Below are 55,207 nucleotides of genomic sequence, written 5' to 3' on the forward strand. Positions count from 1 at the left end.
CGGGCGGGCCGCGCGCCTCCCGGGCGGAGCCCGCGCCGCTCGTCGTGGAGGATCTGAGCGGGCGCGAGCGCGACGTGCTGGAGCGGGCCGCCCGCCTGCTGTCCACCGAGGAGATCGCCGCCGACCTGCACGTGTCGGTGAACACGGTGAAGACCCATCTCAAGAGCGCCTACCGGAAACTGGCGGTGAACCGGCGCGGCGACGCCGTGCGCCGCGCCCGCGACCTCCGGCTGCTGTGACTTTCGCGCGAGGTGCCGGGTCACCTGTGCCGGGTGAGGCCCGGCCGGGCACCGAAGCGGAGGATCGCCGGTGAGGGTGCGGTCCGCCGGTCCGCGGGTCGCCGTGGGAGTACTGCCGATGCGCTACGAGATCCGCGTCGACGGCCATTTGTCGGAGACGCTGGCCAAGGCCTTCCCGGAGCTGGACCACGTGGTCATGTCCGGGCAGACCGTCCTGTTCGGCCCCGTTCTCGACGAGGCCCACCTGTACGGGCTGCTCGCGCGCTGCCAGTCCCTGGGGCTGCGGGTGGTGGAGATGCGGCAGCTGCCGGAGTGACCCGGGAGGGCAGCGGGAGGGCAGTGGCAGGGGGGCGGGACATGCGTGGGCCCGGCCGAAGCCGGCGATTGCCCGGCCGAGGCCGTCGCTGCCGCGCGGACAGGCAGGGGAGCGGCCGGTCGAAGCGAGCACGCCGACCGGGCCGGGCCGCTTCGGCCCCGGGGCGGACCGGTCACGGCCCGGCTTTCCGGTCCGGCGCCGTGGAGCCGGTACCGCGGTCCGGCCCGGCCGGCGGGCCGCGCCGCTGCCGCCGCAACCCCACCCTCACCGCGCCCGAGAGCACCCGGACCGCGCCGCCCAGGAGCAGTAGACCGCCGGCCATCTGAAGCATCGCCACCACGCGCCCCGTCTCGGAGTAGGGGGTGATGTCGCCGAACCCGACGGTGCTGAACGTGGTCAGGGTGAAGTACAGGGAGTCCGTCCTGGTCAGCGGCTGGGTGAAGGTGGCGGGTGTGGCGCGCTCCATCAGGTAGTACGCGTCCGCGAAGACCACCAGGAACAACGCCACCGTGACGGCCAGGGCCTCCATGGCCTTCAGTCGCGGATGGGGCGAGCGCACGATGGCCCACGCCTGCCAGGCGAACACCAGCAGGACCCCCAGCAGGCCGCCCACGAGCAGCGTCAGGGCGCCGGCGGTGTTGTGCTCCTCCAGGGGCAGGTTGTAGTAGGCGATCACGAGGACGGTGACGGTGATCAGGACACGCACCGTGACAACGCCTGCCGTCCAGCCCCGGGAACGGCGCCACCGGGCCCGGGGGCGTCGGTTCTGCCCGGCCCCGGAGTCGTCCGGCCGGGCGGCCGGGGGATCGCTCATCCGCTGCTTCTTCTCCTCGTTCCGCCGTGGCGGGACCCTCCCGCCGCACTCCACTGCAGCGCCGTGCCGACGGGAGCGGATCACCCACCGCGGGTGATCCGGCGGCGGCGGACGCGCGGGACGCTGGCCGGGTGAGGTCCCCCCACACCGCCCCGTCGGCGGTCCACGAGCGCCGCGACCGATCGCGCGAGGAGGAGCCATGACCGCATCGCGTGATCCCGCGGCGACCGGTGGACCGGAAGGCATGCCCGGCGGGGCGGCTCCGCCCGCGGAAGGCCCCGAGGACGTCCTGGGCAGGCTCGGCCGTTCCTGGACCTGGATCCTCGCCTCGGCGGTCGCGACGTTCGTGCCGGGCCTGCTGGTGCTGGTCTGGCCGGCCGAGACCCTGCACGTCCTGGCGGTCCTCATGGGCCTGTACCTGCTGGTGCTCGGGGCGTTCCGGTTCGTGGCGGTGTTCGGCCGCCAGGGGCACGGGGAACGGCTCCCGGGGCTGGCGGTGTCCGTGCTGTACGTCCTGGCCGGGGTGCTGTGCCTGCGCAACCCGCTGCAGACGATCACCGCTCTGTCGGTGATCGTCGGCATCGTCTGGCTCGCCTCCGGCATCCTCACCCTCTACACGGCCCTGGCCGCCAGGGACCTGCCGCACCGCGGGGCCGTGCTGGCGGGGGCCGTCCTCGCCGTCGTCGCGGGGGTCGTGGTGCTCGCCCTGCCGACCGAGTCGGCTCGCGCGCTGACCCGGCTGCTCGGCCTGTGGCTCGTACTGCTCGGTCTGGCCGAGGCCGGGGTCGCCTTCGCCTGGCGGTCCGCTCTGCGCAGGCCGACGCTCACCCGCGCCGGGTGAGGCGCGCCGTTCCCGGCGTGGGCACGCTGAGAACGGCATGGAACGGCTGGGCGCACGCCCAGGACGGAGGAGTGACATGAGCGCGCAGATGTACCTCGCGTACGACTATCCGCTGCTGAGCGCCTTCTGGACGATGCTCTGGTTCTTCCTGTGGGTCCTGTGGTTCGTCCTGCTGTTCCGGGTCATCGTCGACATCTTCCGTGACGACGAGATGAGCGGCTGGGGCAAGGCCGGCTGGCTGCTGTTCGTGGTCTGCCTGCCCTTCCTGGGCGTGTTCGTCTACCTCATCGCGCGCGGCAAGGACATGGGCCGCAGGGAGATGGCGCAGGCGCGTGCGCAGCAGGAGGCCTTCGACGCCTACGTCCGCGAGACGGCGGGCGCCGCGAGCCCTCGCAGCAGCGCCGACGAACTCGCCCGGCTGTCCGAGATCCGGGCCCGGGGCGACATCACGGACGACGAGTTCCGCCGTGCGAAGGAGCTCGTCCTCAGTGGCCGCGGCCCGGCGGACCAGCCGGGTACCACCGCGTCCCCCCGCTGACGGACACACCCAAGGGCAACGAAACGAGGTAGTGGTATGACCGCGTCACACAGCGCGCCCGAGACGACCGCGAAGCAGCAGTGGGCCGGCGGCCTGACGATCTTCGGAGCCGTCATGCTCATGATCGCCGGGGTGCTGGACATCTTCCGGGGCATCATGGGGATCGCCCAGGACGACGTCTTCGTCGCGACGCCCAGCTACGTGTTCCGGTTCGATCTGACCGGCTGGGGCTGGGTCCATCTGATCCTGGGCGCGGTCGCGGTGATCGTCAGCCTGGGGCTGTTCCAGGCCGCGCTGTGGGCGCGCATCGGCGGCGTGACCATCGCGGCGCTGATCATCATCGCCAGCTTCCTTTCGCTGCCGTACTACCCGGTGTGGTCGGTCGTCATGATCGCGATGTCGGCGTTCATCATCTGGGCCCTGTGCGTGGTGCGGCGCGAGGCCGCGCCCGACGTGTTCGGCCGCCCGCGGGGCGGGGTGTGAGGCGGCCGGGGCGCGCGGCCTGGGCCCCCGGCCGGCGGACACCCGGTCGGGCGCCCTTGGCTGGCCCGCGTCCCGGCGGCCTTGTTTTCTGGTGGGGCCGACGACGGGCGGCGGCCCCGGCCGGGTGCGCTCCGCCGACGAGGACGGGAGTGCTCCATGCCGCCACAGGACGCCGCGAGTGAGCCGGGCAAGCCGGGCGAAGGCGAGCTGGACGAGCTGCGCCGGCGGGTCGCCCAGCTGGAGTCGGCGACCGTCGGTCCGGCGGCCCGGCACCGGCATCCCCTGCGTACCACCGGATCGGTGCTGCTCGTCGTCCTGGCGTCGATCCTGTCGATCCTGGCCGTGACGGCCGTCTGGGCACGGGACCAGATCAGCGACACCGACCAGTTCGTCGCCACCATGGGTCCCCTGGCGAGCGACCCCGACGTGCAGCAGGCGGTCTCCCGCCGGGTCACCGACGTCGTGGTGCAGAAGATCGACGTGCCGGCCCTGGTCGACGAGTTGTCGAAGGCGGCGGCCCAGCCCGGCGTCCCGCCCCGTGTCTCCCAGCTGGTCGGCCTGCTGAGCGGGCCCATCGACGACGGCGTGAAGAGTCTCATCGGCGCGGCCGCGGACCGGGTGGTCTCGAGCGAGGCCTTCGCGAAGGCGTGGACCGACGCGATCACCCTGGCGCACAACGCGATGGTCAAGGCCCTGACCGGGGAGGGCGGCGGTGCGGTCCAGCTCTCCGGCGACCGGGTCACCATCGACCTGGCGCCCGTCATCGACCAGGTCAAGAAGCAACTGGTGGACGCGGGCCTGGCGCCGGCCGCGAACATCCCGGCGGTGCACACGCAGTTCACGGTGTACGCCTCGCCGAAACTGCGGGAGCTCCAGCTCTACCTGCGGCTGCTGCAGGTCCTCGGCAACTGGCTCCCGGTGGTCACGGTGCTGGTCGCGGCCGGGGGCGTCTACGCCGCCTGCAACCGCAGACACGCGCTGATCGGCGCCGCGCTGGGGATCGCCGCGGCCATGGTGGTGCTCGGCGTCGCGCTCACGGTCTTCCGTACGTACTTCCTCAACCAGTTGCCGTCGGACGTCTCCCCGGGCGCGGCGGGCTCCGTGTACGACGCCCTGGTGTACTTCCTGCGGAAGGCCGTGCGCGCGGTGGGAGTGCTGGCGGTGCTGGTCGCGCTCGGCGCGTTCTTCGCCGGGCCCTCCCGGGCCGCGAGGACGACCCGGGCCGCGTGCTCGACAGGGGTCGGCGGCGTCCGTCAGGTGGCCGAGCACGCGGGTTTCCGGGCCGGGCCGGTGGAGCCGTTCGTCCGGCGCTGGAAGAGGTGGATCGGGATCGTCGTCCTCGTCGGAGCCTCGATCGTGTTCGTGTTCTGGGACCGTCCGACCGGCATGGTGGTGTTCTGGTTCGCCGTCGTGGTCCTCGCGCTGTTCGGCGTACGCGAGTTCCTCGCGCCGGGCCCCGGACTCGCCGCGTTGGAGCGGCGGACGCCCGGCCCGCCCAAGCCCCCGCCGCCCCGGCCCGGGACGGCCCCCCGGCCCGGGACGACCGGGTGAGCCCGCCCGTCCCGAGCCGCGCCGGATGTTCTCCGCCCTGCCGCGTCACGCCCCGGCCGGCACCCGGTCCAGGAAGCCGAGCACCGACCTCATCCGGCCCTCCGCGTCCAGCGTGACCACGTCGAAGCCCGCCACGGGCGCCGAGCCGTCGGCCTCGTTCACCAGCTCCCAGGCGAAGCGGGCGGTGTCGTGGTGCCCGTCCACGGCCCCCAGCGGGCGGAAGACGAAGCCGGGGAACTGCTCGTGCGCCCCGGCGATCACGGCGGCGATCCGCTCGTGCCCGCTGACGTCGGCCAGCGGGTCGGTGTAGGAGCCGTCGGCCGTCCAGGCCGCGGCGACCGCCTTCGCCAGGGCCTCCGGCTCGGTGGCGTTCCAGGCCTCGAAGTAGCGGTCGGCGGCGTTCTGGTAACGGTCGGTGTTCACGGACATGGTGGATCAGCCTCCATCGAGGTCGCGCGTGCTGGTCGGGAACCGGTTCCCCGGTGCGTCGAACCGGTGTGACCACCCTGCCCGCGGGCGCCGGGGCGGGTCGATTACCCCTGGGGTAAGGGCGGCCGCGCGAACGGGAGAGCGGGGGCGCACGCTTGGGCGGATTCCGGCCAAGAGCATCGGCGGAATATGTCAGGAGACTGGCTGGAAAGTAATGGTGACAGTGTGTCAGTAGTGGCGATACTCGAACATCAGGGGCACTTCACCGCACAGGAGCCGCACGGAAAGCGGGTATCCGGCCGGCAGCAGAGCGACGCGACGGGGGAGTGGATCGTGCACGACGAATTCCTGTGCCATGTCACGGCGTACGGCTGGTGCGACGGGCGGCGCATCGGCGTACCGCTCGGCACCTACCGGGCGCCCACGCTGGCGCTGGCCCTGTGGTGGCTGCGGGACCGGGCCCTGTGGATCGCCGAGCGGCTCGACCCGCAGCCGGACCGCGGCCCCTACCCGCCGAACGCCCTCGTACCCGTCGCGGACACCGTCACCGACGTGCCCGGCGTGCTGCGGTCCTGGTGTGCCGACGAGGACCGACAGGAACTCGTCGCCGACGAACTGGCCGACGGCCGACTGGTGCGGATCGCGGCGAGCGACGACACCACGGAGTACGAACTGCTCGCGGAGTCCGTCGACGCCCTGCGCATGCAGCGCACCCTCCCGGCACTCGTCGTCCCCGTCGCCTGACCCGTGACCCCCGCCCCGCACCCCGTGCGCACGCGGTGCGGGCCCGCGGCTCAGCCGGCGCGGACGACCAGGGCGTAGTCGCCCAGGCCCAGCAGGCGGTCGGCCGGGATCGTGCCGAGCGCCGTGTACACCGTCTCCACGTGGCCGGTGGCGGGGTCGAAGGCGAGGTCCTGAACGGTGCCGCGCTCGTCGCCCGTCTCCGTGAGGATCCGGTGGCGCAGGGCCTCGTGGTGCGGCGGCGCCGGGGGCGCGGTGGTGTCCGCCGCCGGATCCTGGCGGACCAGTACCGCGTCGGGGCCCACCGCGTGCAGCGCCTCCCAGGGCAGCACGGTGTTCCCCCGGCCGCGCCGCGCGCCGACGCGGACATGCGTGACCGCCCGCGCGGCGGCGTCCACCGTCAGGGCCTTGACGACACCGATCTCGGCCGCCTCCGCGAGGGTCACCACGGGCAGCCCCCGCACCTGCGAGTACAGCATCATGACAGCGGTCCCTTCGGCGGGTCCGCCGGATTCGGAGGCTCCGATGGCTCCGGCGAGTGACCGTCCGCGTCGCCGCGGGCGTGGAAGGCCTGCACCTGACCGACGAAGCTCGGGAGGTCCTCGGCGACGAACAGCGTCGCGCCCGCGGGGACGACCAGGGCATGGCCGGAGACGGCCAGGGTCTCCCCGCGCGGGACGTACAGCCTGCGCCGACGACGGCTCGAGCCGGACGCCCCCGTGGCCAGGGACCTGCTCGCCGCGATCCGGAAGCCGACGACCCGGCCGCTGGTACCGCCCTCCACGACCACGTCGAGCACCTTGCCGACCTCCGTCCCCGCGTCGGTCAGCACCTTCGCGCCCAGCACCCGCCCCTTGACCGCCTCCCGGCGGACGACGACGGCGGCCGCCTCGGTCAGGACGCCTGGATCACGGATCATGACCGCGTGATGCCCCAGGGAGTGCACGCCCGACCAGGGCAGGCTCTGCTTGAGCGGGCCGGAGAGCAGACCCCGGCCACTCAGGGTGAAGCCCGTGACGCGCCCGGCCGGGGCGTCGAAGACGGTGTCCTTGATCTGCGCGACCGCGTCGCCCGCGAGCGTGACCACCGGCAGGGTCGAGAGACTGCGCGCCGCCATCAGCTCCGAGCCCACCCGTCCCGGGCCGGACAGCAGGTGCCCGGCCATCACAGGCTCCGTCCGTCGTGCCGGCGCCCGCGCCGCACCGCGATCACCGTCCCCGACCGTCGGCCGGCCTGGACGCCCAGCGTCAACAGCGACGCGACCGCCACCGCGGCCACCACCACGACCAGCCACATCCACCAGACCACCGTCCACCTCCGGCTGTCGTCCCGGCCGTCCTCGCCGGGCCACCCGTTCGAGTGCCCCGGACCGGCGCGCTGATGCCCCCTGTGCGCGGTGGGCGAACGGCCCGGCTGGACTGCGCGGCCTCTGCCGGGGTACGAGAAGGGGTGCAGTGTGGTGCAGTAGTGACCGGCCGGGCCGGATTCCGAAAGAGAAACGCATGACCGACCACGTGGACGGGGCAGTGATACCGAGTGGTTTCGACGTGCCCGTGGAACCGCTGCGACGGGCGGCGCACTTCACCGGTGAACCGGGAAGCATCGCCGAGGCACGCTCCTTCGCCGCGCAGTTCCTCGACCAGCTGAGGACCGAGTGGTGCGCCCGCATCGACGCGCGCGCCGACGGCGAACTGCTCCTTGTGGTCAGCGAGTTGGTCACCAACGCCGACCGGCACAGCAACGGGCCGTACATCCTGGAGCTGGAGGGCACGGACGCGGCCGTCTCGGTGTCCGTCTACGACAGCAGCGTCGCCCTGCCCCGGCGCTTTCCGCGCGACCCCCAGCGGGTCGGCCGGCACGGCCTGGAGATCGTGCACGCGCTGGCCGCGGAGGTCACGGCCGAACGCGTGCCCGTCGGCAAGAAGGTGCGTGCCCTGGTGAATCTGCCCACCGGGCCGTGAGAGCGGGTCAGGCGCAGCCCAGCTCGCCCAGCATGCCCTGCCTCAGCCGGGTGATGATCCGCTTGATCAGGCGTGAGACGTGCATCTGGGAGCAGCCGAGACGTTCGCCGATCTCCGCCTGGGTGGCCTCCTCCACGAACCTCATGTGGATGATCTGCCGGTCCCGTTCGCTGAGCTCGGCCATCAGCGGGGCGAGGGACTGGAAGTCCTCCACCAGCCGCAGCCCTTCCTCCTCGACGCCGATGAAGTCGGCGAGCACCGCCTCGCCGTCCTCGGCCCCGTCACCGGTGAGCGCGGCGTCCAGCGACGCGGAGTTGTACCCGTTGGACGCCAGCTGCGCCTCGACGACCTCTTTCTCGGTGAGGTTCATCAGGGTGGCGAGCTCGCCGACCGTCGGATCGCGGTCCAGCCGGCTGGAGAGTTCCTCGCGCGCCTTGGCCAGCTCGACCCGCAGCTCCTGCAGTCGCCGGGGGACGTGCACCGCCCACGTGGTGTCCCGGAAGAACCGCTTGATCTCGCCCACGATGTACGGCAGCGCGAACGAGGTGAACTCCACCTCGCGCGCCAGTTCGAACCGGTCGATGGCCTTGATGAGACCGATCATCCCGGTCTGGACGATGTCCTCCATGTCGTCACCGCGGTTGCGGAACCGTCCCGCCGCGAACCGCACCAGCGACATGTTCATCTCGATCAGGGTGTTGCGCGCGTACTGGTACTCGTGCGTACCCTCCTCCAGCTCGGTCAGACGCCGGAAGAACTGGCGGGACAGCTCGCGTGCGTCACGCGGAGCGATCGTGCTCGGGTCCACGATGCCGGGCAGTGATCCCTCGTCCGTCCTGTCCTCGGCGGTCCTGTCCGCGACCACTGCTTGCGACCGGATCCCGGCGGTGTTCATTGCCTCTCCCACGAAAGTCACGGTTCGACGTCTGCCTCTTCGGCTAGGTGTTCCGGATGCCTCTCCCGGCACTTGCGCATCCGCGGGTACCCGGAAAACGCTCAGCCATGCACGTCCCACCGTGCGGGTACCCCGAGTGACGCGACGCATGCGCGCCGTGCGCCGTCGTGGCGGAAATCCGCGGTCGCGGACGCCGGTGACATCTAGGCTGACCGGGTGACCGATCAAGCGCCCCACCAGACCCGAGCCGTCCGTCCGTACCCCGGCAAGCCGGCCCCGGAGCCCGGGGAACCCCTCTGGCGGGATCTGGTCGGGGACGTGCTCCGCCGGGAGCGCCTGGCCCAGGAACGCACGCTCAAGGACGTCGCCGACGCCGCGCGGATCTCCCTGCCGTACCTCTCGGAGATCGAGCGCGGCCGCAAGGAGGCCTCCTCCGAGGTCCTCGCGGCCGCCGCCCACGCCCTCGGCCTGGGGCTGGGCGACCTGCTGTCGCTGGCCCAGCACGAGCTCACCCGCCGGACGAGCCGGACCCGCCAGGCCTCCCGCACGCCGTACCGGGGGCTGTGCCTGGCCGCCTGACGGGCCTCGTCCGGGGACGCGCGCCGCTCCGGCCGTCCGGACCGGCCGACGGCCGGCCGATGAGTTTCGCGGCGCGGACAGGTCGACACCGGTGACCGCGTTCCACACCTCAGGAGGTGCTCATGACCACCGACGGATTCACCACGTGTCTCTGGTTCGACGGCCAGGCCGAGGAGGCCGCCCGCTTCTACGTCTCCGTCTTCGAGGACTCCGGCATCGGCCGGATCACCCGCTGCAACGAGGCTGCTCCGGGCCCGGCCGGCTCCGTGCTGACCGTCGAGTTCACGGCCAACGGCCAGAAGTTCGTCGCGCTCAACGGCGGTCCCCACTTCACGTTCGACGAGGCCGTCTCCTTCCAGATCATGTGCTCGGACCAGGAGGAGATCGACCACTACTGGGACAGGCTCACCGAGAACGGCGGCGAGGGCGGCTCCTGCGGCTGGCTCAAGGACAGGTACGGCGTCTCCTGGCAGGTCGTCTACGACCGGCTGATCGACATGATCGGCGACGCCGACCAGGAGCGGGCGGCCCGCGCCACCCGGGCCATGATGTCCATGGGCAAGCTCGACGCCGCCGGACTGGAGAAGGCTTATGCGGGGGAGTGAAAGGGAGCGAAGGCGGAGTGAAGAGGAGTGACCGACGGCCGGCCGCCCCGTGGCCGGCCGGCCGTCACCCGGCCAGGATCCCGGCGATCGGGTACCGGGAGTTCCGTCGTCGCGGCAGCCGGTGATCACCACGTGGCAGGACGCGGCGCGGGTGCGCCGGCCCGGCCGTGGCCCGCGCGGCGGTTTCAGCGGCGGTTTCAAAGGCCGCCCTCTCCTCCCGGTCTCCGGCGTCCGGGCCGGTTCGGCGCGCGGTCCGGGCGGGGCGGGACGCCGGGGACCACGGGCGTCCCCCGGGGCGGTCCGGGCGCCCCGCGCGGGCGTGGCATGATCGGGGCCATGCGTGAACGAGTGGTGGCCGCGTGCGACGGGGCTTCGAAGGGAAACCCCGGTCCGGCGGGCTGGGCGTGGGTGATCTCCGACGACGCCGGGAGCGCGGCCCGCTGGGAGGCCGGACCGCTCGGCACCGCCACCAACAACGTCGCCGAACTCACCGCCCTGGAACGCCTGCTGGCGGCCACCGACCCGGACGTGCCGCTGGAGGTCCGGATGGACTCCCAGTACGCGATGAAGGCCGTCACCACCTGGCTGCCCGGCTGGAAGCGCAAGGGCTGGAAGACGGCCGCCGGCAAGCCCGTCGCCAACCAGGACCTCGTGGTCCGCATCGACGAGCTGCTCGACGGCCGCTCGGTCGAGTTCCGCTACGTGCCCGCCCACCAGGTCGACGGTGATCCGCTGAACGACTTCGCCGACCGCGCCGCCAGCCAGGCCGCGACCGCGCAGCGCGCGGCGGGCAGCGAACTCGGCTCCCCGGAGCCGCCGCCCTCGCCCGGCGTCCCGGCGACCGGGGCACCGCGCCGGAAGGCACCCCGGAGCACCGGCGGCGGCTCGTCCTCCCGCACCATCAAGGCGAAGTTCCCCGGCCGCTGCGCGTGCGGCCGCTCCTACGCGGCCGGCGAGTCCATCGCCAAGAACCCGCAGGGCTGGGGCCACCCGGAGTGCCGTACGGCCGTCGAGGCCTGAGCGCGAACCCCGCTCAGCTGTCGAAGCCGTAGAACGCCGTGTGGTCCAGCAGGTCCGACGGACGCAGGTCGTTCCACGGCTTCATCGTCTCGTTCAGGTCCACCACGTCCGGCGTCCCGCCGCCCGGCACGTACCCGGCGTCCGGGTGCCGGCGCCGGGCAACATGCCGTACGGAATGGAACAAAGATGATCTTGCCGTGCGGGCGCCGGCCGCGGGGCGGAAGGGGCAATTCCTTCTTCTGGCGACGGCATTTCCGGTGATCTTTCGCGGCAGCCCTCCGTCCGAGTGGCGCGGCTCACCGCCGCAAGCTGACGCGATCCGTAAGCCCGGTCGTACCATCCGGTCTTTGTTACCCTGCGGTGCCAATCGACCGCTTTGGGTAGCTTTCTGGGGGTATGTCAGTGAGAGTCACATGCGTCGGAGGCGGGCCGGCCGGCCTGTACATCGCCATCCTGCTCAAGCTCCAGAACCCGTCCCACGACATCACCGTCCACGAGCGCGACCCCGAGGGCGCGACCTACGGCTGGGGCGTGCGGTACTGGCGTGGGCTGCTCGACCAACTGCACGCGCACGACCCCGTGTCGGCACTCGCCATCGAGCGGCACTCGGTGCGCTGGCGCGGCGGTGCCGCCCAGATCCGGGACCTGACCACCCGGCACGGCGGTGACGAGGGCTTCGGCATCGGCCGGCACCGGCTCCTCGAACTCCTCGCCCACCGCGCCCGCTCGCTGGGCGTACGGCTGGCCTACGAGAGCGAGGTCACCGCCGTACCCCCGGGCGCCGACCTGGTCGTGGTGGCCGACGGCGAGCACAGCGCGCTGCGCGACCGCTACCGCGACCACTTCGGCACACGGGTCACCTCCGGCCGCAACCGCTACCTCTGGCTGGGCACCACCCAGGTCTTCGACGCCCTCACCTTCGCCTTCGCCGAGACCGAGCACGGCTGGATCTGGTGCCACGGCCACCGCTACAGCGACACCCACAGCACCTGCGTCGTCGAGTGCTCCCCCGAGACCTTCACCGGTCTCGGCCTGGACCGGGCGAACGAGGCCGACGCCCTGGCGCTGCTGGAGAAGCTCTTCGCCGGCATCCTCGACGGCCACCCGCTGATCGGCCGCTCCGCCGCCGACGGCAGCGCCCAGTGGCTGACCTTCCGCACCCTCACCAACCGCACCTGGTACCGCCGCAACCTCGTCCTGCTCGGCGACGCCGCCCACACCACCCACTACTCCGTCGGCGCGGGCACCACTCTCGCCCTGGAGGACGCGATCTGCCTGGCGGACGTCCTGCGCGAGTACGGCAGACGCCCCGAGGCCCTGGCCGGCTACGAGCGGCAACGCCGGACGGAACTGCTGCCGGTGCAGAGCGCCGCCCGCTACAGCGCCCAGTGGTACGAGGACCTGACCCGCTACATCGACCTGCCCCCGCACCAGATGTTCGCCCTGCTCGGCCAGCGGCACTCGCCCCTGCTGCACCACGTGCCGCCGCAGCTGTACTACAAGCTCGACCGTGCTGTCGGGCGGTTGGAGGTGCTGCGGCGCGTCAAGCGGTGGCTCGGGCCGAAGGCCGCCGGGGCGCTGTACGCGCGTTCCTCGGCCGCCCGGGCATAGAGGCGCACGGGTTGGTGAATGCCCATTCACTCGCTAGGGTGAACAGACATTCACCTCGTAGTCCGCGCCGCCCCGCAGGAGCACCGATGGACCAGCCCGGCCCGACAGCCCGCCCCCTCCGGGACCGCCTCACCATCCCGGTGCTGGCCTCGGGCGGCATCCTCATGGCGGTCATGCAGACCGTCGTCGTACCCCTGCTGCCCGACCTGCCCCGGCTGACCGGCGCGTCGGCGGCCACCGTCTCCTGGATGGTCACGGCGACCCTGCTCTCCGGCGCCGTCCTCACCCCGGTGCTCGGCCGGGCCGGCGACATGTACGGCAAGCGCCGGGTGCTGACGGCGTCCCTCGTGCTGATGACCGCCGGCTCGGTGCTGTGCGCCCTGTCCTCCGACATCAGGGTCCTCATCGCCGCCCGCGCGCTGCAGGGCGCCGCCGCCTCCGTCGTACCGCTGTCGATCAGCATCCTCCGCGACGAACTGCCGCCCGAGAGGCGGGGTTCCGCCGTCGCGCTGATGAGCTCCACCGTCGGCATCGGCGCCGCTCTGGGGCTGCCGCTCGCCGCGCTGGTCGTGCAGTACGCCGACTGGCACACCATGTTCTGGGTGACCAGCGCCCTCGGTGCGCTCGGCGTGACGGCCGTGTGGTGGGCGGTGAAGGAGTCGCCGGTGCGGGAACCGGGCCGGTTCGACGTCCTCGGCGCGCTCGGGCTGGCCGCCGGGCTGGTCTGCCTGCTGCTCGCGGTCTCCGAGGGCGGGCAGTGGGGCTGGGGGAGTCCACGGATCAGCGGGCTGTTCACCACCACCGTCGTCGTCCTGGCGCTGTGGTGGTGGCAGCAGCTACGCGCCGAGCGGCCACTGGTCGACCTGCGGCTGGTGACCCGGCCACGGGTCGGCCTCTCGCACGTCGCCGCCCTGCTGACCGGCTTCGCCTTCTATGCAAACTCCCTGGTCACGGCCCAGCTGGTGCAGGCCCCCAAGGCCACCGGATACGGGCTGGAGCTGTCGATCGTCGCCACCGGTCTGTGCCTGTTGCCCGGCGGCGTCACCATGCTGCTGTTCTCACCGGTGTCCGCCCGTATCTCGGCGGCACGCGGACCAAGGGTCACGCTCGCCCTCGGTGCCGCCGTCATCGCCTGCGGTTACGCCGTGCGCATCGCCGACAGCCGCGACCTGTGGCTGATCATCCTGGGCGCCACGGTCGTCGCCACCGGCACCACCCTCGCCTACTCCGCGCTGCCCACCCTGATCCTGCGCGCCGTCCCGGCCGGGCAGACCGCCTCCGCCAACGGTGTCAACGTCCTGATGCGCACCATCGGCCAGGCCGCCTCCAGCGCGGCCGTCGCCGCCGTCCTCGTGCACCACAGCAGCCCGGTCGGCGGCATCCCGGTGCCCACGCTGCACGGCTACCTGCTGGCGTTCGCCATGGCCGGCGCCGTCGCCCTCGCGGCCTGTGCCGCGGCGCTGTCCATACCCGGCGACGCACCGGCCGCCGACGGCGCCCGGACCGGCACGGGCAAGGCCCTGGGCGCCCGCGACGAGGCGATGGAGGAGGCGTGACGGCGGCCGCGAGCGGCCCGTCCGGCCCCGCCCCCGCCCGCCGGGACGCCGAGTCGACCAAGGCGGCCATCCTCCGTGCCGCCCGCTACCTCCTCGCCCGGCACGCGCACGCCGACATCACGCTCAGGGCCGTCGCCGAACGCGCCGGTGTCAGCCCGCCCCTGATCGTGAAGTACTTCGGCACCAAGGACGCCCTCTTCGCCCGCGTCATGTCCTTCGAGACCGACGCCTCGGCCCTGCTGGACGCCCCGCTGGAGCGACTCGGTCGGCACATGGTCCGCCACCTCCTGGACAGCCAGCGCGAACGCGGTGCCGACCCGCTGCTGCGCATCGCCTTCGCCCCCCTGCACTGCGACCGCGGGGACGTCCTGCGGGCCAATTTCCGCACCCAGGTCAGCGAACGCCTCGCCGAGCGCCTCCCCGGGCCCGACGCACCCCTGCGGGCCGAGCTGGCCGTCTCCTGCCTCCTGGGGCTCGGCGTGATGTACGGCATCGCCCGCGGCCCCCAGGTGCGCGCCGCCGACGTGGAGGACCTCACGCAGCGGTACGGGGCCATGGTGCAGGCGCAGTTGACCCCGGGGCACCCCGAGGGGACGGCCGGTCCGCAACCGCGTCGACCGGGCCGGGGCGCCGGCCCGGAGCGGCCCGCTCCGCGCGGCACGGCGCCGGATGACAGACTGGGCGGCATGGACGAACGCGTAATAGGCAGGTCGGGGCAGTGGGCCTCGGTCGTGGGCCTCGGCACATGGCAGCTGGGCGCCGACTGGGGCGACGTGGACGACAAGGAGGCCCTCGCCGTACTGGAGGCGGCGGCCGAGTCGGGGGTGACCTTCTTCGACACCGCCGACGTCTACGGTGACGGGCGCAGCGAGCAGACCGTCGCCGCCTTCCTCAGCGGCAGGCCGGACCTGCACGTGCTGGTGGCCACGAAGATGGGCCGCCGGGTCGAGCAGATCCCGCAGAACTACGTCCTGGACAACTTCCGCGCCTGGAACGACCGCTCCCGGCGCAACCTCGGCGTCGACCGCATCGACCTGGTGCAGCTGCACTGCCCGCCCACCCCGGTGTACTCCTCCGACGAGGTGTTCGACGCGCTGGACACCCTGGTGGTGGAGGAGCGGATCGCCGCGTACGGCGTGAGCGTGGAGACCTGCGCCGAGGCGCTGACCGCGATCGCCCGCCCGAACGTGGCGAGCGTCCAGATCATCCTCAACCCCTTCCGCATGAAGCCGCTGCGCGAGGTGCTCCCGGCCGCGCGGGAAGCAGGCGTCGGCATCATCGCCCGGGTGCCGCTCGCCTCGGGGCTGCTGTCCGGCAAGTACACCAAGGACACGGTCTTCGCGGCCAACGACCACCGCACCTTCAACCGGCACGGCGAGGCCTTCGACCAGGGCGAGACCTTCTCCGGCGTCGACTTCGTCACCGGCGTCGAGGCGGCCGCCGAGTTCGCCGCGCTGGCGCCCGACGACTACACCCCGGCCCAGCTGGCCCTGCGCTGGATCATCGAACAGCCGGGCGTCACCACGGTCATCCCCGGCGCCCGCACCCCGGAACAGGCCCGCGCCAACGCGGCCGCGGCCAAGCTCCCCGCGCCGTCGGCGGAGACGCTCACCGCGATCCGGGACCTGTACGAGCGCCGGATCAAGGACCAGGTCGAGGGCCGCTGGTGAACCGCGGGCCCGGCCTTGTGGCGGCGGCCCGGCGCGGCAGCGGCCAGGAGGCCGGGCCGGCCCGGCGTCGCGGCCGGCGGTGAGGCGCGCTCCTCCCGCCCGCTGACGGCCGGCGCGTGGCGCTCGGCGCGTTGGACAGGAACGTTTCGGCCGTTTCGGGGAACTCGCGGTGCGGGAGCATCTGCAGTCCCGGCGACAGGAGGAAGCGTGACGGGCACCGGAGGGGGCGACGGGCGGCGCCGTGGGCGCGACGAGACCGAGGAGGAGCGGGCCGACCGGAAGTGGGGCGAGCTGATCCAGGAGGTCCGCGTCGCCCAGACCGGTGTGCAGATCCTCTTCGGCTTCCTGCTCACCGTCGTCTTCACGCCCAAGTACGCCCAACTCGGCGAGACGGACCGGCTGATCTACATCGTGACCGTGTGCCTGGGCTCGTGTGCCACCGGCGCCCTGATCGGTCCGGTGTCCCTGCACCGGCTGGTCGTCGGTCGCCGGGTGAAGCCGCAGGCCGTGCGGCTCGCGTCCCGGCTGACCTTCATCGGACTGGTGCTGCTGCTGATCACCATGACCTCGTCGCTGCTGCTCATCCTGCGGGTGGCCACGCACGACGAGTACGTGCCGTACCTGGTCGTGCCGGTCGTCGTGTGGTACCTGCTGTGCTGGTACGGGCTGCCACTGTGGGCGCGGCACCGTCACACCTCCCGCTGAGCCTCCAGCGCCGCCAGCTGCCGGTCGTGCACCCGGCTGAGCAGCAGCACCGACACGGTGGCGCCGATCAGGGCGCAGAACATGTCCCACTGGGTGTCCCACACGTCGCCCTGGGTGGCGAGGAAGGCGTCCGCACCGTGTCCGCCGATCTCGGCCGCCAGCCACTCCAGCAGCTCGAACACCGCGCTGAAGGCGAGGCAGGCGCACACGGTCAGCGGCGCCAGCCACCGGCTGCCGCGCAGCGGTGAGGTGCGGCTGAGCAGCTCTCGTACCAGCACCGCCGGGACGAAGCCCTGCATGAGGTGGCCGAACCGGTCGTACGGGTTGCGCTCCAGGCCGAAGGTGTCGCGGACCCAGTCACCGAGGGGCACCTGCGCGTAGGTGTAGTGCCCGCCCACCGCCAGCACCAGCGCGTGCGCGGCGAGCAGCCCGCACAGCAGGCCGGTCAGCGGGAAGCGCCGCCGGGTCAGCACCAGCAGCGGCAGCCCGATCAGCACCCACACCGTCTCCAGGAACCAGGTCGCGCGGTCGCGCGCTCCCCAGGCGGACAGGGCCATGCCCGCGACCACCACGGCGGCGAACAGAGCGGGGGACGTCAGGCGCGGGGCGCGGCGGGACACGGGGTGCAGCGCGGTCATGGCGGGCTCCTTGTCGGGGGAGCCCCCATCGTGGCCGGTCAGCGCGGCACGGGCATGAGTACGGCTACTCAACCGCCGTGGTGCGCTCGGCCGCCGTCGCACTCGGGTTCAGCCCGTGGCGAGGATCTCCGCCAGGAAGTCGTCGACCCGGACCTCTTCCCGGCCCGGCGGCACGGCTTCCCAGGTCTCCCGCAGGAAGGCGGCGACGGCGGGCGCCCAGGCGTACACCACGGCCCGGTGGCGGCCGCCGTCGGGCCGCGCGTCACCGAAGAAGTCCATCCTGAGTTCGTGCCACCGTCCGGTGGCCACCGGCCTGAACCGAACGTCCCCGACGCCCACCGGCCTGTCCAGCCCGTCCCCGAGCATCTCCCGGTCCAGCCGCCACCGGGCGAGCACCCGCCCGTCGTGGGCGAACACCGCCGTGACGGCGAGCGGGTCCTCGGCGTCGTACGTCAGGTGCGCGAGCACGGGACAGCGCTCCGTACCGCCCGCCTGGAGCTGTACGACGAGGGTCTTGTGCACGAAGGGAGTCACTCCAGGGCCTCCGGGACGATCGGGCGTAGGACCCTCTAGTACCCCTCAGGCGCGCAAGATGCTCAGTCGTCCCGGTGATTGTCCGTGATTGCCCTCACTGCCGGTCAGCCGAGGGCGTCCCGCAGGGCCGGCAGCAGCGTCTTCGCGGACCAGTCCAGGTACGCCGGCTGCGAGTCGCCGCCGATCTGCACCAGGGCGATCTCGGTGTATCCGGCCTCGGCGTACGGCAGCACGGCCTTCACGAAGTCGTCCGGGTCGTCGCCGCACGGGATCGACGCGGCGACGTCGTCGGGCGTCACGAACTGGGTCGCCGCCTCGAAGGAGTGCGGGTGCGGCAGTTCGGCGTTGACCTTCCAGCCGCTGCCGAACCAGCGGAACTGGGAGTGCGCCCGCTCGACCGCGGCGTCCCGGTCGGGGTCGTAGCAGACCGGCAGCTGCCCCACCCGCGGCTTGCCGCTGCCGCCGTGCCGGTCGAAGGCCTCCAGCAGGCCCGCCTTCGGCTCGGTGGCGATGACCAGGTCGGCGTGGTGGCCGGCGAGCTTGCAGGACTGCTCGCCGGAGACGGCTATGCCGATCTGCGGCGGCTGGTCCGGCAGGTCCCACAGCCGGGCCGAGTCCACGTCGAAGTGCCTGCCGTGGTGGGTGACGTGACCTCCTCCGAAGAGCGCGCGGATGATCTCCACAGCCTCCTCGAGCATCTCGTGCCGCACGTCGACCGGCGGCCAGCCGCCGCCCACGACGTGCTCGTTGAGGTTCTCCCCGGCGCCGAGTCCGAGCCGGAAGCGGCCCTCGGACAGCAGCTGCATCGTCGCCGCCTTCTGCGCCACGATCGCCGGGTGGTAGCGCATGGTCGGGCATGTCACGTAGGTCATCAGCGGAATGCGCGACGTGGCCTGGGCAGCGGCGCCGAGGACGCTCCACGCGTAGGGGGAGTGGCCCTGGGAGCGCAGCCAGGGGAAGTAGTGGTCCGAGGTCACCGAGAAGTCGAAACCGGCCTCCTCGGCGCGGACCAGATGGTCGACGAGGTCACGCGGGCCGGCCTGCTCGGTCATCATCGTGTATCCGATGTGCACCATGGGTATCGGGTCCCCGGCCTGGGGGAGGGTAAACAGCCCGTCCGGGCGACGGGCCTCAGCCCGTCGACGGCCGGAAGGTCCGAAGGAAGACGCTCTTCGCCTCCCGGTCGGCGGCGCTCTCCCAGTCCGCGGCCGGCGTGGTGAAACGCAGGGAGAAGCCCTGCTGGTCGCCGACGAGGAAACCCCGTCCGAAGGTGTGCACGGCATCGGCGCCGGTTCCGGAGAGCCATTCCATGTCGGCCGCCTTGTGGCCCTGGTAGGTGGTCGCCCGGATCTCGCCGATCCGCCGGTAGCCCGCCAGCTTCTCCAGATCCGGCTCCACGTCGTCCCGCCAGATGGCGACCGGGTCGGGCCCCACGCGCGCGCCCTCGCTGTGGGTGACCGTCAGGGTGGGCGCGCCGTCCGCCGTGCCGAAGGTGACGCGGTAGGCGTCGGTGGCGCGTGCGGTGTCCAGCCGCTTCCAGCCGTCGGGCAGCGCGACGGAGAAGCCTTCCGGGGCGGTGTAGCGGTGGTAGCCGTCGGGCAGGGCGGTGGTGGTGGGTGACGGCGCGGGACCGCCCGAGGGGCCGGCGGTCCGCGTGGCGGTGGGGGAGGGGGTGCGGGAGGGGGAGGCCGACGCGGAGGGGGTCTGTGCCCCGTCCGTGCGCTCGCTCGCGGAGGAGGTGGGAGCGGCGACGGACGGCCGGCGCGAGCCGCCGGAGTCCGCGGTGTCCGTGTCCGTGCCGGTGCCGGGCAGCCTGTGCGTCGCCGCCAGCACGGCCACCGCGACGGTGACCACGGCCAGCGCGGTCCCGGCCACCATGGTGCGCCGGCTCCACGCCCCGCCGGGGTGCAGGACCGCGGTGCGGGCGGCCCGCAGCCGGGACACGGGAGCGTTCTTCCGGTCCGCGCCCGGGGCCTCGTCCAGGACCCGGGTGAGCGCCTCGCGGACCACCGGCCGGGTCAGCCGCTCCCGCGAGTCCTTGCGCAGCAGGCCCTGGACGACCTGGGTCAGCGGACCGGCGCGCAGCGGGGTGCGCACGGGCAACCGGTCCACGCCCTTCAGGGTGGCCTCGAACCGGCCGCGGTCCCGGAACGGCGGCCGTCCCTCCACCATGGTGTAGAGGATCGCGCCCAGCGCCCACAGGTCGGCGGCCGGGCCGATGCGCTCGTCGCGGGCCTGCTCGGGGGAGGCGTACGCCGGTGCGGTCAGCCGAGGGACGAGGGTCGCGCCGGCGAGGCCGAAACCCGTGACGACGACCGGGCCGCGTTCGGGCACGAACACCTGGCCGGGGCTGAGCTCGCCGTGGGTGAATCCCTCGTCGTGCGCCGCCTCCAGCACGTCGAGCAGCTCCAGCCCGATCCGGGCCGCCCGCACAGGGTGGAACGAGCCCTCCTGGGAGAGCACCTCCCCCAGCGGTCTGCCGCCGATCACGTCGGTGACCGTCCACAGCGTGCCGGACTCCTCGACCGCGTCGATCACCATCGGCACCCGGCCCGGACGCAGCACGCTCATGACCTCCGAGGTACGCAGCACCCGCGCGCAGGTGCGGCGGGGGGCCTCCTCCGGAGAGTCCGCCGGGAGCGCGATCTGTGTGACCAGCCGGGGCCGCTCCGCCTCCAGGTCCTCGGCGTACCAGCGGACGCGGTTCGTCTCGCGGCCGACGGCCTCGAGGAGCCGGTACCTTCCGGCGACCAGCTCTTGTGCGGAGACATGCGCCTTGACCATGGTCATCCTTCGCTGCAACCCCTGCCTCGTCTTTCCCAGAGGTACGGAGCGCGCGACACGATGCGTTCAAAGAATCCGCAACTCGAAGACGCTTCTTGCCTCATGTTCGAATGGCGAGCGGGCCCCGGGACGTGGGGAAAACGAGGCATGGCCGGGACTCGACCTGTGGGTAACCGACGGTAAAGGCATGGGCGCCGACGGCCGCCGGAGCGCGGGCGGCTCAGCGCGGCCCGAACCGCTCGGCCCACTCGACGACTTCCCGCGGCGTGGCGTTGCCGCCGCACACCACCAGGCCGAGCCGTGCGCCGTCGCCGACCCGCTCCAGCACCTGCCGCGCCGCCGGGAGCAGGCAGCCCGCGGCGGGTTCCGCCCACACCTTGGCGTGGTCGGCGAGCTCGAGGCAGCCCCGCACGGCCTCCCGGTCCGGGACCACGAGGACCTCCTCCACCAGCGCGCGGACATGGTCGTACGTCAGCTGCGACACGGACGGAGCGCTGAGCGTGGTCACGATCGACGACAGCGCGACCGGCACCGGCCCGCCCGCGGCCAGCGCCTGGGACATGGCCTGGGCACCCTCCGTCTCCACGCCCCAGACGCGCACGCCCGGACGGCGGGCCCGCAGCGCCGTCGCGACACCCGCGATCAGTCCTCCGCCGCCGACGCTGACCAGCACGTCGGTCAGCTCGTCCGCGTCCTGGGCCAGCTCCAGCCCCACGGTGCCCTGCCCCGCGATCACCACCGGGTCGTCGAAGGGATGGACCAGGGTCAGCCCCTCGTCCCGGAGCCGGGTCACCAGCTGGAAGGCGCTGTCCATGCCGTCGGTGAGCCGCACCGACGCCCCCGCCGCCTCGACGATCCCGATGGAGCGGGCCGGCGCCGTACGGGGCATCACCACCGTCGCCTTCACATGCAGCGCCGCGGCCATCACCGCGAGGGCCACCCCGTGGTTGCCGCCGCTCACCGCCACCACCCCGGCCGCCCGCTCGGCCTCGCTCAGCGACAGCAGCTTGGCGGTCGCGCCGCGGGCCTTGAAGGAACCGGTGCGCTGCAGCAGTTCCAGCTTGGCGGCGACCGGGGCGCCGAGCAGCTCGGCCAGGCCCGGACTCGGCACGGTCGGGGTGCGCACGACATGTCCGGCGATGGTCCGTGCCGCGGTTTCGATCTCCGAAATCCCGGTCAAGGCGGTCACCCTTCCGGCGCGGGGAGCGACGGACCGCGCCACTTCGCAGCCTCACCCGCGGGGCCGGTCAAGGTCAACTCCGTTTCACAGGTCGCGGCGCACCAGGAAGTCCAGCAGACAGCGCGGTTCCGCGGCGGCTCCGGCCGCCAGCGCAACGCCGGCGAGCGCCGCCCGGGCCGTGGCCGTGTGCCGCCGGGCCTCGGCCAGCGCCGCGGTGCGGCCGCCCAGCTCCTCGATCAGCGCGGCCGCCGCGTCCGGCTCCGGGGAGGAGTCCAGGAGCACGGCGAGACGCCGGGCGGCCTCGTCGGGCCGGCCGGCGCGCTCGGCGGCGCGCAGCCGCTCGGTGCCCTCGGATTCTGCCCCGGCCGAAGGGGCCGGGGCTGTCTCGGTCTGCTGTCGATCAAGGCGCCGGTACGGCCGGCGGGGTTGCCTGTGCGGAGCGGATCGTTCCTCCGGGCGTCAGTGCTGCTCCGCCTTCTGCGGCGTCACCTCGCTCGGGCGCACCACGACGTACCCCTCGCCCTGGAGCATCAGCTGCACGGCCTCCCCGGAACCGCCGCGCAGCATCGAGCCGATGGACTGCGAGCGGTGCAGCGAGGTCTGCAGACGGTCGGTCCAGCCCACCACCGCGTCCGTGTCGACGTACACCGGCTGCTGGGCGGAGACCGGTATGACCAGCGGATTGCCCTCGCACATCAGGCCGAGCCGGCCCTGCCCGGTGAAGACGCTGTTGAACAGGCCGCCCCCCGCGATGCCCGCGCCCTTGACGGTCTTGATCTCGTACGACAACGAGGCGTCGAAGCACAGCACATTGCGGCCGTTGACGGTGAACTGGTCACCGGGCTCGACATCGACGACGAAACAGTTCTGCGCCTCGTGCGCGAACCACGCCTCACCCTGGCCGCGCACCGCCATCAGTGGCAGGCCCTCACCGGTGAACGCTCGCTTGAGCATGCCGCCGACGCCCTGCCCCTTGCGCTCGAACTGGAGGTTGCCGCGCCAGGCGACCATCGCGCCCTGACGGGCGTGCATCTCGCCGTTCACCGTGTATCGGAGGCACTTGGCGTTCTCGACGGACATGCCCGGCTGCGCGGCCGGCTGCACCATGTGCTGACTGGAAAACAGATCACCCTTCATGCGTGCATGGTGTCCCGGACGAAGCCGTTCCGCCAAGATCGCGGAAGGGCGGCCGGGTCACAACGGCTCGTCGCTCCGCCGGGCGGCCGCGGCGCCCCGCCGGACCGAGGCCCGTTCGCCGCAGAACGCCGATTCCAGGGTGCCCGCCAGCGTGCCGAGCACGTCCGCGTTGTTGGACGTGTTGGCGACCGCGGTGAGGCTGCGCCGGCCGTCCTTCGAGGCGAAGGCGTAGGTGTAGTAGCCCTGGACGGCGCCGGTGTGGCCGTAGACCGACACTCCGCAGGACAGGGTGCGGCGGCGCAGCCCGAGCCCGTACGCCGTGGTGCTGTCGACCGGGATCCACCGCTCCATCTCCGCCAACTGTGCGGCCGGGATCAGCCTTCCGCCGAGCAGGGCGGAGTAGAAGGTGTTCAGATCGTGCGCGCTGGAGATCACGGCCCCCGCGCTCTGCGCCCAGGAGACCGTCTGCCGCGTGGCGTCGACCAGCGCGGCCCCCGCCGTGTCGGGCGTGAGGTAGCCCTTCGTGTGGCGGCCCGGGATCCCCGTGTCCGGGTGGACGTAGAAGGTGTCCTCGAGCTTCAGCGGCTTGAAGATCCGGTTCTCGTACTCGGTCCGCACGGTGTGCCCCGTCAGCTCCTCGATGAGCATCCCGGCGACGACGAAGTTGGTGTTGGAGTACGCGTAGGCGGCGCCCGGCGCGTTGGTGCGCGGCCTCTGCAGGGAGAGGCCGACCAGTTGGCGGTAGGTGAAGACCTTGTCGCGCACCGCCTCGAAGCCGGAGACGCTCTCGGCGAACATGTCGTCGGTGTAGTCGTGCAGGCCGCTGCGGTGGCCGAGCACGTGCCGCACCGTGATCCCGTCGTCCGGCAGCAGGCCGGGCAGGTAGCGGTTGACCGGCGTGTCGAGGCTCAGCCTGTGCTCGTCGACCAGTTGCAGCAACACGACGGTCGTGAAGGACTTGGTGACACTGCCGACGCGGAAGCGGTCCGCGGTGTCGATGGCCCGCAGGGTGTCGCTGTCGGCGATGCCCCGCACCTCCTGGTACACGGCGCCGTCGTCGTCGATCCGGGCCATGGCGCCGGGCGCGCCCTTGGCGACTGCCGAACTCAGCACCCCGCGCAGCCCGGCGGTGTCGGGCGCCGGCAGACCCGCCGTGCGCGGCCGGGCCTGCTGGGGCGCGGCCTGCGCGGGGACCGCGAGCAGGGAGAGGGCGACCGCCCCGAGGACCAGACCTCTGCCAACCGTCGTCGCGACCATCCGGTGCCGTCCCCTCTGCACCTTTTGTGGTGCGAGATCTGTCACATACAGGCGAGGGAACCTACTCGCATCTCGTCACATCACCACAGGCGACACACAGTTGGTCAGGTATTGATCACCCTGTGGCACTCATTCGTAAAGGATTGTCATAGAAGACTGCGAAAGCGATCATTCCGGCTTTACGCGGACATGACTTATCCGTAAGGGTTCCGGCGGGGGCCCGACCAGCCCCTGTGGCGCGGATCCAACCCTCGCCATGCCCCAAGGCGGTTGGCGACCCCGGCCGTCTTCGAACAAGGGAACCCCACATAGTGCGTAGACCGCACATACGCAGCGCGGCCATCGCCATCGCGGTGGCGACGGCCGCCACGGGCCTGGCCGGCACGGCCTTCGCCGGCTCCGCCACGGGGGCGGAGCACGGCGTGTCGTCGCCGGCGGCGAAGACCGCCTCGGTCGTGAAGGCCGCGCGCACCGCGGCGTTCGCCCATGCCGCCGCGACCGGCGTGTCGCAGGGGGACGAGCTCCACGCCCAGGACGTCATGATCGACCCGGAGGGCGCCCGCCACGTCCGGTTCGTCCGTACGCACCGGGGAATGCCGGTACTCGGCGGCGACCTCGTCGTGCACCTGTCCCGGCAATTGGCCTACACCGGTGTCACCCGGGCGACCGGCCACGCGGTGACGCCGGCCGACTCCCAGCGCGTCAGGCTGACGGCCCGGCAGGCCGAGCGGAAGGCCGCCACGGCCGCCAAGGGCGACGCGGGCACCGCCGAACTCGTGGTGGACGCCCGCGACGGCGCCTCGGCCCTCGCCTACCAGGTGACGGTGACCGACAACGGCAGCTCGCACACCGTCGTCATCGACGCCGTCACCGGCACGGTGCGCAGCAACACGCCCGACAGCGACGAGTTCCTGTCCCCGAAGCTGCTCGACACCCTGCGCCGGCGGGGCGAGACGGTCGACCCGGCCACCGGTGTCGCCTCCGCCACCGGCGCCGGCCTCCTCGGCTCGGGCCTGTCCGGCGTCACGCACTACCCGGCGACCGCGCACGGCACCGGCAAGACCCTCTTCGTGGGCGACGTCGGCCTGACCACCACGGCGACCTCGCGGGGCCACTACCAGCTGAAGGACCCGAGCCGGTACGGCACCGAGACCCGGGACGCCAAGGGTTCCTCCACGGAGAAGTTCGGCGCCGGCACGAAGTTCACCAACACCACCGACGTGTGGGGCAACGGCAAGACCACCAGCCGGGTCAGCGCCGCCGCCGACGCCCAGTACGGCGTCACCAAGACCCTGGACTTCTACAAGAAGACCTTCAACCGCAAGGGCATCGCCAACAACAGCAAGGCGGCCCGGGCGATGGTCCACTGGGGCAAGAAGGTCGCCAACGCCTTCTGGGACCCCACCTGCACCTGCATGCTGTACGGCGACGGCGACGGCGACATGTTCAAGAAGCCGCTCGTCGTCCTCGACGTCACGGGTCACGAGCTGACCCACGGCGTGGTGGAGGCGACCGCGAAGCTCGAGCCGACCATCGTCGACTCGGACGGCAACCAGTACGGTGAGCCCGGCTCGCTGAACGAGTCGCTCGCGGACATCTTCGGCTCCAACGTGGAGTTCTTCGCCAACAACGCGAAGGACACCCCGGACTACCTGGTCGGCGAGAAGCTGGGCCTCGCGCAGAAGTTCCTGCGCCGCCTCGACCGCCCGTCGCTCGACAAGCTCGAGGGCACGATCGACTACTGGTCGCCCGACGTGTACTACACCGAGGTGCACGCCGGTTCCGGCGTCTCCTCGCACGCCTACTACCTCCTCGCGGAGGGCAGCGGCAAGAAGAAGATCGGCACGGTCACCTACGACTCGCCGACCTACGACCAGTCCACGGTCAAGGGCATCGGCCGCACGAAGGCCACCGCCGTCTTCTACCGTGCGCTGACCCGTTACATGGTCTCCACCACCGACTTCCACGACGCGCGCACCGCGACGCTGCAGGCGGCCAAGGACCTGTACGGCGCGAGCAGCACCGAGTACGAGACGGTGGACAAGGCGTGGGCCGCGGTCAACGTCACCGCCGCCAACACGCCGGCCGACCGCCACTGAGCGGACCGGCCCCGGCCGACCCGAGTGCCCCGCGCCCCGCGCGGGGCACTCGTGCGTCCGCCCAACTGCCCTGCTCTGACTCCTGTTTCTTTTATTGACAGCGGAAAATAATGGCCCTAGGTTCCCGGCCATGCCCTCGACCTCCCGGACCGAGACGTTCCCGGCGCACACCCCGGCCGCCTCGCAGGTCTTCACCCTCCTGCTCTCCCACGGCCCCCTCACCCGGCTGGAGGCGGCCCGGCGGGCCGGACTGTCGGCGGCCGCCGTCACCAAGGCGGTGCGGCCCCTGCTCGAGGCCGGATACCTGGTGGAGGACGCCGACCAGGAGGCCCGCCCCGCCCTCGGGCGCCCCGCGAACCTGGTGCGCGTCGACGCGGAGCGGGCGCTGTTCGCGGGCGTCAAGGTGACCGGCGACGAGGCCATCGGCGTGCTGACCGACCTGTGCTGCCGGATCCGCCTGGCCCGGCGCGTCCCCCTGCCGGACCGGGAGACCAGGGCCGTGCTGGCCTCACTGGGGCAGCTGACGCACGAACTGCGCGTGGCGGCCGACGAGTTGCGCCTGCCCGTGCTCGGCCTCGGCATCGCCGTCTCCGGGGACGTCGACCGCGCCGAGGGCGTCGTGCGCTACTCGCCCTTCCTGGGCTGGCGGGACGTGCCGCTGGCCGAACTCGCCTCGATGACCTGCGGGCTGCCGGTCACCGTCGACAACGACGTCCGGGCGCTGACCGTCGCCGAGCAGTGGTTCGGGGCCGGTGCGGGGCTGTCGGACTTCGCGGTGGTGACCGTGGGCGCGGGCATCGGCTGCGGTCTCGTGGTGCACGGGCAGGTGGTCGCCGGCGCGCACGGCGTGGCGGGCGAGATCGGTCATGTGGCCGTCGATCCCGCCGGGCCGCCCTGCCACTGCGGCAACCGCGGCTGCGTGGAGGCGATCGCCTCCGAGGCGGCGATCGTGGCCCGCGTCCGGGAGGTGACGGGCCGCCGGGTGAACCACGGCGCCGACGCGGTGGCCCTCGCCCACCAGGGCGTCGCCGGTGTGCGCGAGGTGTACGCCACGGCGGGGGAGGCCATCGGCCGTGGCATCGCGACCGTGGCCAACTTGCTCGGCCCCGAACGGGTGATCATCTCCGGCGAAGGGCTGGCCGCCTACGACCTCTTCGCCGAGCACATCCGTGACGCGTTCACCGCGGCCGCCTTCGGCTCGGCCGCGCGGTGCGACGTACAGACCCGCCCGCTGCCCTTCGAGGAGTGGGCCCGCGGGGCCGCGGCCGCCGCGATCCAGTCCTTCATCGCTCCCGACCCCCGACCGAGCCGCTGATCCGACATCCCCTGGAGGCCCGACCCATGCGGTCATCCTCGTACTCCGCCCTGCCCGCCCGCGCCCTGAGAGCCGCGGTGGTCCTGGCCCTCACCGCCGGTGCCGTCACCGTCGCCCCCGCGGCGCACGCCGAGACCACCGCCCCGGCCACCGCCGCCAAGCCCTGGATGGGCTGGTCGAGTTGGAGCATGCAGTCGTCCAGGTACCCCGGCCTCAACCCGGACGGCGACTACAGCTACCTGACCGAGACCAACGTCACGAAGCAGACCGACGCCCTCGCCGCCAAGCTGAAGAAGTACGGCTACGAGTACGTGAACATCGACGCCGGCTGGTGGCGCGACAGCACCTGGAAGCCCGGATACGACCGCTACGGCCGCCAGAAGGCCGACCCGGAGCGCTTCCCCGGCGGCATGAAGGCCGTCGCCGACCGCATCCACGCCAAGGGCCTCGAGGCCGGCATCTACCTGCCCGCCGGACTGGAGAAGGAGGCGTACGGCGACGGGAAGACACCGGTCCACGACGCCGACGGCTGCACCACCGCCGACGTCGTCTACCCCGACCTGCGCACCACCAACGGCTGGGACAGCTCCTACCAGCTCGACTTCTCCCGCCCCTGCGCACAGAGGTACATAGACTCCCAGGCGCAGTCGATCGCCGACTGGGGCTACGACTTCCTCAAGCTGGACGGGGTCGGCCCCGGCTCCGGCAAGAGCGGCGACCAGTACGACAACGTCGCCGACGTGGCCGCCTGGAACAGGGCCATCGCCGCCACCGGCCGTCCCGTCCACCTCGAGCTCTCCTGGTCGCTGGACATCGGCCACGCCGACGACTGGAAGAAGTACGCGAACGGCTGGCGCATCGACACCGACGTCGAGTGCTACTGCAACACCCTCGTCAGCTGGGAGAACTCCGTCGACGACCGCTGGGACGACGCCCCAGGCTGGACGCGGCACGCCGGCCCCGGCGGCTGGAACGACCTCGACTCCCTGGACGTCGGAAACGGCGCCATGGACGGCCTGACCAAGGCCGAACGGCAGAGCTACGCCACCCTGTGGGCCATCGCCAAGTCCCCCCTCTACACGGGCGACGACCTCACCCGCCTCGACGACTACGGCCTGAAGCTCCTGACGAACCGCGAGGTCATCGCCGTCGACCAGGCCGACGCCCCGCCCGCCCGGCCGGTCACCCCCTCCGACCCCCAGCAGGTGTGGGCGGCGAAGAACCCCGACGGCATCCGCACCGTCGCCCTGTTCAACCTCGCCGACGCCCCCGCCGCCGTCACCGCCGACTTCTCCTCCCTCGGCTTCACCGGCAAGGCGGCCGTCCGGGACCTCTGGAACCACGAGGACCTCGGCACGTACCAGAACAAGATCACCGAGGCGCTGCCCGCCCACGGCTCCCGCCTGTTCACCGTCACCCCGCACGGCGCCGCCCTCACCACGACCGCCTACGAGGCCGAGTCCACCGCCAACACCCTCACCGGCAACGCCTCCGTCGCCGACTGCTCGGCCTGCTCCGGCGGGAAGAAGGCCGGCAACCTCTACCTCGGCGGCAAGCTCCGCTTCGACGACATCGTCGTCGACAGGCCCGGCACCTACCTGGTGCGGGTCGCCTACATCAGCGGCGACGCCCGGTCCGTCGACATCTCCGCCGGCTCCGGGGCGGCGACCCGTCACAGGTTCCCCTCCACCGGCGACTGGGGGACCGTGGAGACGGTGAGCGTGCCGGTGACGCTGAAGGCGGGCGCCAACACGATCACCTTCGACAGCAGCGGTCCCGGCTACGCGCCGGACATCGACCGGATCGACGTGCCCAGGTCACCGCGGTAGAGGATTCGGAGCCCACCATGCAGAACCCGTCCAGCAGACGCGGCTTCCTGACCCTCGCCGCCGCGACCGGTGCCCTCGCCGGACTGCCCGCCTTCACCGCCACGGCCGCGCCCCGGCGGCCCGCCGAGCCGCCCGTGGCGGAGGGGACTTCACGCCACCTCCTGTGGTGGCAGGCCCCCGCCGACGAGCACTCGATGATCGACCAGGGCCTGCCGGTGGGCAACGGCCGCCTCGGCGCCCTCGCGAGCAACGACCCGGGCCGCGAACTGCTCCTGATCACCGACGCCACGATGTGGACCGGCGGCCGCAACGACACGCTCGACGCCGACGGCCAGTTCCCCTACGGCCGTGCCGACTTCGGCTCCCTCACCCTGCTCGCCCGCCTCTGCGTCGACCTCCCCGACCACGACCTGTCCGCCGTCTCCGGCTACCGCCGCACCCTCGACCTCGAACAGGGCGTGGTCACGACCTCGTACGTCCGCTCCGGAGTGACGTACACCAGACGGCTGTTCGCGAGCCGCCCCGACGACGTGATCGTCCTGCACCTCACCCAGCAGGGCGGCGGCCACCACACCGGCACCGTGACCCTCGAGGGAACGCACGGCGAGAAGTCCGCGCACGCCGGCTCCTTCGCCGGCTCCTTCGCCGGCGGGCTGCGGTACGGGGCCGCGGTCACCGCGTACGGCAGCGGCGGACGCGTCCGCGTCGACGGCACCCGCGTCACCTTCGCCGGATGCGCGGAGCTGACGGTCGTGGTCTGCGGCGGCACGGACTACGCCCCCGACGCCGCCGCCCACTACCGGGACCCCTCCCTCGACCCGGAGGAACTGGCCCGCACCAAGGTACGCGCCGCCGCCCGCCACTCGGCCGGCACGCTGCTGCGCACCCACGTCGCCGACCACCGGGCGCTGTTCGGGCGATTCGACATCTCCCTCGGCACGTCGACCGCCGCCCAGCGCTCCCTCGACACCTGGGAGCGGATCCAGGCCCGCGCCCGGGACGGCGAGCCCGATCCCGAACTCGAGGCCGCCCACCTCCAGTTCGGCCGCTACCTGATGATCGCAGGCTCCCGGGGCAGCCTGCCGCTGGGCCTCCAGGGACTGTGGCTCGACGGGAACGACCCGGACTGGATGGGCGACTACCACACCGACATCAACATCCAGATGAACTACTGGCTGGCCGACCGTGCGGGCCTGCCGTCCTGCTTCGACGCGTTCACCGACTACTGCGTGGCCCAGCTCCCCTCCTGGACCGACCTCACCAGCAGACTGTTCGACGACCCCCGCAACCGCTACCGCAACTCCAGCGGCAAGAACGCCGGCTGGACGGTGGCCATCTCCACCAACCCGTACGGCGGAGGCGGCTGGTGGTGGCACCCGGCGGGCAACGCCTGGCTCTGCAACACCCTCTTCGAACACTACGAGTTCACGGCATCGCGGGCCCATCTGAAGAAGATCTACCCGCTCCTCAAGGGCGCCTGCGAGTTCTGGGAGGCCCGGCTGCTCACCCACACCCTGCCGGAGACCGGCCGGGAGGTCCTCATCGCCGACAGCGACTGGTCACCGGAACACGGCCCGCTCGACGCCAAGGGCATCACCTACGCCCAGGAACTCGTCCACGCGCTCTTCGGTAACTACCGCACCGCCGCGGCCGAACTCGGCAGGGACGCCGGCTACGCCCGCACCGTCGGCGCGCTCCGCGAGCGCCTCTACCTCGCGGTGGTGAGTCCGAAGACGGGCTGGCTGGAGGAGTGGATGTCCCCCGACAACCTCGGCGAGACCACCCACCGGCACCTGTCCCCGCTCATCGGCCTCTTCCCCGGCGACCGCATCCGGCCCGACGCCTCGACCCCCGCCGACATCGTCGCCGGAGCCACCGCGCTGCTCACCGCCCGCGGCATGAACAGCTTCGGCTGGGCCAACGCCTGGCGCGCCCTGTGCTGGGCCCGACTGAAGGACGCCGACAGGGCCTACCAGTCGGTCGTCACCAACCTGCGCCCCTCCACCGGCGGCGGCAACGGCACGGCACCGAACCTCTTCGACATCTACGAGGCCGAGCCGGGCCGTGGCATCTTCCAGATCGACGCCAACCTCGGCACCCCGGCCGCGATCACCGAGATGCTGCTGTACTCCCGGCCCGGCCACCTGGAGCTGCTGCCCGCCCTTCCGGACGCCTGGGCCGCGTCCGGTTCGCTCACCGGGGCGGGAGCGCGCGGCGGCTTCGTCGTCGACCTGCGCTGGACGGACGGCAGACCGACCGAGGCGCGGATCCGCAGCGTCGGGGGCCGCACGACCGAGGTGGCGTACGCCGGCACCTCCCGGACGGTCACCCTGCGCCCCGGCGAGTCCGTCACGCTGAAGGGCTTCGCCCGGTGACCCGCCGCGGCGCGCGGATCTGCCGCATGGCGGTCGTCCTGCTGACCGTGCTCGGCTGCCAGACGGCCCCCGCCCGGGCGACGCCCGGCGTTCCGCAGGGGGTCGTCACCTGGGCGGCGAGCGCCGACCGGCTGGGCGACGGCGTCGCCGACCGCTCCTACCGGCTGGTCGTGCACACCAGTGCCGCGGGCAGCGGCCTGCGGGTCCGTCTCTCCAACGCCTTCGGAGACCGGCCGCTGACTCTCGACAGCGTCTACGCGGGGGTGCGGGACCAGGGCGCCGCCCTGCGGCGGGGCAGCAACCGGCGGCTCACCTTCGACGGCGCCCGCACGGTCACCGTCCCGGCGGGGGCCACCGTCTGGAGCGATCCGCTGCCCGGCGCCCTGCCCGCCGCCACCGACCTGGTGATCAGCCTGCACAGTCCGGACGCGGCCGGCCCCGCCACCGGTCACGGCATGGCCATGCAGACGTCGTACATCACCCAGGGCGACCACACCGCCGAGGAGGGCGCCGTCCACTGGAGCGGCACGACCGGCTCCTGGTTCTACCTCGACGCCGCCTCCGTACGCCCGCCGGAGGCGGCGACCGGTGCCGTCGTCGCCCTCGGTGACTCCATCACCGACGGCTGGCACTCCACCACCGACCTCGACCGCCGCTGGCCCGACTACCTCGCCCGGCGGCTCCACAGGGCGGGCGGCCCGCTCCAGGGAGTGGCCAACGAGGGGATCTCCGGCAACATGGTCCTGGCCGACGGCGCCGGGCAGAGCGCCCTGCACCGGCTGGACCGGGACGTCCTGTCCCAGCCCGGGGTGCGGACCGTCTTCCTCTTCGAGGGCGTCAACGACATCAAGTCCCACACGGGCGTCACCGCCCAGGACCTGATCGCCGGTTACCGGCAGATCGCCCGGCGGGCGCACGCGGCCGGCACATGCGTGGTCGGTGCGACCGTCGGCCCGTTCAAGGGCTGGCCCGAGTGGGACCCGGCGGCGGAGGCCGTACGGCAGGAAGTGAACGCGTTCGTCCGTGACAGCGGGGAGTTCGACGCGGTCACCGACTTCGACCGCGTCCTGCGCAGCCCCTACGACCCCGAGCGGATGCTGCCGTTCCTCGACGGCGGCGACCACGTGCACCCGGGGGACAAGGGCATGCAGGCGATGGCCGACGCGGTCGACCTGGACTCGCTCGACTGCGCCGGCCGGCAGGAAACCGGCGGGGAACTCAGCGCAGCGTCTGAGCCCAGTCGGCCGGGCCCCGCCCCGCGGGTCCCGGCACGGGCTGGTCCGCCGGGTGGCTGACCGGCGGGGCCAGTTCGGGGCCGGAGTCGTACGCCTCCTCCGTGTCGTAGTTCCAGAACCACTCCTCGCCCGGTTCGAAGCTGCGGATCACCGGGTGACCGGTGGCGCGGTAGTGGGCGGTGGCGTGCTTGGACGGGGAGTCGTCGCAGCAGCCGATGTGCCCGCAGGCAGCGCAGCGCCGCAGGTGGAACCACCAGCCGCCGGTCGCGTCGCACTCCACGCAGCCGGTGCCGCTCGGCGGCACACTCGGGTCGATCGCGGACTCGCCGCTCATGCTGCCTCCTCGGGCGTCTCGGCGGTCAGGGGGAGCAGGACCTGGAAGCGGGTGTCGCCCGGCACCGACTCCACCTGGAGGGTGCCGTGGTGCTTGTTGACGACGATCCGCCAGGAGATGTCCAGGCCCAGCCCGGTGCCCTGGCCCACCGGCTTGGTGGTGAAGAAGGGGTCGAAGATACGGTCGCGGATCTCCGGCGGGATCCCGGGTCCAGTGTCCCGGAACTCCACCAGCACCCGCTCGTTCTCCAGCGCGGTCCGCACGGTCAGGGTGCCGTCCCCGCCCGCGTCGTCGATGGCCGAGACCGCGTTGTCGATGAGGTTGGTCCACACCTGGTTGAGCTCCGCCGGGTAGGCGGGGATCCTTGGGACCGTGCGGTCGTACTCCTTGACGACCCCGATGCGCGGGCCGATCTTGCCCGACAGCATCAGCAGGGTGCTGTCGAGCAGTTCGTGCACGTCCACGACCCGGTAGGGCGCGCGGTCCAGCTGCGAGTACTGCTTGGCGGCGTCGACGAGGTGCGAGATGCGGCTGGTGGAGTCGTCGATCTCGTTCATCAACAGCTCGGTCTCGATGGTGTAGTTGAGCCAGCCGACGGCCCCGGGCAGGATCTCCTCGCCCACGGCCGCCGCGACCTGTTCCAGCCAGTCGATGTCGAGACCGGCCTGCACGAAGGTCGGCGCGAGCTGCCAGCCCTGGCCGATGCCGTGGTCGTCCAGCCAGTCGGCGAGGGCGTCCTCCCGGTCCGAGGCCTGAAGCGGACTGAGCACCGGGGCCTTGGCGACCCGCTCGGCCGTGCGCTCCTGGATCTCGATCAGCTCCGCCAGCGCCTCGCGGGAGAAGGGGCCCTCGGCGATCACGGCGAGCTTGTGCCGCATCTTGGCCACCCGCTCCCGCAGCGTCGCCGTGGCCCGGACGGCCGCCGCCGCCGGGTTGTTGAGCTCGTGCGTGAGACCGGCCGACAACGAGCCGAGCGCCAGCAGGCGTTCGCGCTGCCCCACGGCGGCCTGGGTGTTCTTCGAACCGAAGAAGAGCCCCTCCAGCAGGTGGACGGCCATCGGGAACCACTCGCTCATGATCTCGGAGAAGGTGTCGGCCGGCAGCACGAAGAACCGCGTCGGCTGCGTCACCCGCATCGAGTTGTTGTACACCTGCCGCACCCGGTCCCCGAGGTAGGCCTGCATGGCGCCGCCGTACACCCCGCGCTGCGAGGTGCGGATGACCTCCACGTCGTCGCCGCCGACCCGGCGGGAGATCACCACCGTGCCCTCGATCATCACGTAGAAGCAGGTCGCCGGGTCACCCTCGGCGTACACCGGGCCGGGCTGGAACAGCTCGACCCGGCCCGCGGCGCACAGCCGCCCGAGCTGCTCGGGGGCGAGCTTCTCGAACAGGAAGAGCGAGGCGACCTCGTGCGGGCTGCACGGCATCGGCTGCCCGCTCACGACTGCTCCAGGTACCGGTGGACGAGCATCACGGCCATGGCTCCCTCTCCGACGGCGGACGCGACCCGCTTGGCGGACTCGGCGCGGGCGTCGCCCGCCACGAACACGCCCGGCACGCTGGTCTCCAGGTGGTACGGCGGCCGGTCCAGCTCCCAGCTCGCCGGCGGCCGGCCGTCGGCCGTCAGGTCGGGCCCGGCCAGGATGAAGCCCCGCTCGTCGCGCAGCACCGTCTCGCCCAGCCAGTCGGTCAGCGGAGCGGCCCCGATGAACACGAACATCCACTGGGCGTCCACCTGTTCGCGGTCCCCGGTCGCCACATGACGCAGCGTCAGCTGCTCCAGGCGGCCGGAACCGTGCGCGGCCTCGACCACCGTGTGACTGCGCACGGAGATGTTCGGGGCCTCGTTGATCTGCTGGATGAGGTAGTGCGACATCGACGCCGTCAGATCGGGTCCGCGCACCAGCAGCGTCACCGACTTGGCGAACCGGGACAGGTACATCGCCGCCTGGCCCGCCGAGTTGGCGCCGCCGACGATGTACACGTCGTGTCCCTGGCAGGTGGGCGCCTCGGTCAGCGCGGAGCCGTAGAACACCCCGCACCCGGTCAGGTCGGTGCACCCGGCCGCCTCCAGCTGCCGGTACTGCACGCCGGTCGCCAGGATGATGCTGTGCGCCGCGATCGCCGAACCGTCGGCGAACCGTACGACGCGCGCCGCCCCGTTGACCTCCAGTCCCGTCACCTCGCGCGCGGTGAGCATCTCGGCGCCGAACTTGGCCGCCTGCCGCCGTGCCCGGTCGGTGAGCTGGGCGCCGGAGACGCCGTCCGGGAAGCCGAGGTAGTTCTCGATCCGCGAACTCTGCCCGGCCTGCCCGCCGGTCGCCGACCGCTCCACGAGCACGGTCCGCAGGCCCTCCGAGGCCCCGTACACGGCCGCGCCGAGCCCGGCCGGACCACCGCCGATGACGACGAGGTCGTAGAAGTCCGCCGTCGGGGTCGTCGCCAGCCCCACCCGCGCGGCCAGCTCGGGCGCCTCCGGCTCGACCAGGGCCGTACCGTCCGGGGTGATCACCAGCGGCAGCCGCTGCCCGTCCTGCCCGGCCACGGCCAGCAGCCGCTGTCCCTCCGGCTCCTCGGCCGAGTACCAGCGGTAGGGCACCTGGTTGCGGGCCAGGAACTCGCGCACGTCCGACGACCTCGCCGACCAGCGGTGACCGACCACCTTGGTGCTGGCCACCGGCCGGTAGTCGCTCTGCCGCCACGCCCGGAGCAGATCGTCCAGCACCGGATAGAGCTTCTCCTCCGGCGGGTCCCACGGCTTGAGCAGGTAGTGGTCGAGGTCGACGACGTTGATCGCGTCGATCGCGGCGTCGGTGTCCGCGTACGCGGTCAGCAGTACGCGCCGGGCGCCCGGATACACGTCCAGGGCCTGTTCCAGGAACTCGATGCCGTTCATCTGAGGCATGCGGTAGTCGGCCAGGATCACCGCGACCAGATCCCCGCGCAGCTTCAGCTCGCGCAGCGCCTCCAGCGCGGACTCCCCGGACTCCGCGCGCACGATCCGGTACGACTCACCATAGCGCCGCCTGAGATCACGGGCGACGGCACGGGAGACACCCGGGTCGTCGTCCACGGTCAGGATGACCGTCCGCACTGCTTCGGCGGCCTGTGTCATGCGTCTCCCACCCCGTTGTCACCGCACGGTTCCCGCCCATCGTATGTTCGATCCCCGTGCCGCGCTCAGTGACCGTGCGGACAGTGCGCTCCGAGTACAGGACCCGGCACGGCGAGGCCAGGACGGCGGGTAGGGAAGACTGACCCGCACACAGCGCGATCCACGAGGAGGCCCGGACATGACACGCCCGATCACGGCAGGGTTCGACGGCACGGAGGAGAGCCTCGCCGCAGTGGCCTGGGCCGGTCGGGAGGCCGTACGCCGGGGACTGCCGCTGCGGGTGGTGCACGCCTGGCGGTACGAGGAGGCTCTGGGCGGCGCCGACCGCGACACCCAGGCCGGGTGGGTGACGGCGGCGCTGGCGGAGGCCGCGCGGACCGTGCGCGAACGGCATCCGGAGCTGACCGTGACGACCGACGCCGTCGAAGGCGGCACGGTTCAGTCGCTGGTCGCCGCCGCGGCCGGGGCCGAGACGCTGGTGCTGGGCTCGCGCGGGCACGGCGCCGTCGTGGGGTTCCTCCTGGGGTCCGTCGGGCAGCAGGTGATCGCGGAGGCCGCACGGCCCGTGGTACTGGTGCGCGCCGGGGACCGGCCGACGGGCGAGGCGGCCGGACGGGACGTCGTCGTGGGGCAGCAGGGCGGCCCCGAGGACAGCGCGGCGGCACTGCGGTTCGCCTTCGAGGCGGCGGCGGCCCGCGGCGCGACCCTCCGGGCCGTACGCGCCTGGACCCTGCCGCCGGTGTTCGCCTACAGCCCCGGCTCGCTGAAGCTGCTCGACGACGCCGGGGGCCTGGAGCCCTACGAGCGCAAGGCCCTGGCCGAGGCGCTGAAGCCGTGGCGGGAGCGGTTCCCCGGGGTGCCGGTGGCCGAGCAGGTGGAGATGGGCAGCGCGGGGCAGGTGCTGCTGTCGGTGGCCGGCCGGGCCCAGCTGATGGTCGTGGGGCGCCGCGCGCACCTCACCGCGGTCGGCGCGCGGATCGGCTCGGTGGCGCACGGGGTGCTGCACCACGCTCAGTGCCCGGTGGCCGTCGTCCCGCACGACTGACGGCTCACTCCGGGACGGTCGGCTCCAGCGTCGTACGGGCCTTGGGCAGGACGTTCTCGATGTAGTCCTCGACGGCCGTGTCCAGGCCGATGTCGTGCTGGGCCCGCTCGGACAGGTACCAGCGGTGTTCCAGCAGCTCGTGGTAGATCTCCGCCGGGTCCATGGAGCCGCGCGCGTCGCGGGGCACGGCGCGCACGGTGGGCCGGAACACGTCCCGCACCCAGCGGTGGGCCAGCACCTCGGGGCGGGCGGCGAGGGGGTCGCCCGGGGCGTAGTCGTCCTGGGTGGCCATCCAGCTCTCCAGGTCGTTCAGCAGCCGCCGTGCCTGGTTCTCCTCGGTGTCCAGGCCGGTCAGGCGCAGCAGCTGGCGCTGGTGGTGGCCGGCGTCGACGACCTTCGGCACGAAGGTGACCGTGTCGCCGCTGGGGGAGTGCTCTATCTGCATCTCGGCCACGTCGAAGCCGAGGTCGTTGAGCCGGCGTATCCGGCGCTCTATGTAGTGGTACTTGCCCGCCGGATACACGGAGGTGCGGGTCAGCTCCTCCCACAGGCCGTGGTAGCGGGTGCAGATCTCGTGACCGAACTCGACGGGGTCCACCGACGGGTGCAGCGCGCCCGACGCCTCCAGGTCCAGCAGCTCGCCGCTGATGTTCACGCGGGCGAGGTCCAGATCGTAGTCCCGCTGGCCCGGGCTGAGCTGCGGGTGCAGATCGCCGGTCTCCGCGTCCACCAGGTAGGCCGCGTAGGCGCCCGCGTCCCGCCGGAACAGGGTGTTCGACAGCGAGCAGTCGCCCCAGGCGAACCCGGCCAGGTGCAGCCGCACCAGCAGTACCGCCAGGGCGTCCATCAGGCGGTGCATGGTGGCCGGGCGCATGGTCGTCTCGAACATCGAGCGGTACGGCATCGAGCCGCCCAGGTGCCGGGTGACCAGTACCGGCTCCAGCGGGTCGCCCGCCCGGTCGGTGCGTCCCGTGACCACCGCGAGGGGGTCCACGGCGGGGATGCCCAGCCGGTCCAGGTCGCGCAGCAGCTCGTACTCGCGCAGCGCGGGCCGCTCCGCGAGTTCCTTCACGGCGATCACCTCGTCGCCGGCCCGGGCGTACCGCACGACGTGCCGCGAGATGCCGCGGGGCAGCGGTACGAGGTACTCCTCGGGCCACTCCTCCAGGGGCGTGCCCCAGGGGAGTTCGAGCAGGAGCGCGGGGTGCTCCGGGTTGGTGGCGTTGATCTGCAAGGACATGGCACGAACCCTAAGCGGCCCGGTGCGTTTCCGCGCCGGCCGGGAGCCTTCCCGTGCCGGCCCGGCGGGCCCACCGCGGCCGCGCCCGGAGGATCGCCCGGTCGTACGTCCGCCCGCGGGCCCGGTGCACGCCCCCGCCGATCAGTCGCCGTGGCCGGGGCGGTTCCGTCCGAGGTGTCGTCGGGCGCCGCGGCGGCCTCGAGCCCGAGCACCGATTCGGCGAACGTGGTCCACGCCGGGACATCCGACGCGGTGACGACGAGATAACCGAGTGACGTGACTTCGGCGCTCATGGCGGTTCCCTTTCGAACGGAGCGGGAGTGTGCGGCGACGCTACGAACCCACGGTTCGGAGAAACAACGGGCACGTGCCGCCTGGCGGACCGGTCCGGAACCCCTCGCCGGCGGCGGTGTCCGCCTCGGCCACGCCGAGCCGACCGCGCACGGGTTCCTCGCACGCGACGCCGACGGCCGGGTGCGGCTGTGGGAGCCGGGGAGGCCGGCCTCGCCCACCCGGTCGTCGCGGGACGCGGTTGCGGAGGAAACGGGCGTGTTCCGCGCACAGGGCCGGCAGGCCCCAGGTGCGCTGCGCGAAGACACAGATGTATCGGATACATTCCTGTATCGAACGGAGCGGAGGTCGGCATGGCAGTGGAGGAGACCGCGGTCAGGCGCGTCACCAGGCGCCGGGTGCGCACCCGGGCCAGGCTGCTCGACGCCGCGTTCACCGTGTTCGCCGCGAAGGGCTTCGGCCGGGTCTCGATCGAGGAGGTCTGCGAGGCCGCCGGTTTCAGCCGGGGCGCCTTCTACTCCAACTTCACCACCCTGGACGAACTGTTCTTCGCCCTCTACCGGGAGCGGGCCGACCTCATCGCCGGACAGGTGGCGGACGCGCTCGCCCTCGACGGACCCGACCTCGACGTGCCCGCCTCCGTGGACCGGGTCACCGAGGTGCTGCTGCTCGACGTGGACTGGCTGCTGGTGAAGACGGACTTCCTGGTGCACGCCGCCCGCGACCCGGAGGTCGCCCACGCCCTCCTGGAGCACCGGGCCCGGCTGCGCCGGGCGATCGCCGACCGGCTCTCCCGGGCCCGGGGCCACACCGAACTTCCCACCGTGCTCGGTGACGCCGAGGGCGCCGCCCACGCCGTGGTCGCCGCCTACGACGGCGTCACCACCCAACTGCTGCTGGACAAGGACGTCGAGACCGCTCGCGCCTGGCTCAAGCAGTTGCTCACCGCGCTGCTGACCGACGGCAGCCGCACCCCCTATGAGTCACGAGTCCCGTGAGACCCGTGCGGGACGCACGGGTCCGAGCGCATCAAGTGCTTCGCAGGTCGCACAGGTTTCGAGGAAGGACACAGTCGTCATGGACGCGGACGTCATCGTCGTCGGAGCGGGCCTCGCGGGCCTGGTCGCGGCGCACGAACTCACCAGCCGGGGCCGGCGGGTCGCCCTGCTCGACCAGGAGAACGCCGCCAACCTCGGCGGCCAGGCGTTCTGGTCCTTCGGCGGGCTCTTCCTCGTCGACTCCCCGGAGCAGCGCCGCCTCGGCATCAAGGACTCCTTCGACCTCGCCTGGAACGACTGGCGGGGCAGCGCCCGGTTCGACCGGCAGGACGACGAGGACTCCTGGGCGGTGCGCTGGGCGCGCGCCTACGTCGAGTGGGCGGCGGGGGAGAAGCGGTCCTGGCTCGAGGGGCACGGCATCGCACTGCTGCCCACCGTCGGCTGGGCGGAGCGCGGCGACCTGCGCGCCGACGGGCACGGCAACTCCGTTCCCCGCTTCCACATCGCCTGGGGCACCGGCACCGGTGTCGTCGAACCGTTCGCGGCGTACGCCAGGCAGGCCGCCCGGGACGGCCTGCTCACCTTCCACCACCGGCACCGCGTGGACGAGCTGGTCATCGAGGACGGGACGGCACGCGGCGTGCGCGGCACGGTCCTGGCCGACGACGACTCGCCGCGCGGTGCGGCCTCCAACCGCGACCGCGCCGGCGACTTCGAGCTGACCGCCCAGGCCGTGATCGTCACCAGCGGAGGCATCGGCGGCAACCACGACATCGTCCGCCGCCACTGGCCGGAGCGGCTCGGCACGCCCCCCGCCGAGATGGTCACCGGCGTTCCCGCGTACGTCGACGGGCGCATGCTCGACATCAGCGCCGAGGCGGGCGTGCGGCTGGTCAACCGGGACCGCATGTGGCACTACACCGAGGGCCTGCGAAACTGGAACCCGATCTGGCCCGGCCACGGCATCCGCATCCTGCCCGGCCCGTCCTCCCTGTGGCTGGACGCCCTCGGCCGCCGCCTGCCGGATCCCTGCCTGCCCGGTTACGACACGCTCAGCACGCTCGCGTACCTGCGCACCACCGAGGACCTCGCGGGCCACGACCACTCCTGGTTCATCCTCACCCGGAAGATCATCGAGAAGGAGTTCGCGCTGTCGGGCTCCGAACAGAACCCGGACATCACCGCCAAGGACCGCAGGGCCGTCCTGCGCGACCGCCTCCTCGGCAAGGGCGCCCCCGCCCCGGTGCAGGACTTCGTGCGGCACGGCGCCGACTTCGTGACCGCCGACACCCTCGAGAAGCTCGTGGAGAAGATGAACGGGCTGACGGACAAGCCGCTGCTGGACGCGGCCGAGGTACGGCGGCAGGTCGAGGCCCGCGACCTGCAGATCACCAACCCCTACAGCAAGGACTCCCAGGTCCAGGGCATCCGCAACGCCCGCCGCTACATCGGTGACCGGCTCGGCCGGGTCGCCGCGCCGCACCGCATCCTCGACCCGGCGGCCGGGCCGCTGATCGGCGTCAAGCTGCACGTCCTGACCCGCAAGACACTCGGCGGCATCCAGACCGACCTGGACTCCCGCGCCCTGGGCGCCGACGGGCAGCCGATCGCCGGCCTGTACGCGGCGGGTGAGGTGGCGGGCTTCGGCGGCGGCGGCGTCCACGGCTACAACGCGCTGGAGGGCACCTTCCTCGGCGGCTGCCTGTTCTCGGGCCGGGCCGCGGGGCGGGCGGCGGCACGGCAGACGGCCTGACACACCGTCGACCCGGGGGAGGGCGGCACCTCACTCGCCCAGCAGGTCCGCCAGTACCGCGACGTGGCCCTGCGCCAGGTTCTTGGACGCGGTGACGAGGGTGACCGGGCCCCTGCCGGCCGACTCCCTGAGGCCGTCGAGGAGTTCGACGGCCTCAGGGGCGGCGAGTTCCGCCTCGTACCGGCTCCGGAACTCGTCGTACGAACCCTCACCGCCGTGGTACCAGCGGCGCAGCTCGTCCGAGGGGGTGAGGCCCTTGGGCCACTCGTCCACCCGCGCCGTGTCCTTGGACACGCCGCGCGGCCACAGCCGGTCGACCAGCACGCGCAGGCCGTCGTCGGCCTCGGGCGGTTCGTAGATCCGGCGCACGCGCACGCTCACGGCGGGGCCTCTCTCGGGTCGCGGTCGGTGCCGCGAGCGTACTGCGGCGACACCCGCCGTCCGGGCGGCGACGCGGCGTGACTTGACCTGAAGGAGGGAGAAACGGGATCGGGTACGCGCCTAATGTGTCTGTAATTGATCACAGTCATACAGTCACACAGCCACGTAGCCACCCCACAAGGAGCGCAGGTGACCTCACCCCGACAGCAGGCCGCCGCACAACGCACGGCTGTCATGAGCCGCCGGGCGGTGCTCACCACCGTCCCCGTCGCCCTCGCGGCGCTGGTCGCGGCGGCCGGTCCCGCCGCGGCCGGGACCGCCGGCTCGTCCGGCGTGGGCGACCCGTACTTCCCGCTCGCGGGCAACGGCGGCTACCACGTCCGGCACTACGGCCTGACGCTCCGTTACGGCACCGGCACCCGGGAGCTGCGGGGCAAGGCGGTCCTCACCGCCCGCGCCACCCAGCGGCTCGCCCGCTTCGACCTCGACCTCAAGGGCCTGACGGTCACCGGCCTCACGGTCGACGGCACCACCGCCGGATTCAGCCGGAACGGCCAGGAACTCGTCGTGACCCCGCGCCACGCCCTCCGCGACGGCCAGGACTTCAAGGTGACCGTCACCTACCAGGGCGTACCCGAGCCGGTCACCGACCCGGACGGCTCCGCGGACGGCTGGATCCGCACCGACGACGGCGCGTTCGTCGCCGGCGAGCCGCAGGGCGCGATGACCTGGTTCCCGGCGAACAACCACCCGGTGGACAAGTCCTCCTACGACATCACCCTCACCGTTCCCGAGGGCCGCACCGCCGTCTCAGGCGGCGTCCTCCTCGGGCAGTCCACCGCCCATGGCGAGACCACCTTCCGCTGGCGCCAGACCGAGCCGATGGCCGCCTACCTGGCCACCGCCACCGTCGGCACGTTCAAGACCGAGCGGTACACCACCCGCGACGGCATCCAGGTGTACAACGCCGTCGACGCGCGCGAGGCGAACGCCGCGGCGCCCGTGCTGAAGAAGCTGCCGTCCGTCCTGGAGTGGGAGAGCAAGGTCTTCGGCCCCTACCCGTTCCGTGCCGCCGGTTCCATCGTCGACCACGCCCGCGACGTCGGCTACGCCCTGGAGACCCAGTCCCGGCCCCTCTACGACCGGGCGCCCTCCTTGAGCACCCTCGTCCACGAGAACGCCCACCAGTGGTTCGGCGACTCCGTCTCCCTCACCACCTGGAAGGACATCTGGCTCAACGAGGGCTTCGCCACCTACGCCGAGTGGCTCTACAGCGAGCAGCACGGCGGCGACAGTGCCCAGGAGACCTTCGACACGCTGTACGCCCGTCCGGCCAGCAGCAGCCTGTGGGCGTTCCCGCCCGGCGACCCCGGCAGCGGCGCCCACATCTTCGACAGCCCCGTCTACGACCGCGGCGCCATGACCCTGCACGAACTGCGGCGGGCCGTCGGCGACCCCACGTTCTTCCGCATCCTGCGCGCCTGGACGGCCGAGCACCGCTACGGGCACGGCACCACCGCCCGGTTCGTCGAACTGGCCGAGCGGGAGTCCGGCAAGGACCTCCACACCTTGTTCGCCACCTGGCTCTACCATGCGGGCAAGCCCGAACGGTCCTAGAAGCTGACCAGTTCCTCACAAGTGTCGGCCAAGGCCGACCCGTGATCAATCGCAGGACCGCCGTCGCGCTGCTCGCGACCCACCCTCGTGCTCAGTGGCTGCGGCGGCGGTGCCGCGGCGAACTCCCGCCGGACGACGGCCGGCCCGGGATGCGGCAGGCGCTCGGCGACCTCGTCTCCAACGCCCTGCGGCACACCCCCGCCGACGGCACCGTCACCCTGGCCGCCCGCCGTGACGGCGACCGGGTCGCCTTCACCGTGGCCGACACCGGCATCGGCATCGCGCCGGACGACCTGCCGCACGTCTTCGACCGGTTCTGGCGTGCCGAGAAGTCCCGCAGCCGCCGGCTCTCCGGCAGCGCCTCGCTCGGGTCAGCCCGAGCTCCGGCGGGAGCTCGCGCGCCGCTTGAGCGCGCGGCGTTCGCTCTCCGTCGTACCACCCCAGATCCCCAGGGTCTGCCCCGTCTCCATCGCCCAGTCCAGGCACTGGTCCCGGACGGGGCAGCGTCCGCAGACCGCCTTGGCCTGCCGCTCCTGCAGCAGGGCGGGTCCGGTGGTGCCGACCGGGAAGAAGAGGTCCGGGTCCTCGTGACGGCACGCGGCGTGGTCGCGCCAGTTGTCCATCGAATTTCACCTGCGATCAGAATCGTCCGTGTCGTCCGTGCATTGCCCAAAAAATCTCGCCCTCTTCGGGTGACCGGTGGACGGCGGGTGAAACAAAAGAGCCGCATGGTTCCGGACGCCCTCGCCCGCACGGCTCCACGACCGCCGCCGCGCTTGCTACTCTCGACCCTTCTCAGATCGCACGGTCGCCCAACTCCTTTTCCGCGCACATCAGTTGAGACCGGGTGAGCGGGGCGGGCGGAGGTCCGGGGGAGGGGGGAGGGACACGGACGTGAGACCGGCCTTGGTGTTCGTGCACGGCATCGGCGGCGCACGCGATCCCCGGTCCGAGTGCGCGGCCTGGCTCGCGGCGCTGGCCGTGGGTGCCCGGAAGGCGGGCCACCGTGCGGAGGCCGCGCCACCGTCCCTGACGGGTCTCGCGGAACCGGCCTTCGTCTACTACGGCGACCTCTTCGCCGCCCGCCAACCCCAGGGCGTCGCGGGCCCCGACCCGGCCGACGCCGAGGAACTGCGCAACCTGCTCCACGAGTTGATCGAGGTACGGCTCGAGCTCGAGCCGGATCCACGCGAGCGCCGCATCCTGGACCACGCGCGCGCCGAACTGCGCCCGCCGGGCCCGGACCGCAGCGCCGCCGAACTGCTCCGCCGGATCGTGAGCGTCTGTACGACGCTGCTGGCCCTGCCCGGGCTGCGCCGGACCGGCCAGTGGGCCGGTGGCCGGCTCATGGCGGGTCATCTCGCCCAGGTCGTCCGCTATCTCGCCAGGGCCGAGCGGGACGCCGCCGGGCTGCCGCTCGACCGGCGGATCCGCGAGCGCTTCCTGGACCGGCTGGACGCGGACCGCCCCGTCGTCGTCGTGGCCCACTCGCTGGGCAGCGTCGTCGCCATGGAGGCCCTCCACCACCACCGGGGACCGGTGCCGCTGTTCGTCACGCTGGGCTCCCCGATCGGGATGCGGGCCGTCGTGCGCCCCCGGTTGCAGCCCCAACCCCCGGCCGTGCCCGGCTGCGTGGAGCGCTGGCTGAACTTCTGGGACCGCGACGACATCGTCGTCCCCCGCCCCCGCCTCGAGGACGACGTGCTCCCCAACGCCCGCGGCTGCCGCCCGGTGACCGGCCGGATCGACTCCGACGGCCTGTGGACGCACACCGCGACCAAATACCTGGCCCAGGCGAGCGTCGCCGGACCCGTCGTGGAGGCCGTCCGCGGGGCGACGGAGGCCGGGAGCACGTGAAGGCACCGCGGCCGCCGGTCAGGCGGCCCCTGGAACGTCACCGCGAAGTCCCCAGCGCCCCCTTTGCGACCTCCGCCACGGCCTCTGCCACCGCCGCCAGCGCGGGCGAGTCCAGCTTCCACTGCTGCCCGTACAGCGGCACGTCCGCCGGCCGTCCCGGCGCCAGCTCCACCAGCCGCCCGGCCCTCAGCGGCGGACCGGCCTGCGCCTCGGCACCATTCCCCAGCCGAGTCCGGCGGCGACCGCCTGGGCGAACCCTTCCGAGGCCGGCACGTAGTGCCGCAGCGCGCTCGCGGCACCCGAGGGCGAGGCGGCGGGCTCCCGCAGGCGGGCGGTGCTCGGCTGTCTGGCGATGACCTGGCTCAACCCGCACGTCTACCTCGACACCGTCTTCCTGCTGGGATCCCTGGCGGCCGACCGCGGCGCCCTGCGCTGGACGTTCGGTCTGGGCGCGGCCTGCGCCAGCCTGTGCTGGTTCGCGGCGCTTGGCTTCGGGGCCCGGCTGCTCGGCCGGTTCCTCGCCCGGCCCGCCGCCCGGCGGGTGCTGGACGGCCTGATCGCCGCGACCATGATCGCGCTCGGTGCGCTGCTCCTCGCCGGAGCCCGAGGCAAACGGTGCCCGAGGCAAACGGTGCCCTAGGCAAACGGTGCCCGAGAGAAGCGGTGTCCGAGACAAGCGGTTCGGCCTCCACAGCCGGTCCTGGGATAGTGAAGCCCGCACCGAAAGGTGTAACGACCAAAGACGTGACGAGCGACCAGGGAACCCGTGGACACGAGCGAGAGCAGCGGCACCGAGCCCCGCACCGGCACCTCCGACGCCTCCGGCACCTCCGCCGGTGCGCCGCCCCCGCCCCGGAAGGGCTGGCGCCGCTGGGCGATGGACACCCGTCCGCTGCGGATCCCGGCCTACCGCCGTCTGTGGTCGTCGACCATCGTCACGGCGGTCGGCAGCCAGCTCACCGCCGTCGCCGTGCCCAAGCAGATCTACGACATCACCCGGTCCTCGGCGTGGGTCGGCGCCGCGAGCCTCGCCGGTCTGCTGCCGCTGATCGTGTTCGCGCTGTGGGGCGGCGCGGTCGCCGACACCATGGACCGCCGCAAGCTGCTCCTGATCACCAACAGCGGCATAGCCGTCACCTCGCTGCTGTTCTGGGGCCAGGCCGTCACCGGACTGGAGTCGGTGGCGGTGCTCATGGTCCTGCTCGCCCTGCAGCAGGCGTTCTGGGGGCTGAACGCACCGGCCCGCAACGCCTCCGTCGCGCGGCTGGTCCCCGCCGGGGAACTGCCGGCCGCCAACGCCCTCGGCTCGACCGTGATGCAGACCGGCCAGGTGGTGGGGCCACTGCTGGCCGGCGTCCTCATACCCGTCATCGGGCTGCCCGAGCTCTACCTCATCGACGCGCTGGCGCTGTGCGTCACCGTGTGGGCGGTCTACCGGCTGCCCGCCCTGCCGCCGCTGGCCGGCTCCGCCGCGCGCCGCGCCGGCCGGCGGGAGATCGCGGCCGGGTTCCGCTACATCGCCGGCCACAAGGTGCTGCTGCTGTCCTTCCTCGCCGACATCGTGGCGATGGTCCTCGGCATGCCGCGCGCCCTGTTCCCGCAGCTCGCCGCCCAGACGTACGCCCCGTACGGTGAGGGGCTCGCACTCGGCCTGCTCTTCGCGGCGATCCCCGTCGGCGCGGTGGCCGGCGGCCTGTTCTCCGGCACGTTCTCCCGGGCGCGCCGGCACGGCTGGATGGTCATCGGCGCGGTCGTCGGCTGGGGCGTGGCCGTCACCGGGTTCGGGCTGAGCCGCAATCTCTGGGTGGCCGCGGCGTTCCTGGCGGCGGCCGGGGTCGCCGACATGGTCTCGATGGTCTTCCGCGGGGCGATCCTGCTGTCCGCGGCGACCGACGAGATGCGCGGTCGCATGCAGGGTGTGTTCACGGTCGTCGTCGCGGGCGGCCCGCGCCTGGCGGACGTCCTGCACGGTACGGCGGGCTCCGTCCTCGGCCCCCGCGCGGCCGTGGCGGGCGGCGGCCTGCTGGTGGTCGCCGTGATGCTCACCCTGGCCGCCGCGGTACCGGCACTGCGCCGCTACCGCGTCTGAACCGGGGCGGAACCTTCGCTGCAGGCCCTACAGCCCACCGCGCCGGCGGACCGTGTACTGCTCCATGAGCTTGCCGCGGGTCATCTCCAGCCGGTGGGCGAGGACTTCGGCGACGGTGCGCACCAGGGACAGTCCGAGCAGCGGGTCCTCCACGCACAGTCCCAGCACCGCCGCTCCGTCGAACTCGTAGGCGCGTACCCGGCTGAAGGCCACCGCGCCGAAGTCCCACCGGTACGGCGGGAACAGCCAGGACCAGCCGAGCATGTCGCCCGCGCCGAGGGTGGCGACGGTCACCCGCTGAGTGGACGTCACCTGCTGGTCGAGGTTGACGGCGCCCGAGCGGATCACCCAGAAGCGGTCGGCGGTGCCGCCGGCCTCGAAGATGCGGGTGTCCTCGGGGAAGGAGACCTCCTTCGCCAGCTCCATCAGGCGCTCGCGCTGCTTCTGGGGGAGGGCGGTCAGGAGTTTGATCGCTTTGGTCATGGCGCGAGCTCCTCGCCGGCGGCGGAATGCGGTGTCGTTCCCTACGCCCATTTCAGCCGCTGCGGCCGCCCCGAGCACCTCGAAGGGGTGAGGACCGGCTGGACAAAGCCCCGCCGTGCAGAAAAAAGCCCTGGCTGGACGGGGGAAGCCAGCCAGGGCCGTATGCGGTGGTTCGGAGAGGACGGTCACGGTCGACTCCCCGCCCACGTATGCATGAACGATAAACCACCTGAGATGCCTTCGCGAAACCGGACGTGAGCCACGTGACCTGTTTCACTCCGGCGCGCCGGTCGGCCGCGGGCGGCGCCGGGCGCTCAGCCGCCGGTCCGGCGGGCGCCCGGGGTGAGGATCTCGTCCAGCACCCGCAGCACCACCTCGTACGCCGTCGCCCTCACCGCGGCGTCCCGCGCGGCCGCCGGATCGTCCTTGCGGAGGGTGTCACCACGCTCCCGCCATGTCCGCTCCTCCTCCTGTGCGCAGGCCTTCGCGCGCTGCATCCGCCGCAACAGTTCGTCCGAGTCCACCACATCCGTCATGACGTCCGCATACCCCCGAAACCCGGCCCTGATGGGGCCCGGACGTGTTTGGCCGCGTCCCTACAGGTGAGCCGAAAAGGGAGAGACCCGGGCAATCCACTCGGGTTCACGCGGGAACCGGATGTCCGTCCTCAACAACCAGGGAGTGAAAGGATGCGCGAGACGCACAGGACCGGATCCGCTGTCGGTCCGCCGGACGCCTGCCGCGCCGTTCCGCGCCGGCCGGCGGACGCCCGCAGCAGAGTGCGGTGCGTGGTGGCCGAACGATGCGAGGCCCAGCACCTCCACTGCGCAACCGACGCCCTCGACGACGCCCTGCTCGTCGTCTCGGAACTGACCACCAACGCGATGCTGCACGGCGGCGGCATCACCGACTTCTCCGTCGACGTCGTCGGGGGCGAGGTGCGCGTCTCGGTGAGCGACCGCAGCGACGACCTCCCCGTCGCCCTGTCGTCCGTCGACGCCCGGGGCCGTTTCCGGGCCGGCGGCCACGGCTGGCCGATCGTGTGCCGGCTGGCCCACGACGTCCACGTGGCCTGTCTGCCCTGCGGCGGCAAGCGGATCACCGCCCTCGTGCCGCTGACCTGAATCTCCGTGCGCCACCCGCGCACGGAAATTCTTTACCGGCTGAGCCCGGAAGCGGAGTTTGGTCCACCGGGGTCAGGGCAGACGGAGGTTCGTGCTTCGGACCGGAGGCGCGCCCAGCGGGAGAGTTGTACCTGCTCAGGGCCCTTCAACAGGTCCGGGCGGCGGCTCCCGCGGCAATTCCCTGAAACCACCTGTTCAGGAGCGATTCCGCATGCTCACCGATTTCTCGACCGGCCGTCCTGGCACGCCCGTCCGTCCCTCCGCCGACCCTTCCCCCTCCGCCGGACCGGCCCCCACGGCCCCGTCCAGGCGGCCCCACGACGACGCCCCCGATACCGCCGCCCTGTTCGTCCGGCTCGCGGAGCTCGACGAGGGCCCCGAGCGCGACGCGCTGCGTGACGAGCTGGTGACCGCCTGGCTGCCCATGGCCCACCGGATCGCCGGCCGCTTCCGCGACCGCGGCGAGTCCGTCGAGGACCTGCGCCAAGTGGCCGCCCTCGGCCTGGTCAAGGCGATCGACCGGTTCGACCCCGAGCGGGGTGCCTTCGAAAGCTACGCGGTGCCCACCATCACCGGGGAGGTCAAGCGGCACTTCCGGGACCGGATGTGGGCGCTGCGCGTGCCCCGCAGGGTCCAGGAACTGCGCAACCGGGTGCGCGTGGCCCGCCGTGAACTCACCCAGAACCCCGGCAGCCCCGAGCCCTCGGTCGCCGACATCGCCGCGCACACGGGGCTGTCGGAAGACGAGGTCGGCGCGGGGCTGGAGGCGCTGGAAAGCTTCAGCACCCTGTCCCTGGACGCCGAGCTGTCGGCCGGTGACGACGGGTACAGCCTCGCGGACACCCTCGGCGCGACCGACGCCTCCTTCGACACCGTCGTGGACCGCGAGTCCGCCAAGGAAGGGCTGCGCCGCCTGCCCGAACGGGAGCGGGCCATCCTCTACATGCGGTTCTTCGAGGACATGACCCAGAGCCGGATCGCCGACAAGCTGGGCATCTCCCAGATGCACGTGTCCCGGCTCATCAGCCGCAGCTGCGCACGCGTCCGCGACGAGGCCCTCGGCCGGCGGCCGGGCGGCCGGGACTCCGGCACGCCCGCCGCGTGAGCACATCTTTCAGTCAAGCCAGCCACGAAGGAGTGAAACACCGATGCTCATTCCGCTCAGGCCGCATCCCGCGACCCTGCGCAAGCTCGTCGAGGAATACGAGGGGCTCCTCGCGGACGACGGAGGCCGGGACGCGTCCGGTGGCGGTCCCCGAGCCCGGGACCTGGCGTACACGCTGTGCGTGCTGACCGGCACCCGGGACGTGAGCGCCGCCCTCGAGGCGGCTCACCGGCACCTGGCCGCGGCCGGTCCGCGGCCGGAGCCGGTGACCGGCGCGGCCGGGACGCTGCGCACGGCCACCGCACCCGAGCCGGTGACGGTGGCGCAGGCCGGGGTGGGCTGAGCCGCACCACCGTCGGGGAACCGCCGGGGCGCCCGCAGGCACGCGGTCGCCCCGGCGGCTCCTGTCGTCATGATCCGAGGTGTGTCCCCGGCGGGCCGGGGCAGCCGGAGCCGGGGAGGTCTGGATGGATACGAGTGCTGTGGTTCAGGGCGCGGGGATACGGGCCCGCTCGGCGTCGACGGGAGCGGTGACCGAGTGGGCCGCGCGGGCGGGTCTCGCCGCGCGCGGGGTGATCTATCTGCTGGTGGGGGTGCTGGCGCTGCAGATCGCCTTCGGCGGCAGCGGGAAGCAGGCCGACCGCAGTGGAGCCCTCGCGGAGCTGGCCCGCCACCCGTTCGGCGCCGTGGTGCTGTGGGCGGTGGGTATCGGGCTGGCCGGGATGGCCCTGTGGCGGCTCTCCGAGGCGCTGTTCGGCTCGGTGGGCAAGGACGGCCGCTCGGCGCGCAAGCGGCTGCTGGCCCTCGTGCGGTGTGTGTTCTACGTCTTCGGCGCCTCCTCCGTGCTGTCCTTCGCGGCCGGCTCGGGTGGCGGACAGTCCAGTGACAAGCAGTCGCGCGACCTCACGGCCCGGGCCCTGTCCGTACCGGCCGGGCAGTGGCTCGTCGGCGCGGTGGGCGCCGGGATCGTCGTCACCGGCGTCTGGATCGCCGTGCGGGCCGTACGGCGCAAGTACCGCGACCGGCTCAGGACCGGCGAGATGTCACCAGGGGTACGGCGCCTGGTGGACGTGACGGGCGTGGCCGGCGGTGCCGCGCGCGGGGTGGTGTTCGCGGCGGCGGGCGTCTTCGCGGTGCGGGCCGCGATCGAAGCCCGGCCCGACAAGGCCAAGGGGCTCGACGACACCCTCCGCAGCTTCGCCGACGCCCCGGCGGGTCCCTGGCTGCTGGCACTCGTCGCGGCCGGGCTGGCGCTGTTCGGCCTGTTCTCCCTCGCGGAAGCCCGCTGGATCCGCACCTGAGAGTGCCGCTGGAGCGGCGTGCAGCACGGCCCGGCCCCCGTGGTCTCCACGGGGGCCGGGCCGTGGCGCGGGCGGTGGTCGGTTCCCTGCCCGGGTGGGCTGAGGATCCCGTTCCCTTCGGCGGGGTTCGTCGGAACCACGTGCGATGCCTGCCGCCGGCCGTCACCCGTGGCCCGGCCGTCCGTGGTCCCCACGGTGGCCGGGCGTTTGCGTGGTGCGGGCGGTGGTCGGCCGGGGCCCGTCGGATCCGCGTCGGGCGGTGGCCGCTCGCGCGCCGCCGCGTGTGGGATCAGCCCTTCGGCTGCCGCACCGGCACGTCGAGGGGCCGGGCCAGGCCCGCCACCGCCTCGTCCAGGCGCTGCAGGTGCCGCAGCACCCGGTCGGTCACCCTGCCGTAGCGCGGGGTGTGGTAGGAGCCGGGCTCCAGCAGCGAGGCGATGCTCGGATCGGTCTCCAGTTCGGCCGTGGCCCGCCGGTCCGCGACGCGGGCGGCGAGCGCCTCGATGTTGTGCACGATGCGCCGCCCCACCACGCGCAGCCGGGGATCCGCCGCGATCGAGGGATGGCTGGGCAGGAGTTCCGCCGTGGCCGCGAGCGAGCGCGCGTGGTAGGCGCAGGTCTCCAGCAGCGCCACGAGGTACCGCGCGGTGTCCCGCCTCGACCGCAGTGGCGTGATCGGGTGGGTCAGCGGCTGGGCGGACGCGCGCAGGTCGGCCAGCGCCTGGTCCAGGTCCCGCGCCATGTCCAGCAGGTCGGCCGGCGCACCACCGCTGAGCTGGTCGGCCGCGGCGCGGGTCACGTCCGCCAGCCGGTCCAGCGCGGTGACCAGGAGTTCGTCGGTCCGGCGGTCGGTGCGCACCGGCAGCACCACCGCCGCCGCCAAGGCCCCGCAGGCCGCGCCGAGCGCCGTCTCCTCCACGCGCAGGATCAGCACGGCGGCGCTGTAGGTGTTCAGCAGCGTGTACAGCAGGCCCAGCATCGCCGTCACGAAGAAGGACATCAGGGTGTAGGACAACGGCGCGGTGTAGAACATCGCGAAGATGAGCAGCAGCACCAGCCCGAAGGCCGTCCACGTGTGGTGCCCGACCAGCGCCGCGAGCCCGATGCCGGCCACCACGCCGAGGACCGTGCCCAGCACCCGTCGGTAGCCCTTGACCAGGATCTCCCCGGTGGAGGCGGTGTTGATGAACACGATCCAGCAGGCCAGCACCGCCCAGTACCAGCGGTGGGCGGAGAGCAGCTCGCCGCCGAGGATGGCGAGCGCGGAGCCGACGGACACCTGTACGGCCGCCCGCGTGGTGGGCCGCCGCAGCCCGGTCGGCTGCTCGTCCCCCCGCCGCCCGTCCTCGCCCGCCGCGATGGCGACGTCCTCCGCGTCCAGTTCCTCGCGGGAGCGGGCGGTCGCCGGGCTGTCGTCGGAGTCGTCCTGCGGCCCGTCCAGGGCGATCCGCAGCCCGAGGACCGCCCGCGCGGCCTCGCCGAGACCCCGGAAGACGTCCTGGACGGCGGGCGACGCGGGCGGCAGGTTCTCGCCCTCCCGGTAGCCGAGCAGCCGGTTGCGCACCTGGGACAGCCCCGTTCCCGAGTCCGCGCCGGCCGGCCGCAGCACCTGCACCCGCAGCGCCCGCAGGTCCCGGCGCAGCGCGTCGATCGCCTCCTCCCGCACCGGCTCCCGGACCGCCGAGGGCACCGGCGCGCCCGGCAGGTGCAGCGTGAGGGTGTCCGCCCGCCGCTCGGCGCGCGCGGTGAGCAGCAGCAGGCCCAGCCGCTCCGCGGCGATCTCGGCCTCGGCGATCCGGCGCTGCACCAGGCGGGCCGTGGCCTCGTCGGAGGCCCCGTCCTCCAGACGGCTCTGGATCATCAGGGCCGCCTCGTGCAGCCGTGCGGTCCCGGTGCGGACGTCGTCCAGCGCCTTCTCCACCTCCTCGGGACCGGCGTCCAGCAACTCGGTCTGTGCGTGGACCAGTTGGGCCAGCCGGGCCCGGAAGGCGCGGCGCAGCCGGTCCAGGGTGCCCGCCGGTGTCTGCCGTACCAGGACGAACCGGGCGGTCGCGCTACACGCGAAGCCCACGGCGATCGCGCCGTACAGCCCGGGCAGGGCGCCGGCACTCGCCCGTACGAACAGGGAGATGAAGTACGTCTGGAAGGCGATCAGCCCCAGCGTCGTACCGCGCTCACCGAACCGGCGGCCGTAGACGGCGCAGAAGATGAGCGCCACGAAGAACAGGTCGCCCGCCACGACCCGCGTGTTCAGCAGCGCGCCCAGCGTCACGGAGGCCAGCGCCACCGGCAGGCCGAGCGCGAGGGTGACGGCCTGCCGGGCCGGCTGTTTCTCGCGGATGGCGAAGGTGGCCGCCATCGCGACCATCGCCCCGGCCACCAGATGGGTCACGCCGACCCCCGGCGGGCCCAGCAGCAGGAGCGTGAGCCCGATGGCGCACACCGTCCGCAGTCCCGCGGTCAGCCGCAGCAGCCCCGGATCGGACGCGGCGAGCCGGTCCCACACCTCCGCCCGCACCGAACGTCCCGCTGTGCTCACGCCGCCGTGCTCTCTCCCGTGTCGCGACAGGCGGGCCGCCGGCCGGACGCGCGCCGGCGGCCCGTGGTGTTCTCGGATCAGGTCAGGGAGGGGGCGTCCCCACCGCCCGCACCGCCTTCCACATGCGCCCGCACCTGCTCCGGCGTCATGTACGCGTCCGTGTACTCGAAGTCCTTGAGCTTCGCGGCCCGGCGGGCCTGGAAGCCGGTGCGCACGAAATCGTCGCCGGCGACCGCGTTGAGCAGCCAGTTCGTCATCACGCGGGTCTTGGCGACGTTGGTGCGCAGCGCCGACCAGTGGTAGCCGCGGGCCACGGCCTGGGCGGGCACGCCGCGCAGTTCGACGCCGAGCGGCTTGGAGACCGCGTCCTTGCCGCCGAGGTCGACGACGAGGCCCAGGTCCTTGTGCTCGTACGGCCGCATCGGCTGGTTGCGCAGCGTCGCGATGACGTTGTCGGCGACCACCCTGCCCTGGCGCATCGCGTGCTGCGCGGTGGGCGGGCAGATCGCGCCCTCCTGGTCCTTGGCCCGGTCCGGGACGGCGGCGGCGTCACCGAGCGCGAAGACACCGTCCTGACCCGGCAGGTTCATCTCGGCGGCGACGGCGAGCCGGCCCCGGACCGTCTCGGCGCCCAGCGTGGCGATCAGCGGGCTGGCGACCACGCCGGCCGTCCAGATCAGGGTGCGGGTGGGCACCACCCGGCCGTCGGTGAAGGTGACCTCCTCCGGGCCCGCCTTGTCGATCGACACGCCCAGGGAGATGTCGATCCCGCGGCGGCGCAGGATCTCCTGTGCGCTGCGGCCGAGCTTGTCGCCCAGCTCCGGCATCAGCTTCGGCGCGATGTCGATCAGGTGCCACTTGATCAGTTTGGGGTCGATGCGCGGGTAGCGCTTGACGGCGGCATGCGTCAGCCGTTGCAGACAGGCCGCGGTCTCGGTGCCGGCGTAACCGCCGCCGACCACCACGAACTGCAGCCGCGAGGCGCGCTCCGCCGG

Annotated in this window: 54 protein-coding genes and 5 pseudogenes (1 of these 59 cut by a window edge); 33 read left to right on the top strand and 26 right to left on the bottom strand. The window is 72.8% G+C overall.

Annotation, left to right across the window (positions count from 1 at the left end; all coding sequences use genetic code 11):
• Positions 1-239 (top strand): helix-turn-helix transcriptional regulator (locus ABZX30_RS22845; protein ID WP_355936150.1); only part of this gene is annotated, 239 nt, incomplete at its 5' end.
• A gap of 118 nt (positions 240-357) precedes the next feature.
• A complete protein-coding gene (locus ABZX30_RS22850; RefSeq protein WP_355936272.1) occupies positions 358-555 on the top strand; it encodes a hypothetical protein in 198 nt (65 codons plus the stop codon).
• A gap of 172 nt (positions 556-727) precedes the next feature.
• Here ABZX30_RS22850 and ABZX30_RS22855 read toward each other — a convergent pair whose 3' ends face one another.
• On the bottom strand, positions 728-1,369 hold the full coding sequence (locus ABZX30_RS22855; protein ID WP_355936152.1) for a potassium channel family protein: 642 nt from the start codon (positions 1,367-1,369) through the stop codon (positions 728-730).
• Positions 1,370-1,568: 199 nt separating this feature from the next.
• Between ABZX30_RS22855 and ABZX30_RS22860 the strand changes: the two genes are divergently transcribed.
• From ABZX30_RS22860 to ABZX30_RS22875, 4 genes are all read left to right on the top strand, one after another.
• Positions 1,569-2,210, top strand: coding sequence for a DUF308 domain-containing protein (locus ABZX30_RS22860; RefSeq protein ID WP_355936155.1), 642 nt, complete (start codon positions 1,569-1,571; stop codon positions 2,208-2,210).
• 76 nt (positions 2,211-2,286) lie between these two features.
• A complete protein-coding gene (locus ABZX30_RS22865; RefSeq protein ID WP_355936157.1) occupies positions 2,287-2,748 on the top strand; it encodes an SHOCT domain-containing protein in 462 nt (153 codons plus the stop codon).
• Positions 2,749-2,784: 36 nt separating this feature from the next.
• On the top strand, positions 2,785-3,231 hold the full coding sequence (locus tag ABZX30_RS22870; protein ID WP_355936158.1) for a hypothetical protein: 447 nt from the start codon (positions 2,785-2,787) through the stop codon (positions 3,229-3,231).
• Positions 3,232-3,387: 156 nt separating this feature from the next.
• Positions 3,388-4,782, top strand: coding sequence for a hypothetical protein (locus tag ABZX30_RS22875; RefSeq protein WP_355936160.1), 1,395 nt, complete (start codon positions 3,388-3,390; stop codon positions 4,780-4,782).
• 45 nt (positions 4,783-4,827) lie between these two features.
• Here ABZX30_RS22875 and ABZX30_RS22880 read toward each other — a convergent pair whose 3' ends face one another.
• Entirely contained in the window at positions 4,828-5,211 is a 384-nt protein-coding gene (locus tag ABZX30_RS22880; protein WP_355936162.1) for a nuclear transport factor 2 family protein, read from the bottom strand.
• 333 nt (positions 5,212-5,544) lie between these two features.
• Here ABZX30_RS22880 and ABZX30_RS22885 point away from each other — a divergent pair, with 333 nt between their 5' ends.
• Positions 5,545-5,955 (top strand): hypothetical protein, encoded by a 411-nt coding sequence (locus tag ABZX30_RS22885; RefSeq protein WP_355936274.1) that lies wholly within the window; start codon positions 5,545-5,547, stop codon positions 5,953-5,955.
• 50 nt (positions 5,956-6,005) lie between these two features.
• Here ABZX30_RS22885 and ABZX30_RS22890 read toward each other — a convergent pair whose 3' ends face one another.
• From ABZX30_RS22890 to ABZX30_RS22900, 3 genes are read right to left on the bottom strand one after another with little or no spacing between them, the layout of a single operon-like run.
• Entirely contained in the window at positions 6,006-6,434 is a 429-nt protein-coding gene (locus ABZX30_RS22890; protein WP_355936165.1) for a PRC-barrel domain-containing protein, read from the bottom strand.
• Positions 6,431-7,117 (bottom strand): PRC-barrel domain-containing protein, encoded by a 687-nt coding sequence (locus ABZX30_RS22895; RefSeq protein WP_355936167.1) that lies wholly within the window; start codon positions 7,115-7,117, stop codon positions 6,431-6,433. The genes ABZX30_RS22890 and ABZX30_RS22895 overlap by 4 nt, the downstream gene beginning before the upstream one ends.
• Positions 7,117-7,260, bottom strand: coding sequence for a hypothetical protein (locus tag ABZX30_RS22900; protein WP_355936170.1), 144 nt, complete (start codon positions 7,258-7,260; stop codon positions 7,117-7,119). Before ABZX30_RS22900 ends, ABZX30_RS22895 begins: the two co-directional genes overlap by 1 nt.
• 194 nt (positions 7,261-7,454) lie before the next feature.
• Between ABZX30_RS22900 and ABZX30_RS22905 the strand changes: the two genes are divergently transcribed.
• Complete coding sequence (locus ABZX30_RS22905; protein ID WP_355936172.1) at positions 7,455-7,913, top strand: ATP-binding protein; 459 nt, start codon at positions 7,455-7,457, stop codon at positions 7,911-7,913.
• 7 nt (positions 7,914-7,920) lie between these two features.
• Here the strand turns inward: ABZX30_RS22905 and ABZX30_RS22910 are convergent, their stop codons facing one another.
• Positions 7,921-8,808 carry an RNA polymerase sigma factor SigF gene (locus ABZX30_RS22910; protein WP_355936276.1) on the bottom strand — a complete coding sequence of 296 codons (888 nt, stop codon included), beginning with the start codon at positions 8,806-8,808 and terminating at the stop codon, positions 7,921-7,923.
• Between the two features lie 216 nt (positions 8,809-9,024).
• Between ABZX30_RS22910 and ABZX30_RS22915 the strand changes: the two genes are divergently transcribed.
• The 3 genes from ABZX30_RS22915 to ABZX30_RS22925 all read left to right on the top strand — a co-directional run bounded on the left by ABZX30_RS22915 (position 9,025) and on the right by ABZX30_RS22925 (position 11,012).
• Complete coding sequence (locus tag ABZX30_RS22915; protein WP_355936174.1) at positions 9,025-9,387, top strand: helix-turn-helix transcriptional regulator; 363 nt, start codon at positions 9,025-9,027, stop codon at positions 9,385-9,387.
• Positions 9,388-9,509: 122 nt separating this feature from the next.
• Positions 9,510-9,992: a VOC family protein gene (locus tag ABZX30_RS22920; protein ID WP_355936176.1), complete on the top strand. Its 483-nt coding sequence runs from the start codon at positions 9,510-9,512 to the stop codon at positions 9,990-9,992.
• A gap of 324 nt (positions 9,993-10,316) precedes the next feature.
• The gene (locus tag ABZX30_RS22925) at positions 10,317-11,012 is read left to right on the top strand and encodes a ribonuclease H (protein WP_355936178.1); all 696 of its coding nucleotides are present in this window, start codon (positions 10,317-10,319) and stop codon (positions 11,010-11,012) included.
• Positions 11,013-11,025: 13 nt separating this feature from the next.
• On the opposite strand, the pseudogene ABZX30_RS22930 reads toward ABZX30_RS22925, so the two are convergent.
• A pseudogene (locus ABZX30_RS22930) lies at positions 11,026-11,169 on the bottom strand (tyrosinase family protein); the annotation flags it as partial.
• A 239-nt stretch (positions 11,170-11,408) separates the two neighbouring features.
• On the opposite strand from ABZX30_RS22930, the gene ABZX30_RS22935 reads away from it, so the two are divergent.
• The 5 genes and pseudogenes from ABZX30_RS22935 (at position 11,409) to ABZX30_RS22955 (ending at position 16,554) form a co-directional block, all read left to right on the top strand.
• Entirely contained in the window at positions 11,409-12,623 is a 1,215-nt protein-coding gene (locus tag ABZX30_RS22935; RefSeq protein WP_355936181.1) for an FAD-dependent monooxygenase, read from the top strand.
• 86 nt (positions 12,624-12,709) lie between these two features.
• Positions 12,710-14,179, top strand: a complete 1,470-nt coding sequence (locus ABZX30_RS22940) for an MFS transporter (protein ID WP_355936183.1) — start codon at positions 12,710-12,712, stop codon at positions 14,177-14,179.
• Positions 14,176-14,757, top strand: a pseudogene (locus ABZX30_RS22945) (TetR family transcriptional regulator); the annotation flags it as partial. The gene ABZX30_RS22940 and the pseudogene ABZX30_RS22945, both read left to right, overlap by 4 nt.
• A gap of 108 nt (positions 14,758-14,865) precedes the next feature.
• Complete coding sequence (locus ABZX30_RS22950) at positions 14,866-15,849, top strand: aldo/keto reductase (protein WP_355936279.1); 984 nt, start codon at positions 14,866-14,868, stop codon at positions 15,847-15,849.
• 207 nt (positions 15,850-16,056) lie between these two features.
• Positions 16,057-16,554, top strand: a complete 498-nt coding sequence (locus tag ABZX30_RS22955) for a DUF6328 family protein (protein WP_355936185.1) — start codon at positions 16,057-16,059, stop codon at positions 16,552-16,554.
• Here ABZX30_RS22955 and ABZX30_RS22960 read toward each other — a convergent pair.
• From ABZX30_RS22960 to ABZX30_RS22995, 8 genes are all read right to left on the bottom strand, one after another.
• A complete protein-coding gene (locus tag ABZX30_RS22960) occupies positions 16,539-17,192 on the bottom strand; it encodes a DUF2238 domain-containing protein (RefSeq protein ID WP_355936186.1) in 654 nt (217 codons plus the stop codon). The two genes, ABZX30_RS22955 and ABZX30_RS22960, sit on opposite strands and share 16 nt — an antisense overlap.
• A 108-nt stretch (positions 17,193-17,300) precedes the next feature.
• Complete coding sequence (locus ABZX30_RS22965) at positions 17,301-17,726, bottom strand: SsgA family sporulation/cell division regulator (RefSeq protein ID WP_355936189.1); 426 nt, start codon at positions 17,724-17,726, stop codon at positions 17,301-17,303.
• Between the two features lie 104 nt (positions 17,727-17,830).
• Positions 17,831-18,802 (bottom strand): LLM class F420-dependent oxidoreductase, encoded by a 972-nt coding sequence (locus ABZX30_RS22970; RefSeq protein ID WP_355936192.1) that lies wholly within the window; start codon positions 18,800-18,802, stop codon positions 17,831-17,833.
• A gap of 55 nt (positions 18,803-18,857) precedes the next feature.
• On the bottom strand, positions 18,858-20,516 hold the full coding sequence (locus ABZX30_RS22975) for a protein kinase (RefSeq protein WP_355936194.1): 1,659 nt from the start codon (positions 20,514-20,516) through the stop codon (positions 18,858-18,860).
• A gap of 214 nt (positions 20,517-20,730) precedes the next feature.
• A complete protein-coding gene (locus ABZX30_RS22980; RefSeq protein ID WP_355936197.1) occupies positions 20,731-21,690 on the bottom strand; it encodes a threonine/serine dehydratase in 960 nt (319 codons plus the stop codon).
• 84 nt (positions 21,691-21,774) lie between these two features.
• Positions 21,775-21,972 carry a hypothetical protein gene (locus tag ABZX30_RS22985; protein WP_355936199.1) on the bottom strand — a complete coding sequence of 66 codons (198 nt, stop codon included), beginning with the start codon at positions 21,970-21,972 and terminating at the stop codon, positions 21,775-21,777.
• Between the two features lie 177 nt (positions 21,973-22,149).
• The gene (locus tag ABZX30_RS22990) at positions 22,150-22,827 is read right to left on the bottom strand and encodes an AIM24 family protein (RefSeq protein WP_355936201.1); all 678 of its coding nucleotides are present in this window, start codon (positions 22,825-22,827) and stop codon (positions 22,150-22,152) included.
• Between the two features lie 57 nt (positions 22,828-22,884).
• Positions 22,885-24,084 carry a serine hydrolase domain-containing protein gene (locus ABZX30_RS22995; RefSeq protein WP_355936203.1) on the bottom strand — a complete coding sequence of 400 codons (1,200 nt, stop codon included), beginning with the start codon at positions 24,082-24,084 and terminating at the stop codon, positions 22,885-22,887.
• Between the two features lie 311 nt (positions 24,085-24,395).
• Between ABZX30_RS22995 and ABZX30_RS23000 the strand changes: the two genes are divergently transcribed.
• The 5 genes from ABZX30_RS23000 to ABZX30_RS23020 all read left to right on the top strand — a co-directional run bounded on the left by ABZX30_RS23000 (position 24,396) and on the right by ABZX30_RS23020 (position 32,997).
• Positions 24,396-26,183, top strand: a complete 1,788-nt coding sequence (locus ABZX30_RS23000) for a M4 family metallopeptidase (protein WP_355936205.1) — start codon at positions 24,396-24,398, stop codon at positions 26,181-26,183.
• Between the two features lie 130 nt (positions 26,184-26,313).
• A complete protein-coding gene (locus tag ABZX30_RS23005) occupies positions 26,314-27,498 on the top strand; it encodes an ROK family transcriptional regulator (protein WP_355936208.1) in 1,185 nt (394 codons plus the stop codon).
• Between the two features lie 26 nt (positions 27,499-27,524).
• Positions 27,525-29,327, top strand: a complete 1,803-nt coding sequence (locus ABZX30_RS23010; RefSeq protein WP_355936210.1) for a carbohydrate-binding protein — start codon at positions 27,525-27,527, stop codon at positions 29,325-29,327.
• A 17-nt stretch (positions 29,328-29,344) separates the two neighbouring features.
• Positions 29,345-31,702: a glycoside hydrolase N-terminal domain-containing protein gene (locus ABZX30_RS23015; protein ID WP_355936212.1), complete on the top strand. Its 2,358-nt coding sequence runs from the start codon at positions 29,345-29,347 to the stop codon at positions 31,700-31,702.
• On the top strand, positions 31,699-32,997 hold the full coding sequence (locus ABZX30_RS23020; RefSeq protein WP_355936214.1) for an SGNH/GDSL hydrolase family protein: 1,299 nt from the start codon (positions 31,699-31,701) through the stop codon (positions 32,995-32,997). The genes ABZX30_RS23015 and ABZX30_RS23020 overlap by 4 nt, the downstream gene beginning before the upstream one ends.
• Here ABZX30_RS23020 and ABZX30_RS23025 read toward each other — a convergent pair.
• Genes ABZX30_RS23025 through ABZX30_RS23035 form a run of 3 tightly spaced genes read right to left on the bottom strand, consistent with a single transcriptional unit; the run spans position 32,921 to position 36,389 of the window.
• On the bottom strand, positions 32,921-33,271 hold the full coding sequence (locus ABZX30_RS23025; protein ID WP_355936216.1) for a UBP-type zinc finger domain-containing protein: 351 nt from the start codon (positions 33,269-33,271) through the stop codon (positions 32,921-32,923). The two genes, ABZX30_RS23020 and ABZX30_RS23025, sit on opposite strands and share 77 nt — an antisense overlap.
• A complete protein-coding gene (locus ABZX30_RS23030; protein WP_355936218.1) occupies positions 33,268-34,716 on the bottom strand; it encodes an ATP-binding protein in 1,449 nt (482 codons plus the stop codon). Before ABZX30_RS23030 ends, ABZX30_RS23025 begins: the two co-directional genes overlap by 4 nt.
• On the bottom strand, positions 34,713-36,389 hold the full coding sequence (locus tag ABZX30_RS23035) for an FAD-dependent oxidoreductase (RefSeq protein WP_355936220.1): 1,677 nt from the start codon (positions 36,387-36,389) through the stop codon (positions 34,713-34,715). Before ABZX30_RS23035 ends, ABZX30_RS23030 begins: the two co-directional genes overlap by 4 nt.
• Before the next feature lie 178 nt (positions 36,390-36,567).
• Between ABZX30_RS23035 and ABZX30_RS23040 the strand changes: the two genes are divergently transcribed.
• Positions 36,568-37,434, top strand: coding sequence for a universal stress protein (locus ABZX30_RS23040; protein WP_355936225.1), 867 nt, complete (start codon positions 36,568-36,570; stop codon positions 37,432-37,434).
• A 4-nt stretch (positions 37,435-37,438) separates the two neighbouring features.
• Here the strand turns inward: ABZX30_RS23040 and ABZX30_RS23045 are convergent, their stop codons facing one another.
• Positions 37,439-38,674 (bottom strand): DUF4032 domain-containing protein, encoded by a 1,236-nt coding sequence (locus ABZX30_RS23045; RefSeq protein WP_355936228.1) that lies wholly within the window; start codon positions 38,672-38,674, stop codon positions 37,439-37,441.
• Positions 38,675-39,318: 644 nt separating this feature from the next.
• On the opposite strand from ABZX30_RS23045, the gene ABZX30_RS23050 reads away from it, so the two are divergent.
• Both ABZX30_RS23050 and ABZX30_RS23055 read left to right on the top strand, forming a co-directional pair.
• The gene (locus ABZX30_RS23050; RefSeq protein ID WP_355936231.1) at positions 39,319-39,963 is read left to right on the top strand and encodes a TetR/AcrR family transcriptional regulator; all 645 of its coding nucleotides are present in this window, start codon (positions 39,319-39,321) and stop codon (positions 39,961-39,963) included.
• Between the two features lie 79 nt (positions 39,964-40,042).
• Positions 40,043-41,716, top strand: coding sequence for an FAD-binding dehydrogenase (locus ABZX30_RS23055; protein WP_355936234.1), 1,674 nt, complete (start codon positions 40,043-40,045; stop codon positions 41,714-41,716).
• Positions 41,717-41,746: 30 nt separating this feature from the next.
• Here ABZX30_RS23055 and ABZX30_RS23060 read toward each other — a convergent pair whose 3' ends face one another.
• A complete protein-coding gene (locus ABZX30_RS23060; protein WP_355936235.1) occupies positions 41,747-42,097 on the bottom strand; it encodes a DUF488 family protein in 351 nt (116 codons plus the stop codon).
• A gap of 234 nt (positions 42,098-42,331) precedes the next feature.
• Between ABZX30_RS23060 and ABZX30_RS23065 the strand changes: the two genes are divergently transcribed.
• Positions 42,332-43,714: a M1 family metallopeptidase gene (locus tag ABZX30_RS23065; protein ID WP_355936282.1), complete on the top strand. Its 1,383-nt coding sequence runs from the start codon at positions 42,332-42,334 to the stop codon at positions 43,712-43,714.
• A 149-nt stretch (positions 43,715-43,863) separates the two neighbouring features.
• Positions 43,864-44,073 (top strand): annotated as a pseudogene (locus ABZX30_RS23070) (ATP-binding protein); the annotation flags it as partial.
• 12 nt (positions 44,074-44,085) lie between these two features.
• Here ABZX30_RS23070 and ABZX30_RS23075 read toward each other — a convergent pair.
• The gene (locus ABZX30_RS23075; protein WP_355936238.1) at positions 44,086-44,337 is read right to left on the bottom strand and encodes a WhiB family transcriptional regulator; all 252 of its coding nucleotides are present in this window, start codon (positions 44,335-44,337) and stop codon (positions 44,086-44,088) included.
• A 271-nt stretch (positions 44,338-44,608) separates the two neighbouring features.
• Here ABZX30_RS23075 and ABZX30_RS23080 point away from each other — a divergent pair, with 271 nt between their 5' ends.
• Entirely contained in the window at positions 44,609-45,571 is a 963-nt protein-coding gene (locus ABZX30_RS23080; RefSeq protein WP_355936240.1) for an alpha/beta hydrolase, read from the top strand.
• A 37-nt stretch (positions 45,572-45,608) separates the two neighbouring features.
• Here ABZX30_RS23080 and ABZX30_RS23085 read toward each other — a convergent pair.
• Positions 45,609-45,871, bottom strand: a pseudogene (locus ABZX30_RS23085) (LysR substrate-binding domain-containing protein); the annotation flags it as partial.
• Position 45,872: 1 nt separating this feature from the next.
• Between ABZX30_RS23085 and ABZX30_RS23090 the strand changes: the two are divergent.
• A pseudogene (locus tag ABZX30_RS23090) lies at positions 45,873-46,211 on the top strand (LysE family transporter); the annotation flags it as partial.
• Between the two features lie 126 nt (positions 46,212-46,337).
• Entirely contained in the window at positions 46,338-47,660 is a 1,323-nt protein-coding gene (locus tag ABZX30_RS23095) for an MFS transporter (RefSeq protein WP_355936242.1), read from the top strand.
• A 27-nt stretch (positions 47,661-47,687) separates the two neighbouring features.
• Here the strand turns inward: ABZX30_RS23095 and ABZX30_RS23100 are convergent, their stop codons facing one another.
• Both ABZX30_RS23100 and ABZX30_RS23105 read right to left on the bottom strand, forming a co-directional pair.
• Positions 47,688-48,143 carry a cyclic nucleotide-binding domain-containing protein gene (locus ABZX30_RS23100; RefSeq protein WP_355936244.1) on the bottom strand — a complete coding sequence of 152 codons (456 nt, stop codon included), beginning with the start codon at positions 48,141-48,143 and terminating at the stop codon, positions 47,688-47,690.
• Positions 48,144-48,457: 314 nt separating this feature from the next.
• On the bottom strand, positions 48,458-48,679 hold the full coding sequence (locus ABZX30_RS23105) for a hypothetical protein (protein WP_355936246.1): 222 nt from the start codon (positions 48,677-48,679) through the stop codon (positions 48,458-48,460).
• Between the two features lie 153 nt (positions 48,680-48,832).
• Between ABZX30_RS23105 and ABZX30_RS23110 the strand changes: the two genes are divergently transcribed.
• The 4 genes from ABZX30_RS23110 to ABZX30_RS23125 all read left to right on the top strand — a co-directional run bounded on the left by ABZX30_RS23110 (position 48,833) and on the right by ABZX30_RS23125 (position 51,673).
• A complete protein-coding gene (locus ABZX30_RS23110) occupies positions 48,833-49,267 on the top strand; it encodes an ATP-binding protein (RefSeq protein WP_355936249.1) in 435 nt (144 codons plus the stop codon).
• A gap of 211 nt (positions 49,268-49,478) precedes the next feature.
• On the top strand, positions 49,479-50,372 hold the full coding sequence (locus ABZX30_RS23115; protein WP_355936250.1) for an RNA polymerase sigma factor SigF: 894 nt from the start codon (positions 49,479-49,481) through the stop codon (positions 50,370-50,372).
• A gap of 43 nt (positions 50,373-50,415) precedes the next feature.
• A complete protein-coding gene (locus ABZX30_RS23120) occupies positions 50,416-50,715 on the top strand; it encodes a DUF5133 domain-containing protein (protein ID WP_355936253.1) in 300 nt (99 codons plus the stop codon).
• Positions 50,716-50,839: 124 nt separating this feature from the next.
• On the top strand, positions 50,840-51,673 hold the full coding sequence (locus ABZX30_RS23125) for a DUF1206 domain-containing protein (RefSeq protein WP_355936256.1): 834 nt from the start codon (positions 50,840-50,842) through the stop codon (positions 51,671-51,673).
• Between the two features lie 289 nt (positions 51,674-51,962).
• Here ABZX30_RS23125 and ABZX30_RS23130 read toward each other — a convergent pair whose 3' ends face one another.
• The gene (locus ABZX30_RS23130; RefSeq protein ID WP_355936258.1) at positions 51,963-54,212 is read right to left on the bottom strand and encodes an FUSC family protein; all 2,250 of its coding nucleotides are present in this window, start codon (positions 54,210-54,212) and stop codon (positions 51,963-51,965) included.
• Between the two features lie 77 nt (positions 54,213-54,289).
• Positions 54,290-55,207, bottom strand: partial view of an NAD(P)/FAD-dependent oxidoreductase gene (locus tag ABZX30_RS23135; protein ID WP_355936261.1) — the 3' portion only. Its footprint extends 474 nt past the window's final position; the window shows 918 of its 1,392 coding nt (coding positions 475-1,392); its start codon lies beyond the right edge, outside the window — the gene reads right to left on this strand; the stop codon is at positions 54,290-54,292.

Source organism: Streptomyces sp. NPDC004542, assembly GCF_040610035.1.
GTDB lineage: Bacteria > Actinomycetota > Actinomycetes > Streptomycetales > Streptomycetaceae > Streptomyces.

What these genes read in the sequence shown, in the direction of transcription:
- ABZX30_RS22850 (WP_355936272.1), top strand. Translation starts at nt 358, where the DNA reads ATGCGCTACGAGATCCGCGTCGACGGCCATTTGTCGGAGACGCTGGCC.
- ABZX30_RS22855 (WP_355936152.1), bottom strand. Translation starts at nt 1,369, where the DNA reads ATGAGCGATCCCCCGGCCGCCCGGCCGGACGACTCCGGGGCCGGGCAG.
- ABZX30_RS22860 (WP_355936155.1), top strand. Translation starts at nt 1,569, where the DNA reads ATGACCGCATCGCGTGATCCCGCGGCGACCGGTGGACCGGAAGGCATG.
- ABZX30_RS22865 (WP_355936157.1), top strand. Translation starts at nt 2,287, where the DNA reads ATGAGCGCGCAGATGTACCTCGCGTACGACTATCCGCTGCTGAGCGCC.
- ABZX30_RS22870 (WP_355936158.1), top strand. Translation starts at nt 2,785, where the DNA reads ATGACCGCGTCACACAGCGCGCCCGAGACGACCGCGAAGCAGCAGTGG.
- ABZX30_RS22875 (WP_355936160.1), top strand. Translation starts at nt 3,388, where the DNA reads ATGCCGCCACAGGACGCCGCGAGTGAGCCGGGCAAGCCGGGCGAAGGC.
- ABZX30_RS22880 (WP_355936162.1), bottom strand. Translation starts at nt 5,211, where the DNA reads ATGTCCGTGAACACCGACCGTTACCAGAACGCCGCCGACCGCTACTTC.
- ABZX30_RS22890 (WP_355936165.1), bottom strand. Translation starts at nt 6,434, where the DNA reads ATGATGCTGTACTCGCAGGTGCGGGGGCTGCCCGTGGTGACCCTCGCG.
- ABZX30_RS22895 (WP_355936167.1), bottom strand. Translation starts at nt 7,117, where the DNA reads ATGGCCGGGCACCTGCTGTCCGGCCCGGGACGGGTGGGCTCGGAGCTG.
- ABZX30_RS22905 (WP_355936172.1), top strand. Translation starts at nt 7,455, where the DNA reads ATGACCGACCACGTGGACGGGGCAGTGATACCGAGTGGTTTCGACGTG.
- ABZX30_RS22910 (WP_355936276.1), bottom strand. Translation starts at nt 8,808, where the DNA reads ATGAACACCGCCGGGATCCGGTCGCAAGCAGTGGTCGCGGACAGGACC.
- ABZX30_RS22920 (WP_355936176.1), top strand. Translation starts at nt 9,510, where the DNA reads ATGACCACCGACGGATTCACCACGTGTCTCTGGTTCGACGGCCAGGCC.
- ABZX30_RS22925 (WP_355936178.1), top strand. Translation starts at nt 10,317, where the DNA reads ATGATCGGGGCCATGCGTGAACGAGTGGTGGCCGCGTGCGACGGGGCT.
- ABZX30_RS22935 (WP_355936181.1), top strand. Translation starts at nt 11,409, where the DNA reads ATGTCAGTGAGAGTCACATGCGTCGGAGGCGGGCCGGCCGGCCTGTAC.
- ABZX30_RS22940 (WP_355936183.1), top strand. Translation starts at nt 12,710, where the DNA reads ATGGACCAGCCCGGCCCGACAGCCCGCCCCCTCCGGGACCGCCTCACC.
- ABZX30_RS22950 (WP_355936279.1), top strand. Translation starts at nt 14,866, where the DNA reads ATGGACGAACGCGTAATAGGCAGGTCGGGGCAGTGGGCCTCGGTCGTG.
- ABZX30_RS22960 (WP_355936186.1), bottom strand. Translation starts at nt 17,192, where the DNA reads ATGACCGCGCTGCACCCCGTGTCCCGCCGCGCCCCGCGCCTGACGTCC.
- ABZX30_RS22970 (WP_355936192.1), bottom strand. Translation starts at nt 18,802, where the DNA reads ATGGTGCACATCGGATACACGATGATGACCGAGCAGGCCGGCCCGCGT.
- ABZX30_RS22975 (WP_355936194.1), bottom strand. Translation starts at nt 20,516, where the DNA reads ATGACCATGGTCAAGGCGCATGTCTCCGCACAAGAGCTGGTCGCCGGA.
- ABZX30_RS22990 (WP_355936201.1), bottom strand. Translation starts at nt 22,827, where the DNA reads ATGAAGGGTGATCTGTTTTCCAGTCAGCACATGGTGCAGCCGGCCGCG.
- ABZX30_RS22995 (WP_355936203.1), bottom strand. Translation starts at nt 24,084, where the DNA reads ATGGTCGCGACGACGGTTGGCAGAGGTCTGGTCCTCGGGGCGGTCGCC.
- ABZX30_RS23005 (WP_355936208.1), top strand. Translation starts at nt 26,314, where the DNA reads ATGCCCTCGACCTCCCGGACCGAGACGTTCCCGGCGCACACCCCGGCC.
- ABZX30_RS23010 (WP_355936210.1), top strand. Translation starts at nt 27,525, where the DNA reads ATGCGGTCATCCTCGTACTCCGCCCTGCCCGCCCGCGCCCTGAGAGCC.
- ABZX30_RS23015 (WP_355936212.1), top strand. Translation starts at nt 29,345, where the DNA reads ATGCAGAACCCGTCCAGCAGACGCGGCTTCCTGACCCTCGCCGCCGCG.
- ABZX30_RS23025 (WP_355936216.1), bottom strand. Translation starts at nt 33,271, where the DNA reads ATGAGCGGCGAGTCCGCGATCGACCCGAGTGTGCCGCCGAGCGGCACC.
- ABZX30_RS23035 (WP_355936220.1), bottom strand. Translation starts at nt 36,389, where the DNA reads ATGACACAGGCCGCCGAAGCAGTGCGGACGGTCATCCTGACCGTGGAC.
- ABZX30_RS23040 (WP_355936225.1), top strand. Translation starts at nt 36,568, where the DNA reads ATGACACGCCCGATCACGGCAGGGTTCGACGGCACGGAGGAGAGCCTC.
- ABZX30_RS23045 (WP_355936228.1), bottom strand. Translation starts at nt 38,674, where the DNA reads ATGTCCTTGCAGATCAACGCCACCAACCCGGAGCACCCCGCGCTCCTG.
- ABZX30_RS23050 (WP_355936231.1), top strand. Translation starts at nt 39,319, where the DNA reads ATGGCAGTGGAGGAGACCGCGGTCAGGCGCGTCACCAGGCGCCGGGTG.
- ABZX30_RS23055 (WP_355936234.1), top strand. Translation starts at nt 40,043, where the DNA reads ATGGACGCGGACGTCATCGTCGTCGGAGCGGGCCTCGCGGGCCTGGTC.
- ABZX30_RS23065 (WP_355936282.1), top strand. Translation starts at nt 42,332, where the DNA reads ATGAGCCGCCGGGCGGTGCTCACCACCGTCCCCGTCGCCCTCGCGGCG.
- ABZX30_RS23075 (WP_355936238.1), bottom strand. Translation starts at nt 44,337, where the DNA reads ATGGACAACTGGCGCGACCACGCCGCGTGCCGTCACGAGGACCCGGAC.
- ABZX30_RS23100 (WP_355936244.1), bottom strand. Translation starts at nt 48,143, where the DNA reads ATGACCAAAGCGATCAAACTCCTGACCGCCCTCCCCCAGAAGCAGCGC.
- ABZX30_RS23105 (WP_355936246.1), bottom strand. Translation starts at nt 48,679, where the DNA reads ATGACGGATGTGGTGGACTCGGACGAACTGTTGCGGCGGATGCAGCGC.
- ABZX30_RS23110 (WP_355936249.1), top strand. Translation starts at nt 48,833, where the DNA reads ATGCGCGAGACGCACAGGACCGGATCCGCTGTCGGTCCGCCGGACGCC.
- ABZX30_RS23115 (WP_355936250.1), top strand. Translation starts at nt 49,479, where the DNA reads ATGCTCACCGATTTCTCGACCGGCCGTCCTGGCACGCCCGTCCGTCCC.
- ABZX30_RS23120 (WP_355936253.1), top strand. Translation starts at nt 50,416, where the DNA reads ATGCTCATTCCGCTCAGGCCGCATCCCGCGACCCTGCGCAAGCTCGTC.
- ABZX30_RS23125 (WP_355936256.1), top strand. Translation starts at nt 50,840, where the DNA reads ATGGATACGAGTGCTGTGGTTCAGGGCGCGGGGATACGGGCCCGCTCG.